Here is a 57,671-nt window from a genome sequence, read left to right as displayed (position 1 = left end):
TGAGTTTACGAACTGACACGCAGACGCGGTTGGGAACTGTCCGGCAGTATCCCAGCGATCTCGCGACGGTTTCGGTACTGGCCGTTGTTGCGTACCTCGTCGTGACGGGAGTTGCCGAGGGGAGCGCACTCCGATTGCTCGCGACGCTTCCACTCGTCCTGTTCCTCCCGGGATACGCACTCGTTGCCACGCTGTTTCCGGCGCGCGAACGCACTGCACAGGAGACGACGGCAACGGCACTCGACGTCGAGACCTACCCCCGCGGAATCGACCTCACAGAACGCCTCGGACTGGCGTTTGCGCTGTCGATCGGTATCGCCCCGGTCGTTGCGCTCGTGTTGGCGGTTACCGACTGGGGGCTGGCGACCGACCCGATCGCAGCCACGCTCGCGGTGCTCACCGTTGGATTCGCACAGTTCGGTGCAGTCCGTCGACTTCGAGTCCCCAAAGCCAAACGGTTCTCCGTCACACCCCTCGCAGCGCTGTCACGCTTTCGCAGGGACAACACCGCCGGAACGGTAACCTCGGCCATCCTGGCCGTGGCTATCGTCGCCGCCGTCGGAGCGTTACTCATCGGACTCATCGCTCCGCTCTCGGCCGGCGGCTTCACGCAGCTCGCTCTTTACTCCGACGACGGCGGTGGCGAGCTCGTCGCCGGCGAACTCGAGGACGAGGTCGATCCTGGCGAACCCGTTCCGGCCACGATCGAGATCGAGAATCAGGAGGGTGAGGACGTGACCTACACCGTCGTCGTTCAGCAGCAGGTACTCGAGAACGGTGTCGTCACGGAGCGGGCAGCACTCGAGACGCGGACGGTGTCGGTGGCGGATGGCGAGCAGGCACTCGAGGAATTCGACGTGGTGCCGGCCGCGGAGCCGGATGAGACGGTCCGAATTGCGGTGTTGTTGTACGACGAGGAGCCGGCGGGCGAACCGACGGCCGAGGATGCGATTGCGGATACGAACTTCTGGGTGACGGTGACTGAGCCGGCTGCGGAAGAAGATGACTGATTTCGGCGGATAGAACGCTATCGCTGCACTCGTTAACTGGTGGGTGGGGAGTCGGTGTCGGTTCGGTGGTAGCGTCAGCGTCGGTATCAGCGTCAGAACCGTATTAATCGTCTGCAGCGCCATCACAGGCAGCATCTCCGTAAGTAGCGCCACCGCAGGTAGCGTCGCAGTAGGGAGTACCACCGCAGAGACACGATTCCCGGTCAAAACCTGCCCGACGTGCAATGAATGTTCTTCTGTAAGCGCCACGAACACGACACCAAATGGACTCGCTCGTCATCGTCCTCCTGATGGCCGCCCTGCTCATCCAGGTCCCAATCGCCTTGCTCGTCCGGTTCGACGCTCGCCGCCAGGGGTTCGACAACCCCGAGATGTACGAACTCGGAATCCTCGTTCCGATGGGTGGGATTCTCGTCGTCCCCGCCTACATCTCGAAGCGGCGATCGCTATCGAGCACCAACGGCGCTTCGGACACCAACGGCACTCTGGGCACCGATGTGGCGACTGACACGACTGTCGGTGAGGACACGTCGAGTGTCGATGGCTCGACTGGCAGTGACGATACTCACGAGACGGAGTCAGCGCCACCGACAGCGACTGATTCTGCGCCGGCCGACTCGAGTCGGGAGCAACTGAGGGAGACTGAACCGGATTCTTGAGATGTCACTCGACTCACGTCCTGTGATTGCGACTCAAAAACCGGTGTTCGACTGTCGAACGCCGGCCGTCGACCGTCGAACGGCGTCGAGGGCGCTTCGGGATCGGCTGTCCTGTCTCGGTCCTCCCGATGGTCGTTTGTGTGACGGTGCTTGCTCCGCGGGGGTCGTCTGGTCGCCAGCCCGCGAACACGCGCGTTCAGACGCGAGCCCTCGTCCTTATCGGCGTCTCCGTGGCCGTGACCGGTGACCGCGGCCGCGACCGCAACCGCAACCGCAGCCGCAACCGCGACCACCGCCATCCCACCCTACACGCTCGCGAGTCCGAACGGGAACTCGAGTTCCGGTCGGCGCGAAACGTGCTGGACGATCGAAATCGCGAGGATGGCGGCACAGACGGCGAGTGCGACGATGGGGGCTGCGGCGGTCGTCACCGGGCCGACGGCGAGTGCCGCGAGTGCAAACGCGACGAGGCCGACGGTGGCGACGGCGGCGTAGAACCGGTGCCACGGCCGCTGTGTGCCGAGTTGGCGGTCGAGGTACGGTTCGAATAGGTCGTCGTTCGGCAGCAGCGTGATGGTGTGGCTGTCCGGATCCCAGTCGACGATGCCGTGGTCTTCGAGCATCGGCAGGTGCGTCTGGTACAGCGAGATGTAGACGCGCCGGCGCTGGGTGCGCGTGACGTCGTCGGGATCGGTGTCGTTCTCCCAGGCGGCGACCTGTTCGACGAGTGGAGCGAGGTCGCAGGAACTCCCCTGTCGTTTGAGAAACTGCACTGTACGTCGTCGTCTGGCGTTGCTGAACACGTCGAACAGCTCGGCCTGGGTGAACTCGTCCTCAGACATGGACATGGGTGCCCTCACGTTCCCGAATCGGCTGGCGATCGGGGGTGTTCGAATACCTCACAGGATGAACTGCCACGGTCTCACCCTTTACTATCGCACGGCTACCCTGTCGAAAGCCGATTGTACCCGTTAGCACTCGTGAAAGACGGCAAATCCAACGATTATGACGTTCTCGAACGGGCGGGCGCGTACCCGCCCTGGGGCGAACTCCCTCCCCCGTACGGGGAGACTGATCGGTTCTCGTTGCTGTAGTTCGTGGCTACGGACCCGTCAAGACGGGGATAACAAAACCTCGTTACCGGCTGTATCTGGACGATTCCCACGCGGGTATCGAGTAACCAATGACACGACAGAACCGACGACGGTCCGGGGTGTGGCCGTGTACGACGGGACTTCTCGGCTGCGAGCGCGCCGATCCCGCCGCGTCACGGCCCCACCAGCCCCGGACCGAACGACAGCAGTACGACGATCGTTCTCGCCAGCGGCTGCAGCCGCCACCGCAATCGCAACCGCAACCACAGCCGCGATCAGCCGAGGGATCCCACCGATGACGGCCTACGAGTGCGGCGAAAATTGTACTATCGACCCCGAGGCGACGGTCGGCTACGGCGACTTCGACGAGCCGACGCTGCTCGGCGACGACGCGACGATCAGGGCCGGTTCGATCGTCTACGGCGACGTGACCGTCGGCGACGGCTTCACGACGGGCCACGATATTCTGATCCGCGAGTCGACCGACATCGGCGACGACGTACTCGTCGGCACGAAGACCGTCATCGACGGCCGGACGACCATCGGCTCCAACGTCAGCCTCCAGACGAACGTCTACGTGCCGACCGACACGCAGATCGGCTCGAACGTGTTCGTCGGCCCGGCCGCGGTGATGACCAACGACGAGTATCCAGTCCGTACCGACGCCGGACTCGAGGGCCCGACGATCGAAGACGGTGCCTCGGTCGGCGCGAACGCGACGCTGTTGCCCGGCGTCACGATCGGTGAGAACGCCTTCGTCGCGGCCGGTGCGGTCGTCACGGACGACGTGCCGGCGAACAGTCTCGCACTCGGCGCACCGGCGACGATCAGACCGCTTCCTGCCCCACTCGAGGGACCGAATCAGCTCGAATGACAGACCGAACACCCCCGAATTCCACGGACTCGACGGATCACACGGATCACACGGATCACGACAGCAACCGCGAGCCGGCTCGCAAATCGAATCGTGCGGTGAACGACGACCGCGGGCGGGATCGCGACCGGACGCCGCCGACGGAACGGGCAACCGACGGCGGAACCGGAGCCGGAACCGGAACCGGCCCCGAGACTGGCACCAGTGTCGACACCGAAGCCAACGCCAGTGCTCCCGCCGGAACCGAAACGAGCGACAGCCAGCAGACCACCGAGCCGGTCGAGCAGGTCTCCATCGCCCACCCGTCCCTGAGCGACACAGTACTCGAGCGCGTGGAGGCTGTCCTCGAGGACGGCATGCTCGCCGACGGGCCGGAAGTCCGCGCCTTCGAAGGCGAGTTCGCCGGCTTCTGCCGCACTCAGCACGCGGTCGCAACCTCCAACGGAACGACTGCGCTCCACGCCGCACTCGAGTCCTTCGGCGTCGAGGAGGGCGATGCCGTCATCACCTCGCCGTTCTCGTTCGTCGCGAGCGCGAACGCGATCCGCCTCGCGGGTGCGACGCCCGTCTTCGCGGATATCGACCCTGAAACGTATACGCTCGACCCAGCCGACGTGGAGCGCGTCCTCGACGAGCGCGACGACATCGTCGGCCTGCTGCCGGTTCACCTCTACGGCCTGCCGGCGCGCATGCCTGAACTCTGTGCCATCGCCGACGAGCACGACCTGTTCGTGCTCGAGGACGCCTGTCAGGCCCACGGTGCGACCGTCGACGGCAAACGCGTCGGCGGTCTCGGGGACGCCGCCTGCTTCTCGTTCTACCCGACGAAGAACATGACGACCGGAGAGGGCGGCATCGTCACGACCGACCGCGACGACATCGCCGACGGCGTCAGGCGCTACGTCAACCACGGACGCGACCCCGGCGAGGGCGGCTACGACCACGTCGACCTCGGGCACAACTACCGGCTGACCAGCCTCGCCGCCGCCATCGGCCGCGTCCAACTCCAGCGCCTTCTCGAGTTCAACGACGCGCGCCAGGCGAACGCGGCCTACTACGACGAGCACCTGGAGGCGGTGCCACTCGAGACGCCGACCGTCCCGGACGGATACGGTCACGTCTACCACCAGTACACGGTTCGGACCGAGGGTCCAGACGAGCGTGACGCGCTTGCGGAGACACTTGCGGCGCGGAACGTGGACTCTGCCGTCTACTACGATCCGCCGATCCATCGCCAGCCGGCCTACGAGTCGGTGAGCACCGCGGCTGCCTCGTTCCCCGACGCCGAGCACGCCGCGGAGACGGTGCTCTCGCTGCCCGTGCATCCCTCCCTCTCAGAACAGGAGCGCCGGACCGTCGTCGAAGCCGTCCACGATCACTACAATCTATGAGTACGGAACGAACGCGACACACGACGACAGCCACAACACCGCCACCCGTCCGGGCCGGCGTCATCGGCGTCGGCTCCATGGGACAGAATCACGCACGCGTCTACAACGAACTCCCCGGCGTCGACCTCGTCGGCGTCACCGACCACGACGCGAGCGTCGCCCAGCAGGTGGCCACCGAGTACGGCACAGCCGCACTCGAGTTCGACGCGCTGCTCAGTGAGTGTGATGTCGTCACGGTCGCCGTGCCGACGCACGCCCATTACGAGACGGTCTCGACCTGTCTCGATGCCGGGGTCCACGTGCTAGTCGAGAAACCGATCGCCCAGACCGTCGAGGAGGGCCGTGCGCTAGCTGAACAGGCTCGAGAGGCCGGCCTCGTTCTGCAGGTTGGCCACATCGAGCGGTTCAATCCGGCGGTACAGACGGTGATGGAGCTGATCGACGACCTGGATGTGATCAGCCTCGAGGCCGAGCGCCTCGGGCCGCCGGTCGACCGGACCGCGCGTGACGACGTCATCTTCGATCTGATGGTCCACGATGTCGACATCGTCGGCTCGATTCTCGACGGGCCGCCGTCGACGATCAACGCGATCGGTACCGACGACGGCCAGTACGCGACCGCGACGATGCAGTACGACGACGTGGTCGCCTCGCTGACGGCGAGTCGCGTCACCCAGAAGAAGGTGCGCAAACTCACCGTCACGGCGCGAGAGTGTCTCGTCGAGGTCGACTACCTCGAACAGTCGGTGCTGATCTACCGCGACTCCTACCCCGAGTATCTCACGGACGACGGCCCGAACCGGTATCGTCACGAGAGCGTCGTCGAGAACGCGCGCGTCGACAACGGCGAACCGCTGCGCCACGAACTCGAGTCGTTCGTCAAGACGGTCCAGACCGGTGTCGAACCGGCTGTCACGGCAGAAGACGGCGTCATGGCGCTCCAGACGGTGCAGGATATCGCTGCGCTCGCGGCCGACGAGACGCCGCACCGGGAGCGCGAACGGGAGGTGGAAGCCTGATGCGTGCGGACGATCCGTCGACGGCGGAGAGCCACACTACCCCACTCTACGGCGCGACTATCGCCGAAACGGACCAACGAGCGGCGCTCACCGGCGGCGATGTCCCAGTCGCCGTCTACGGTCTCGGCAAGATGGGGCTGCCGCTCGCGGCCGTCTACGCCGAGACGACCGGGAACGTGACCGGCGTCGACGTCGACCCGGATGTCGTCGAAACGATCAACGCCGGCGAGAGCCACGTCGTCGGTGAACCGGGGCTCGGAGATGTCGTCGCCGAGCAGGTCGAACAGGGTTGTCTCGAGGCGACCACCGACGGCAGCGCTGCCGCTGCGCAGGCACGGATTCACGTCATCATCGTCCCGACGCTGCTCGATGAGGACAATGAGCCGGACCTGACGACCGTCGAGTCCGTCGCCGCAGATATCGCGGCCGGTCTCTCACCCGGCGATCTGGTGATCGCCGAGTCGACCCTGCCGCCAGGTACCTGTCGTGACGTGCTCCAGCCGTTCCTGGCCGCCGAAAGCGGCCTCGACACCGACCAGTTCGGTCTCGCCTTCTGTCCGGAGCGGACCTCGAGCGGACGCGCGCTGCAGGATATCCGCGGCGCGTATCCCAAGGTCGTCGGCGGCGTCGACGACGAGAGCACCCGCGCCGCGACGGTACTCTACGACGAACTCTCGGACAATGAGGTTCATCCGGTTGCCGACGCGACGACCGCGGAGGCCGTCAAGGTCTTCGAGGGAATCTACCGCGACGTCAACATCGGGCTGGCGAACGAACTCGGCCGCCTGGCGGACGAACTCGACATCTCGGTCCGCGAAGCCATCGAGACCGCGAACGACCTGCCGATGTGCCAGCTCCACGACCCCGGTCCCGGCGTCGGCGGACACTGCATCCCCTACTATCCGCACTTCTTGCTCTCGCGGATGGACGAGCCGATGGATCTCACGCGAACCGCCCGACGGGTCAACCAGGACATGCCCTCTGTCGTCGTCGACCGACTCGAGTCCGAACTGGTTGCGGTCGGGTCCGGGATTGGCACCGAGACAGAGACCGGTACCAACCTGGCAGACGTGTCGGTCGCAGTCCTCGGGATCACCTACCGCCCTGGCGTCGAGGAGACGCGCGCGTCGCCCGCGATCGGCGTTATCGAGCAGCTACGCGACCGCGGTGCAGACGTTTTAGGCGTTGATCCACTCGTCGACCCGGCCGACTACGGCGCACAACCGTGCTCGATCGACGCGTTCGAATCCTCGTCGGTCGACGCCGCGGTCGTCGTCACGCCTCACGAGGAGTTCGACGACATCGACTGGAGCGCGCTAGATCCAACGGTCGTGATCGACGGCCGGGACGCGCTGGATCAGGGTGTACTCGAGTCGGCCGGCCACCGAGTCTACACGCTCGCGGGGTCGACGGCTGGTCAGCCTCCGGCAGCAGGCACCGACGCGTTCACGACGGATGATGCCGGCAGACGCAATGCGAGCAGTGAGGAGGACGACGGCCCTACGGAGGCCGTTATCGAGGCGACCGGGGATGGCGGTCATGGTGGCGGTGACGGTGACGATGATGGCGATGGCGGTGGCGATGCCGATGGTGGCCGTGCTGGAACGAGCGAACGGGCGACCGACGCTGCGGTGAATCGAACCGACGGTGGGACCGATGTATAACGGGAACTCGATCGGCGTCGTCGTCACGTCCTACAACGAGGAGCCGTTCGTCGGCGAGGTCATCGAGACGGTGCCGTCGTACGTGGATCGGATCTACGCGGTCGACGACGCCTCGCCGGACGGCAGCTGGGAAGAAATTCAGCGGGTCGCAGAGCGCCTGAACGCCGACGGCGAGCGTGATGATACTGCCGAGGTGGAGTCAGAATCGGAATCGGAGCCAACCCACGCGGTCGCCGACGGCGGCGACAACCGCCGCGTCGTCCCGATCCGTCACGAGGAGAACCGCGGCTACGGTGGCGCGGTCAAGACCGGCTACGAGCGCGCTGCGGCCGACGGAATCGACGTGGTCGCCGTGATGAACGGCGACGGCCAGATGGACCCCACGATTCTCGACCGGATCATCGACCCCGTCGTCGCGGGTGAGGCGGACTACGCGAAGGGGAATCGACTGCTCTATCGCGACGACCGCGAGGGGATGTCCACGTTCCGCTTCGTCGGCAACGCGATCCTCTCGGGGCTCTCGAAGTTCGCCTCCGGCTACTGGACGATCAGCGACCCGCAGAACGGCTACACCGCGATTTCCAGAGAGACGATCGAAGAACTCGACCTGGACGAGATTACCGACGAGTACGGCTTCCTCAACCACATCCTCACGCACCTCAACGTCAACGACTGCCGGGTTGCAGACGTCTCGATGTCCGCAATATACGGCGACGAGGAGAGCAGCATCCGGTACGTGCCGTTCATCCGGTACGTCTCGTTGCTCCTGCTGGGGAGCTTCTACTGGCGGCTCAAGCGCCAGTACGTGATCGAACGGTTCCACCCGGCGGCGCTGTTCTATAGCACCGGAACCGCCGGGCTCGCCGTCGGAAGCAGCGGTCTCGCGGGCTCGATCGCGCAGGCCGCCCGCGGTCGCGGTGGCTTTACCGGTGCACTCGCGTCGATCTTGACGGTCCTCGTGGGACTCGTCTCGCTCGGCGTCGCGATTGCGATGGACGCCGAGGAGAATGAAGACCTGCAGTGTACCTGGTACGAGGACAGCGCGGGTCGGGAGCAGGCTCGTACGGAGGCGGCCGCACAGTCGGTGCAGGCGGAGACGACTGGGTCCGGGTCCGACTCTGAGTCCGAGTCGGTGGCTGCGGCTGGTGTCGACGGTGTTGCAGCGGGTACAGGCACAGATACAGATACAGATGCAGACGCTGGCACTGCCGATACCACCGAACGCGGCAGCGACAGCAACGCAGACTCCGACACTGAAACCGAACCCGATTCCAACCTCGAACAGCCTGCCGAACCGAGTCCGGCACGTTCGTTCGAGTAACGCGTTTTCTTCCCGGTCGTTGGATTCCTAGATTCGCTCTCCACCAACCGATAGCCACCGTTCAACAACTTCTCTACACCGTGCTACTGCACCGGTGCCCGCGCCTGCAACACTTCGCGCACGTCGGACTCGAGTACCTCAACCTCACCACGAGCTTCTGCGACGGCGACGATGAGATCAGTCAGGTTGACGAGGTCGCCGACGTACTCCGCTCGCCGTTGCTGCCAGCGCTCGCCGGCGGCTGCGTCCGTCGTCACTAGTTCGACAGCCCGGTCGCGGACAGCCGCGTAGTCGTCGAACTGCTCTGCGAGACCCGCACGCTCGAGTTCAGCGAACTCGCCGTACTCGTGGTCGTCGGTGCCCTGGAAGCGCAGTGCGGGCGTTCCGAGTAGCCCAGCTTCGTTGACCATCGTCCCCGTGTCGGCGACGAGCAGGTCCGCACCCGCCATGGCGTCGTGGATCAGCGCCGGATGGAGGTCGTACTTCCGTGCGGGTAAGTCGCTGAAGTCCATCATCCCGCTCTCGTCGGAGACGAAGACGGTCGCGTGCTCGCTCAGGTGCTCGAGCAGGTCCCGCCGCTGAGCCCGCGAGAACCCTTCGAGTCCGGCGTCGTGGAGCGCATCCATCGCGTTGAACCGGACCAGCACGTACGGCTCGTCGGGGTCGATCGCGAGGTACTCGTGAATCGCCCGATCCGCCTCGAAAACGTCGGGGTGGAGATAGGCACACTCCTTGAACCCCTCGAAGGTGTAGTGGTCGTCGCCGAGATCGCGGCGCGTGACATCCGGCGAGATGATGCAGTCGGCGAACGGCTGCGAGACGGTGTGGTTGAAATCGCCCGGTTCGTCGTCTAGTATGAGAACTGTCGGTGAACGGGTGACCGTCCCAGCCAGCGCGGCGTAGGGACCGCGCCCGAAGACCACGTCGGGGTCGAACCGCCGCGACTCCCAGACGATCCGACCGAACTGCTCAGCCAGTTCGCGGGCCAGTTTCGGCTTCGACGGTGCGCGTGTCTCGTGGGTACCGTAGCGACGATAGGGAAGCCCGAAGAACTCGAGTAGGTCGGTCGTACAGGCGTACTCCCGGGTCAACACGAGCACGTCGTGGCCGGCCGCCTCGAGCCGATCGACGGCGTGACGGTACAGGTGCACGTGCGCAGGGGTGTTCGCAAAGACGAGAATTCGCATCGCACAGAGGTAGACGCTTGTGCTGCTTTGTAATCGTACAAGTACAGTAGGACGTCTGTCGTTGCCGATATTTGCACATTCCACTCAGAGCGACCGTTCAGAAAAAGTTGCGGATAACAAAACGCCGACGGCGGCTAGGTGTAGTCCCGAGATGCACGTCCTCACGCTGACGACGAACGCCGACGCGCCGTTCATGACCGAGCAGATGCGCGCGCTTGAACGTCGTGGCGTCACCTTCTCGACGCTCTCGGTCGCCGGCGAGGTCGACGGCGGGACGTCACGGAGCCCACTCGAGTACCTCAAATTCTTCCCCTCGGTACTGAAGGAGTCGGGCAACGGCTACGATCTGATTCACGCCCACTACGGACTGACGGGGCCGATGGCGGTCGCACAGCGGCGCACACCCGTTGTTCTCTCACTCTGGGGGTCTGACGTGTATGGACCAGTTGAACCCGTGAGTCGCGCCTGTGCGCCGCTCTGTGACGAACTGGTCGTCATGTCCGAAGAGATGCGAACGTATCTCGGGCGAGACTGTGCCGTTATTCCGGACGGCATCGACCTCGAGAAGTTCCAGCCCGCACCGCAGGCGGAGGCCCAGGAGGCGGTTGGCTGGGACACCGACGCTCACCACGTGCTCTTTCCTTACACGCCCGAGCGCGAGGTGAAGAACTATCCGCGTGCGCGGCGGGTCGTCAACGCAGTCAACGGCTTGCTCGAGGAGCCGGTACACCTGCACACAGTCTACGACGTGCCCCACGAGACGGTGCCGGATTACATGAACGCCGCCGACGCCCTGCTGTTGACCTCTCACAGCGAGGGCTCGCCGAACTCGGTGAAGGAAGCCCTCGCGTGTAACCTCCCCGTTGTTTCGGTCGACGTAGGCGACGTTCGCGAGCGCCTCGACGGCGTCTCGAACTCGCTCGTCGCGGATAGCGACGAAGCGCTGATCGACGGGCTTCGGGGGGTACTCGAGTCCGGCGAGCGCTCGGATGGCCGAGAGGCGGCGCGAGAGATTAGCGTGGAGCAGACGGCAGACCGACTGCTCGAGGTGTACGAACGGGTTGCGTGAGTTGGGTGAGGAATACTGGGTGAACCGACTGTTCTCGACTACGAATTATCTGGCTCGAGCAACTGGATGCTGATCGAGATGAAGTAGACGAACATGAACATGAAGAAGCCGACGGTGAGCGGCAGCAGTCGCCGGTCGACGATCGCGAGGTCTAACAGCGCCGCGCCGGCGATTGCGAGACAGTAGACGACGATGATGAAGGCCCCCACGGCGTAGTAGAACCGAATGTCGGATTCGAAATACTCGCGCACGACCATCGTATAGTAGACGCTTGTGAGAGGCCAACGAAAAGGGTACTGGTACACCTGTAGAACGCCGCTTTGGCAACTGAGATCGCCACTTTGCTGCAGTGGCTTTCTGAAAGGGAGATATCGTGGTCGTCGTTTCGGGTATCTGTTGCTGTCCAGTTGGTCACTACTCCAGTCCAATCACAACCAGTAGCGTTTTCGCCACCACACCTCATTCAGTCTACATGACCGAACACGACGACACGGTGACGGTGCTAAAGTGGTTCGTCGCACCGGCAGTCCTCGTCTTCGCGCTGGTCAATCTGTTCCAGATCAGCCCGCTGCTTGCGAGTTGGACAACGATCACGTTGCTCGGCGCCGAAGGGAATGCGCTCTACTGGCTCGTTCTGATTCTCGTGGATTCGGTCTTGCTCGCAGTACTCGGCGGCTTCTGTAGCTACTCCCTCGTGACCTGACCGGCGTGTCGTACTGCACGAAACCAGTACTCGAGTTGCGGAGACGAACCGGGGCAGTGTAGTGGGCGGACGAGTGCACTGATCTGGGGTTGGGTCTGCGTTTCGGTGGTTTCGTGGCGGTGGTGGTGGTGGTGACCATAGACCCAACACGTAGCAATTCCACCCGCCCAAGCCCACACGCACTGCCCCAGCGTCCCGCCGCAACTCGAGTCCGGGCGTCTGGCTCGAGGAACTCACGATGCTCGACCGCAACTCGGTGGCGACTCAATCGCAACTCGGTGATACTCGAGTGCCACCGAGTTCCAGTCCGTTGCTGTCGGATGCTGTCGGTTGCGAGCGGTTGCGACCGGTGCAAGCAGCTGCAGCCGGTCGTATTCACTCTGCAGTCGGGGTGGGGAACGCTACTCGTCGCGGGTGTCAGACTGGCCCCGTTTGCTGAACCCGGGTGCGACCCGACAGCCGCAAGGGCCGGCGACCGCATCGGTGGGACCGATCATCGTGGTCCGTGCGACGGGACGGGTACAGCGCGGGCAGTTGGGAAGCGGTGTGTCCTCGGGATCGAGTTCGGATTCTGGATTCAGGTGGTTGCCGTCCGAGTTGGATTCGGCCTCGAATGTGCCTTCACCTTCACCCTCATCCCCACGTTCACCTTCGGCGTCGTCACTCATTCTCACACGCCCGACCAGTCTCGCTGTGCTGGTCCGGTTCGTCAGTCTCGTCTCTTGCATCCGTCCCGAATCGCGGGCCGGCGGCTACTCGAGTACGACACGTCGATTGTCGTGCGGGACGTTTATATCCCGGTAGAATGTATGCAATCATGGCTTCAGCGAAGCGCGTTTGGAAGCCACGTCTCGGATGCGCCAACATCCGGGGCACTTTCGTACCCGGTGCGGCTTCCGTTCTAATTGTTGACTGGTAGTAACTTATATCTATCGCTAAATGGAGGGAAAGAGCTGACGAAAAGCCTGCCAGCACCGCCGTCGCCGTCTCGCTCGTCCAGTCCTCGCACTCACTGTTTTGACCGCCAGACCTCACTGACACTCAGTTCGGTACCACTCGAGTGCAGCGGGCAGATGCGCTTCCAGCGGCTGGTACTCGTAGCCCAGTTCCTCGTGGGCTTTACGGGAACTGTAGAACATGCGGTCGGTCGCGAGTCTCGCCATCTGGCGGTCGAAGGGGAACAGCTGCCGGTCAGTCACAGTGCCGACGACTTCGGCGACCGGACCCGCGGCGTGGATGGCGGTCGCCGGAACGGGCAGGCGGGCGGGTGAGCCGCCGGCGAAGGTGGCGATGCGCTCGACCGCGCGGTCGTAGGTGAGGTTTTCGCCGCCGAGGATGTAGTGCTCGCCGCTCTCGCCGTGTTCGTAGGCGGCGAGGATGCCGTCGATTACGTCCTCGAGGCCGACGATGCTCAGTCCGCCGGGGAGGTACGCTGGCATGGTTCGATCGAGGCCCATCGAGAGCAGTTGGGCCGTGAAATCGGCGTCACCTGGGCCGAAGATCGAAGTTGGGTGGACGGTTACGGCGTCGCCGCCACCGCCACTGTCACTGCCACCGCAACCGGTATCGTCGGCGTACCGGTCGACAAAGCGCTCGGCGGTCGCCTTCGAGCGCTGATAGGCTCCGATCGGTTCGGCGATATCTGTCTCAGTTGCGAACTCGTCGTCCTCGACAGCCCGCCGTGTACCGGCCGTACTGGTGAAGACCAGTCGACCTACGTCACCGGCTCGACAGGCGTCGAGCACGTTTCCGGTGCCCTCGCGGTTGACTCGTTCGACGGTGTCGGCGTCGGCGCTCCAGAGGCCGATCCCCGCGAGATGGAAGACCGCGTCGGCTCCGTCGACCAGCGAGCGAAGCGTTTCCGGCTCGAAGAGATCGCCGACGTACCACTCGACGTTGTCGAGGTCGCCGCGGTCCGATGTCGGGCGGGAGAGACCGCGAACGGTCCAGCCCTCGGCGAGCAGGCGCTCGCAGAGCGCGGAGCCGAGGAAGCCAGTCGCACCGGTGACGGCTGCGACGCGCCCGCTGTCCTCGGCGCTCGCCGCACTCGCCGTGCTCGCCCGCCCCGTTTCGGGACCGCTGTCCGTCTCGGATGGGCGCTCCGTCGCCATTAGCCGCCACCCCGCAACTCGAGTTGGGGCGGGACCGCGTCGCCGCCGACGGCAGCGTACAACCGGTAAGCGATCGAGACGGCGGGATGCGTGTCGTCCGACGGGGGCAGTGCCCCGCCCTCAAGGCGCGCTCGGAGCGTGTCGAGCTGGGCCTCGAAATCGTCCGTGGATTCGGTTGCCGCGCGGCCGACGGGTTCGACGCGAATCTGGGGTGTCGAGCCTGAGCCGGGCTCCACACCGGTTACCGATTCGGTCGCGTCGGGTGCGAGTGCAACCGCCCGGTCGTCGAACCCGGTGCCGAACAGTGATGCACCGAGCGCGTCCACGACGGGTGTTGGGCCCGCGAACAGTGCGTTGGCCGCGTAGGGCTCGTCACCGTAGGCTGTCGTCGCATCCAGTAGACAACTGGCCGGTTCGATTGCACGCGTTGCGGCGACGGCGGTCGGTGCCGGTTCGGCGACCGCGTCTGCGAACCTGCCGAGCGTTCGCATCCCGCCGGCGACGGCCCCCTCGTCGGTCGGCCGCAGCGACGGAAGCACCAGAACGGTATCTTCGCGGAGCCGTTCCGGAACCGAGACTGCGACTGAGCGGTCGTCTACTGGGAAGACCTGTCGTGTGGTGTCCCCGTCGTCGCCGTCCGATGCGAGGTCGACGAGGTCCGCGCCCGTTCGCTCGCAGAGATCCGGATAGCCCAGATACTCTGCCGTTCGCTCGAACGGCATGCACTCTGTGCTCACACCGGCGACGGCGAGGTCGGCATCGGTCCGCCAGGAGAGGTGATCGAGCACCGCGCCGACTACGGCGGGATCCGTCACCATGCCCGTCGAGGGATGGAACGGGTAGTGTGCGTCGGGAACGATGGTGATCCGGTCGGGCTCGTCCGCGACGGACTCGAGTACCGGGCCGAGTGCCTCGCCGACGGGGGACTCGAGTGCGGACAGGCGTGCGTCGAGGGTGGGTGTCCAGCCGCCGCGGTGGTCGTCCGTGTCGACGAGTGCGCCACGAACGATGTTCGGCTGGTCCATTACCGGGTCACCTCCACTGGCTCGAGTTCTGCGGTGTTTGTCTCCGCGGCCAGTTCGGCGGCGGTTTCGGCGAGTTCGAGGCTGCGTCGGCCGTCCTCGCCGTCGATCGGCGGCCGTTCTCCCTCTCGAATTGCCTCACAGAACGCCGAGAGCGCCTCGTAGTGGGCCTGCAGATAGAACGTGGGGCCGAAGACGTCGGGCTCGTCGCCCGTGAACCGACGCAAGACGTTGGTCAACGCTGATTTCGCCGCACCTGCGTAGAAGTTCTGCGGGAGGTGGTCCTGGTTGCTGATCGTGCCCGTGATCCCCTCGAGTCGGAGTCTGGTGTTCACTTCGGGAAGCTGTTCCCACTGGTAGGAGCCACAGTGCAGCGTGATCGACGTCTCCGTCTCGGGGGCTCGCAGGAGTACCGTCGCGGCGTCCTCGACCGGAATGTCGAGCGTCGAATCGGTCGACGCATCCTGTACCTCGAGCTCACCGAAGAGCCACTCGAGTACGTCGAAACAGTGAATGCCGAGTTCGAGCAGCGAGCCGCCGCCGGCGGCGTCGGGGTCGAGCGGCCACGAAGGTGGTGCGTTCTCGACGGGCGGGCGTCCCAGGGGACCGTCGTTGAGCCGGGTAATCGAGGCGTACGGGACGTGACCGACGGTGCCGTCCTCGAACTCGGACTTGACGCCGATCATGTCGGGCTGGTAGCGAAGCGTGTGGTCGACGCCGACGGCGATGCCGGCCTCGCGCGCGGTGTCGAGCATGCGATCTGCCTCCGCGGTCGAGCGCGCGAGGGGCTTTTCGACGAAGACGTCGACACCCGCCGCGGCGGCTCGCTCGACCGCATCGGCGTGGAGAAACGGCGGCAGCGCGATCACGGCGGCGTCCAGGTTCTCGCGCTCGAGGAGGGTCGTATAGTCGTCGTACGTCTGGGGAACGCCGGCGCGCTCCGCTCGGGCGCGGTTCTCGGGGAGGACGTCGGCGACCGCGCGAACCTCGACGCCGGGCATCGAGCGCGCGGACTTCAGATGGACCATGCCGATGTTGCCGACGCCGAGTACCCCGAGCGCGAGGTCGTCGGAGCCGGTTAATCGGCCAATCGTTGACGAGAGCATCGTAGCCAATACCCGGCCGTATGCGGGCTTTGTTATCGCCGTCGTACTCTCTGCACGCACCGGATACTACGGAGCCGAAGGCGCGAAGGCACCGTCGAACTGGCCGCCTCAATCGCCGCCCATCGTCCCGCCGTCTGCCGCGACCGTCCCGCCGTCGACGCCGCGCGGAACACGCACTCGCCGGGCGACGTCTCCCATCGTCTCCACCGTCAGGTCCGTCTCCGCTCGGCGCTGGGATAGGTACTCGAGTATGGCGCGCATTCGCCGGTCGTCGCGGGGGTGGGTGAGGTTATTCGGGTGGAGCCACATGTGGAAGAGACCGTCGTTTCGGACGGCCTCGTCGATGCCGCGCTTGGCCTGGAGGACCATCGGATCCTGCCAGATGGATTCGGCGACGGTTCGTGCGGGGCCTTCGAAGCCGAAGAGGAACATCGAGGCGGGGACGTTCACCAGGCCGTACTCGTCGACGGTTGGCTCGACGAGCATGGGCTGGTCACGGACTGCCGAGTCGAACAGGCCGCGGACGCCGTCGTACGTCGGTGATTTGCCGCGGTAGGCGCTGAGGCCGAACTCGGCGAGCACGTCCCGGTGACCGACGTCGTTTCGCGGGTAGATGAACGAGTCGACGTGTTGGCCCCACTGGTTGGCGAGGTCGAGACTGCGCTCGAGTTCGGCGACGGCGAGCTCGCGGTCGGTCGAGGGGGCACCGAAGAGCACGTGCGAGAAAGAGTGGCTGGCAAACTCGTGGTCGACACTGGACTGAAGGAGGTCGTCGACGAGATCGCGACCGAAGCGGAGGTCGGGGCGGTCCCACCAGTCGGTTCGTTCGCGCTCGAACCAGCCTTCGGGGGCCGGATGATCGTCGTGAACGCCGTCACAGCCCTCGAGCATAAGGTGGCCGACGACGGCCCAGGTCGCCGGGATATCGAACTCCTCGCACAGTTCGAGCATCGTCGACCAGCCGCGTCGTCCGGCCTCGACGCGTTCTGTGGGGAGCGGCTCGAGATCGTGAAACCCCCACCCGAGTTCCGCATCCAGCGAGCAGACGACGCTACCCATCTGTATCACCACGACCACGCAATCGTATCATACGCTGGACGGATTCGACCTGCCGGTTTTGTTATTGATTGCTTTTGCCGTATCGTCGGCGGACTGCGGCCGGTATGGAGACCGAACACGGAATCGCGCTGATTCACACGCCAGTCCTCTCCAGCCTCGCCCTCGGTCTAAATGCGTGGCGCCCGAGGGCGGTAACGTCACCGAACAACGTTATTTTCGTCTGAACGGTCCGTGAACGTTCCCTATAACAAAGCGCTCATCGGGCCACCTGCACGATAGCAGGCTTCTCGACAATCATGAGCGGATCTACTCACCCCTCCGGGCAAGCATTCGTGCTCGGACTCGACGGCGTCCCGTGGCGACTGATCGAACAATGGAGCGACGAGGGCAAACTGCCCAACTTCGCCAAACTGCGCGAGGAAGGCGCGAGCGGTACACTCGAGAGCACTCGTCCACCGACGACGCCACTCGCCTGGCCCTCTATCGCGACCGGCGTCTGGGCGGACAAGCACGGCGTCTACGGCTTCCAGAACCTCTCGAGTGAGTACTCACACGAGATGTACACGAGCCACGACATCACTCAACCCACCCTCTGGGAACTGCTCTCGCCGGCTCACGTCGGCAACGTGCCGATGACCTACCCTGCACGCGACCCCCAGGACGGCAGTAGCATGGTCACCGGCATGATGACGCCCTCGACCGATCAGCAGTTCGCCGCCCCCGCCGACCTCCAGTCCGAGATCGAATCCCAGATTCCCGACTACGAGATCAGTCTCGACTACCCCGAGTACGCCGACCGCCTCGACGACTTCGAGGTCGCCGTCGACGACATGCTCGCGACGCGGCGCGAACTCATGGAACTCCAGATGGATCGCGCTGGCGACGACTGGCGGCTGTTCTTCTTCGTCTACACCGCCCCTGACCGGTTCCAGCACCTCATCTGGGATATGGACCGGATTCTCGCCCACTACCAGAAACTCGACGAGATCCTCGGCGAGGTACTCGAGTACACTGACCGACACGAGGCGGACCTCTACGTCGTCTCGGACCACGGCTTCGGGCCGATTCACGAACTCGTCTACGTCAATCACATTCTGGAGCGAGAGGGCTATCTGGTGCGACGTGAGGACGAGGGAACCAGAGGCGCGCTCGCGAGCCTGGGGATTTCTCGGGATCGAATCACGGATCTGCTCGGAAAGGTCGGTATCTCCGAGGAGTTGCTCGTCTCGACGCTGCCGCGGAAGCTGGTCGACTCGGTGGCTGAGCAGATTCCGGGCGATCACGCGCTCTACGACGTGAACTACGAGGAGACGACGGCGTTCGTCCACGGAGCGGGCAACTGTTACATCAACGATAGCGATCGGTTCGCGGACGGCATCGTCTCGCCGTCGGAGGTGCCGCGGGTCAAGTCGGAGCTGGTGGACCTCTTCGAATCGATCACCGACGAGGACGGCGAACCGGTGCTCAGAGTCGACGACGGCGACGAACTGTTCCCGACCGATCCGGACTCGCCGGATCTCGTCGTCAACGGCGTCGACGGCTACGACTGCCGGAACGCGATTACCGACCAGCCGTTCGGTGACACCGGAACCTACGCGGCGAGCCACCGCAACGAGGGGATCATTCTCTGTCGCGGGCCGTCGATCGAACCCGGGGCCACGCTCCGCGGCGCGCGCGTGGTCGACGTTGCGCCGACGCTCTTGCATGGAATCGGCGAACCGGTTCCCCAGAACGTCGACGGACGGGTGCTGTTCGACGCGTTCGACGCGTCGGCGACGCCGTCGAAGACGAAAGTCGAGCGAACGTCGGTCGACCAGCCCCAGACAGCCGATTCGGTGGACGAGGACTTCACCGACGTCGAGGACCGGCTCAAGGGGCTTGGATACATGGAGTGACAGCACCGTCGGAGCGCGTCGAAATCTGACTGTTTTTGCGTGCTTGTCCACCGTCCGACTCTCGCAAGCACAGCGGCTACCCCACTCGCGTTCGTTCATCCGCTATGGTCGACGAGGACCTCGAACTCGAGCGCGACCTCGGTGAGGCAACGATCGTCTACGACGAACCGGACGAAGACGCGATCCACAAGACGGTCCCGAACGAGCACATCGCGTACTTCCAGGACCACTGGATTATCAAGACGGACGAGGACGACGAAGGGAACGACATCGTTCGCCGGATTCCGTCCCGTCGCGTTCACTACGTCGAGCGCTCCGTCGAGGAGTTCCAGTCGGAGGTCCAGACGGTCGCGGATCAGGTGCAGTCGTTCGCCTCCTCGCTCCGGACGAAGATTCCGGTCGGCGGGGAGAAAGAGGGTGACCGCGGCGATCGCGGGCGAACCGGTGAGGGTGGCGACGTGCATCCGATTGAGATCACGCCCGGAGAAGTCGAGCGCGATGTCGCCGATGACAATGCCAGAGGTACTGGCACAGACGCCGACCGCGACGAGTAATAACTCCGTTTCGAACTGGGTAGAGACCTGTTCCTCTCCGGTTTGTGAGGGAAATCCAGTGTAGTGCTAACGCTCTCAGGCGCGGATCGATCTGCCGGCGAGAACGTACCAGATGAGACCGAGTAGTACCATTCCGACGTATACTTCCGTGAAATAGGCCTCTCCGTCCACGCCGGCTATTGAGAGGACGACGGTGACAACAGTCGCTGTGAGCAGCGCGAAGAATAGCCAGAAGATGGCCACCAACACGAGGTCCACCCTCTCATGCCGAGTTGAGCCTGTCGAGTTCCCGGACGGGGACTCCATAGGCGTGCTACGACCAACCGGGATAAAACGCTGCGTGTCGCCGACACCTCCCTTGCTACCGTCCCATTCGAACCCGATGCAACCCCGTCTTCATCGCCTTCCAGGCCGGATACGCCGCATTGTAGACCGGCGTCGGCGCATTCCTCGCGCCCGCGCGTAGTACCCGATGGGAGAGCGGCGGCCCCGACTCCGAGACGAGCGCGTTCAAATCCGCCGTCTCCAGCCACTCGAAAAACTCGCGCTCGGCGACCGACTCTGGCTCACAGTCGGTTTCACGAACCCGCTCGCGAATGTCCTCCCACATGTACCGCTCGTCCTGGCCCAGTACCCACTGTCCCTGCTCGAGTGCAGTCTGTAGCTCGTGGTAGTCCGACTCATCGAACGGGTAGCCGTGCGCCGTCGGCTCGAGTCCCGACAGCCGCAGGCCGACAGCGGTCCGATAACACTTCTCGCAGCGCCCGCAGTTGCCGTCCATCCGCGTGTTGCACGTCTGCAGTTCCAACGCGGGCGCGTCGCTTGCGACGTACTCCGCAATCGAGTCGAGGCGCTCCTGTCGCGTGAGTTCGTAGGCGTCGTGGTGACACTGGGTCCCCGTCCAGCGCACGTTGTCGTCGATGTCCGGGCGCGAACCCCACTCGAGTTCGATGCCATCCCAGTGGGTGGCGGCGACGTAGAGGTCGTCGATGGCGCGGGCGGACGCCATGGGGGCACAGAGGCCGAGGAGGCCCAGCCCGTGGCCGACGGAGCTGTACCAGGCCCCGTCGACGTGGCGCTTGTAGTGGGCGAGCAGCATGGCGTGGTCGAGCGCGGAGAGGGCGTTGGTTTCGATGAAGGCGGTGTCGAGGTCGCGCTCTGCGGCGAAGTCGGTGACGCGGTCGCGGAGGTGAGTCCAGTCCTGGTCGTCAGCGGGATCCATGGTGATGGTCCAGCCGCGGATGCTGACGAGGGTGGGGGTCTCCTCGCGGTGGCGGACGTACGAACAGGTGGAGTCGACGCCGCCGGTAAAGAGGAGGGCGCTGTCAGCGTCCGCAGCATCGCGTTCGTCTGCCGAAGGCTCCTGCTCCGTTACTCGCTTCGCGTACAGCTCGCCGCCCTCGAGAAAGTCGTGCATCGCACACAGTGATTCCTGTACGTCCACGAGTGCGCGCGCGAACGCCGCGTCCACTTCCTCGACGTAGACGTCCGCGCCGTTGGCCCAGGCGACCGGACAGACCTGTGCGAGGACGGGGATCACGAGAATACCCTCCGGCACGTCCTTGAGCGGCCGGTCGTAGCTCACGCGGAACGGTTCGTCCGTGAAGAAACGGCGCAGATCCGGCGATGGCTGCACGTCGCACTCGAGTGTGGAGCCGGAGACGGTTGGGGGGTCGACGGTGATCGATGACATGGGGTGTGTATCGCCTCGACGAACCACGAGCGGCTACAAAAACCATCAGAACCGTTGATCGGTCGCCAACTGTGAAATCGATGCATAGCCGACCCTCTGGGTTGGGACAACGAGGTCGTACAGTGTCAGTTCGATCAGCAGTCCGGTTCGGTCGGTGGCGCTCTCGCCGTTCGGTTTTGTGTGTCACAGTCGTCCAGTGGACTGTATGAGCGTCGTACCCGGCGTCTGAACTGAGTCCGCTCACGGGTTCTCCCCACGGTCAGCTGCTCGATTTGTGGAGTTGCTCGTCTCTTACCCACTGTCGTTGATAAGTTCCGTATAACAAACCGCCAATTCGGTGTGGGAACGCCAAGAGATGCGTATCGATACGCGGCACCAACCTATTGTGAGTGTGATACGATGAATAGATCGGTCCTCAACACCACGTTCGCAGGCGGGTTCCTCGCTCTCGCCGTCGGACTCGTCATCGCACGCGCGAACCCGGCGACAGGGTACGAGCCGTCGATCTTTGCGGGAACGCCAACTGCAACCTGGATCGGGTTCGCGATTGCGCTCGCGATTGCGGTCGTGTTGGCACTCGGTTGTCGTGGCCGCCAGCAGGGTGTTGCGATCGCGCTCGGTGCGACGACAGTGACGGCCATCGTGAGCCTGCCGTTGATCCGCGACTACCGGTTCTCCGGCATGGGTGACGCGCTCACGCACCTCGGCTGGACGCGGGACATCGTCGACGGCGGCTTGCAGCCCCACGAACTGTTCTATCCGGGGATACACTCGATTGCGGCGGTGATCCACTTCCTCGCAGGCATTCCAATCGAACGAGCACTGTTGCTCAGCGTCGTCATCCTGTTTATCCCGTTCCTGGTGTTCGTCCCGCTCGTCGTTCGGGATATGACCGGCAACGGGCTCGCGGTTGGTGTCGCCGCGGTCGTCTCCTGGATGGTGTTGCCGATCAACAACATCGCGACGCACATGGGCGTCCACACGAACTCGAACGCGCTGTTTCTGGTGCCGGTCGTCATCTTCGCGTTCGTCGCCTACTTACACCGCCGGTCGACGATCGAACAGTTGCCGTTCGGCCTCTCGCCGTTCAGTCTGCTCATCTACTTCTCGGGGATCGCGCTCTTACTCGTCCATCCACAGCAGATGATCAACGTCGTCGTCCTCGTCGGGACGGTCGCGGGTCTGCAGTACCTCGCTCGCTGGCGCTACGAGGACCACCCCGTCGTTGAGCATCCGACGACGTACACGCACGCGGTCGTCCTCGGTGCGATCTTCACGCTCTGGGCAGTAACGAACGAACGGTTCCAGAGCGCCGTCTCCGGGCTGGTCTACGGTATGTTTTCCGCCGATATCGGCGGTGGCGAGACGGTCGACCAGCGCGGCGGCTCGCTCACGGAAATCGGTGGCAGCCTCGGTGAGATGTTCGTCCTGCTCTTTCTCGACGCCGCCGTAATCGGCCTCGCAGCCGGCCTCTTCGTGCTGGTTATGTGGTTCGGCTGGACCGCTACCGATCGCGATACGTCGACGCTCGTCACCTACTTCGCGCTCGCGCTCGTCCCGCTCGGTGGGATCTTCCTCGTCTACTTCGTCGGGACGCCAACGATGGCGTTCCGACAGGTCGGGTTCATCTACGTCCTGTTGACGATCCTCGGTGCGATTGCCATCGCGCACGTGATTGGCGGACTCTCACGATACATCACGACACCGGGTGCGAACGCAATTGCAGCGGTCGCACTCGGTGCGTGTCTCGTTCTCGGGCTGATGACGGTGTACGCGTCGCCGATCATCTACAACCCTGGCCAACACGTTACCGACCAGAAGTTCAGCGGCTACGAAACCGCCTTCGACCACGGTGCAGAGGACCGACCACACGCCGGACTCGGCTACGATCCGTTCCGGTACGACCACGGACTGTACGGACTCGAACGTGACGACCCACTTTCGGGCGCAGGCACGGCAAGCGGTGAGGTCGATCCCGAACTGTGGGAGGCCGGGAACTACACCGGCGCCTACAACGATCTCGACTACTACTTCATCGTCACCGAGTACGACGTCACCAGAGAGGTCGACGTCTATCAGGAACTGCACTACAGCGAGGCCGCACTCGACGACGCCTCACAACAGCCGGGCGTGAACAAAGTCGTCTCGAACAGCGAGTTCGAGATGTACGCCGTAGACGCATCGGGCGGGAGCGGCGCGCCAGCATAGGATCGCGTCGGAACGTCTGACACTCTCGTCTTCGATGTACTGTCGTCTGTGTTCATTACTCACCCACGTCTCGAGCGAGTCTCGAGCGAAAGAAGTCTCGTATTGATCCGAGCCGGTGTGGGTAACCAGGAACTGGACCGACCGTTTCGGCGATAAACGATCGCTCACTCCGGTTCGAACGACAGTCGGCAGCAGTCAGTAAAACGGCCGCCAGCGGCCGTCAATCATCTATTAAACAGCTATTTATTCGGAAACAGGGGATTACGGGAACCGTTTGTACCGTTTTTCGTTCGTATTTTCGTGAGTGAATCGTCTTTCATTGTGACCAATCCAGTACTGTTCACAATACTATCTGTAAATTTAATCTCCAAGTCCAAGGAAAGGTTTATGAGTATAAGGTTCTGTTACGGTAGTGTATGGCGCAGAATTCCCGTCCGTCCGATACGGAGAATACTCCGACTACCGGCCGTAATTCAGGCTTAACCCGCCGCAATTACGTCCAATCCATCGCAGCGGTCGCAACCGCAGCGACGACCCTTGGCGTAGCCGGTACGGCAACGGGCCAGACGGACTACGAACTCATCGAAGCCAACAATCAGACGATTACGATCGGTTCCGGTGAGACCTGGGAGAACAAGCTTATCGACATGACCACCGGTCAGGACATCATCGTCACCGCACACGGTGAGGACTGGACCGTCCGGAACGTCGGCTTCACCGGTGAGAACACCTCCGGCTCCGGCTCCGCGACGTTCGGTATCTCCGACTCCGGTGGCTCGAGTACCATCGAGAACGTCTACCTCGGTGACGGCTCGGACGACCGCAACGGCAGTTCCAGCGGTCACGGTCAGACCGCCTTCTGGGTCGATCCCGACCACGCGGGTCATATCGACTTCCAGAACGTCAACATTCAGGGCTTCGCGGACAACGCAATCTACGCGTCCGCACCCGGAAACGCCGGCGGCGGCACGGTCCACATCGACCGCTGTTTCGCTGCGAACTGTTATGTCTCCCACTTCCGTCTCGCGACGGCGGGAAGCAAAGTTACGAACTCGAGTGTCTACATCAACGAGGAGGGCTACCAGGGCCGCGGGATCTGGGCCTGGGCACCCGGTACGATCGAGGTCGACAACTGCCAGCTCGAGATGAACGGGCAGAACGTCGCGATCGACGCCGGTGCGAACGGCAACCCAACTGATGTCGTCGTCACCGACACCGACTACGACGAGCAGGCCGGCGTCGGCGAAAACGCTGGATCGACGGTGCAGCTCGGTGACGAGGTTGGCACCGATCCGTCCGCGTTCATTCCGGATGGAACGCCAACGAGCGCCGAGGAAGCGGCTGCCGGCGACGCGAACTGAGCGAACGACGGAGAGACGTGAGACGAGCACCGTGACGAGAAGGAGTCGGTCACCGCTGCCAAGGGGATGTGGCGGCGATGGCCGACCTCGATGTTCCGACGATACCGAACCGCACGCCTGCTGTGGGATGGGGTGAGCGGTTCGCCGCGGTTCACCGTTTGGAACCCGCTGACGACGACCCTCCACGGGGGTCGCTCCGGGCTGGCGTCCGTCGATAGCTGCCCGGTGTCGACCGCCGATCGCTACGCACCGCTGACCAACGGCCCTCCCGCCGCTGCGGTCCACTTTTGCGTTCCATTTTCACACGACTGGACGAGCGACTGGTTCGTTTCCCCGTGGCTCTGGACTTGAGACTGCTCTAGACACTGACCCGGTCCTGACCCCGACTGGTACTGGGAACTGGCCACCGTCCCCCGCACGCGCGAGGCCTATCGCTGCGGTATCGAACGCCAAGCGATTACACACTCTCATACGATGGCTGCTTCCTCGATCTCGTCTACTGTATGAGGTGTGTTGGTACCACGACTGAGGCGCATAGGTGACTGTGCAGAACGTGGTAGAATTTGACGGTAAGTCCGTTTCACCCGTCAAATATTGCTGCTATATTCGCGGCGATTCTGGGTAATAGACTATTACTTGCCGGAGACGGCCGTATACGGCCTCGTTGCGGCTAAAAACATAGATAGTTTTGTGAACGAATAATCAGATCATAGCTACTGTCTGTAAATTTTAGATCCTGAGAAAGGGAAAGTTTATTGCGGTAGTTCTGTATTACCCGTAGTACATGGCACGTGAACGTTCGGTACCGGGTGACGGTTCATCCGGGAACGACGCGACGACCGAGAGTAATCGTGGATTACTCGACCGTCGTTCGTATATGAAACTGGCCGGGGCAACGACTGCAGCGACCGCGTTCGGCGCAACCGCCGGCGCGGCAAACAGTGACGACTACGAGACAATCACCGCCAACGGACAGGTCATCCGTATTGGACAGGGTGAAACCTTCGAGAACAAACTGATCGACCTGACCAACGGCAACAGCGTCGTTCTCCTCGTCGAGGGTGGCAACTCCGTGATCCGCAATATCGGATTCGAGGGACTCCACCGTGGGGACGGGTTCATGATCTCGATCACGGCACCGAGTGGGGATGTCCTGATCGAGAACGTCTACCTCGGCGACGGGTCGACCAAGGAAGGCGAGAGTTTCGTCCACGGACCCGGCGCGGTGTTCTACCACCGTGACGCCTCCTGTGACGTTACCTTCCGCCACTGTAACGTTCAGGGGTGGCCGAACAACGGCTTCTACTGTTCGAACACCGCTTCGGGTGGCTCCGCGCGATTCGAGCACTGTTACGGAAAGAACAACGGCGTCAGCACCTACCGCGTCGCCGGCGGCAACGACGCCATCGTCGACTCGGTCGCGTACAACGACAACACCGACTACGGACCCGGCTGGGGCGGCTACACCGAAGATAGCGGCCGGCCAGTCTGGGTCTGGCCCGGTAGCACCGTCTCGATCGAGGACTCACACTTCGCAAGCGGCGGCTACCCGCACGCGGTGGTCATGCGAGGCAACGCAACCGCCCAGATGTCCGGCGGCGCAATCGACGGCAACGTTCAGGGCGGCGGACTCAATCGATCGAACGTCTCGAGTTCCCCCGAGCTCTCGGTCCCCGAGGGAACCCCGACGTCGGCCGTCGAGGCCGCGTCGGGCGAGACGAGCGAGACGGGAGATGGTGTGAACGGCGACGCGGACGAGGACGACGATGAACCCGCACTCGAGAACCTCCTGCTCGTCGAGGGTGACGAGTCGGATGTCACGCGCTACGAGTTCGAAGCCGAGGGCGACGTCGAGCCGTCGACGGCAGAAGGAGCGACGATCGACGCGGCTGCGGGTATGGAGGACGGCGTGGCATACGGCGTCGTCGCCGACTGGAAGGACGCCTTCCGGTTCGACGGCGACCTGCTCACGCTGACCGTCGACGGGCCAGGAACGGTCTTCGTCAACGGTGAGGAAGTCGATCCGTCCGAGTACGGTGAGGACCTCCCGCACGTACTCGAGATCGAGGGCCGTGGCGCACCGACGAGTTACGAGATCACGGTCGACGGCACGATCGAGTTCGACGGAGACGAGGAGCCGGACGACGAGGCGACCACGGTCTCCGGCTCGACGGCCCAGAGTTCGGTGACGGACGCCACGCAGACGTTCCGGTTCTCGGGTGCGCTGACGGACGTGACGTTTACCGACGGCGAGGCGGCGGTTTTCCTCGACGGTGAGGAGATCGACCCGTCGGAGTACGGCGAGACCGAACTCCTGCCACACGCACTCGTCATCGACGGCGGTGACAGCGACGAACCGAGCACGTACTCGTTCCGCATCGATGGAACGGTCGTCAAGTCGGACTACCGATCGGCGACGATCGACGACGAGGATATCATCGACGACCGGTTCGTCCGTGGCGTCGTCGACGACGAACTCGACGCCTACTGGTTTGAGGGGCCGATCGATGACTTCACGCTGTGTGGGACTGCAACCGTCGACGTACAGTACAACGCGCGTAACCAGTAGACCGCTGACAACAGTTCGAGCGGCGCCGAACTGCGGTTTGCGTATTTTTTGACCGGCAACGGATGAGCGAGGCGTCTCTGAGCCGTCGCTCTCGAGTTCGACTCAGTGACTGTCGTTCGATGAGTTGATGGCGCTCGTTGCGTCGGTGACGTTCGGTGAATCGAGACCGCTCTCGCTGTAACTCTCCATCACAGAGAGACAGCGCCGACGTATTCACCTCGTGAGAAGGTGGCTCCCGCGCGTGGAACAGCAAGCTGGCACGCGAACTGTCCCGGTACTGGATGACGGTCGCCGGGAGCCACCTCATGCTATGAGCGGGGTGAATAAAAGTCCTTCTTGATCCTGTTCGAATGTGAGAACACCCGTCGGTGGGACAGATCAACCGGTGTGACAGTCAGCAAGCCAGTGTCGAACTGAACGCTGTCGTCTCACAGAACCAGCAGGTGAAAGTCCACGGCTTTGGCCGTGTGGATGAAGCCGTCAATCGATGCGCGAGAGTTTCCCGTCGACAGTCCGCTCGTGCTCGCGGTTCGTCACGGCGTGAGCCAGCGAGAGCGCGAAGAAGGCGAGTACGACACCGCCTGCAAGCGCGAGTGTCGGGAGGGCGGTGAGTCCGGGAACACCGAGTAGTGCCGCAGCAATGAGGACGCCGCCGGCGATGCTCAGGCCGGCATACCACCGGTCCCAGCGGTCCTGTCGATGTGCATCCGTATCGAGATACATCATCAACAGGTCGGCATTATCCGACAGCGAGATCAGCCCACGGTCCTGATCGTACTCGACGATTCCGGCATCGTCCATCTTCGGGAGATGGGTCTGGTAGAGGGCAACGTAGACGCGCTTTCGCTGATCAGAGCTCAACGCGTTGACACTGGTATCGTTCTCCCAGGCAGCGATTTGCTCGGCGAGTTCGCCGAGGGTGACAGTCTCGTCGGCCTCGAGTAAGTACGTCAGTACCTCGCGGCGACGGCGGTTCTTCAGGAGTTCGAAAATGACGTCTTTCGACAGCTGATCATCGGTCTCGGCATCGCTTACGGAAGAAGAGAGTTCGTCCGGAAGCGAGGTATCGACGGAGGACATTATCGTGTCCCTCCGGCTGTCCGACCCGGCGGAACAGCCCTGGTTTCGGGGAGCCAGCTTTGGGTGGTGAAACCACCACCAGGCTGTCGAACCGACAGCGACCCCTGTACGCTCAGACGGCGATTCGCAGTCACGATTGACACACCAAGTTGTACACCAACAGAGACACTCTTAAGCACGGCCACGTTTCGCACCGGCTGCAAAGTGGGTACGGACAGACTTCCCGCACGGCAGCCGTCGCGTCGCTGTTGCTGCGTGTTTCGGTGTGCAACGGCACGCGGCGACCCCGGTAGTATCGAGAGATTGGGCGCGTGTACCGATAGCGTACGGCCGTTGCTACGACGCCGCTGGCGATTCACGGGACGATGTCGGTATGCGGATCGTCGACACAGCACTGCTACGAAACGTTTGGCTCGAGCGACATAAATTCTCCTGACGGTTTGGTCCCGAAAGCGATCTTTACACGGAGAACAGTCGTCTTACTCGCAAACCTGATCGCATGCGAGCACACGTCTCGGCCCCGTTTCTCACCTCTGTACCGTTCCAGTGGGTTGTCCGTACACTCGAGTGCTCGCCGGATCGGCAATGAGTGACCCGATCCGAGCAGGGTCCCTCGCTGCTCAGGCAGCGATCCCTTTTCGTTGCTGTCGCCGGTCGCTGCGACCGCGTGCGTGGAGTGGCTTTATCCTCGTCCCTGCCGTCGCCGGGACACGATGTGAGACGCAGTAAGTCGGGGTTTCTCCCGAAACCATGTGAACCCCTTACAGTGGCTGCACGGCTTCCGTCCACTACTGATGACGCAGTCCATCATCGACCACACCAGAAGCGAGGTCCAGGAATCGGAGCCTGGATTATGTCCAGACTGCGAAACGGATACCGTCGTTCACGATCCGGATCGTGGCGAGCGCGTCTGTGGTGAGTGCGGGCTCGTCCTGACCGAGGACCCCATCGACTACGGCCCGGAGTGGCGCGCGTTCAACGCCCAGGAACACGACGAACTCTCCCGCGTCGGCGCACCCCTTACGCAGTCCATGCACGACCGGGGGCTGACGACGACGATCGACTGGCGCAACAAGGACGCAAACGGCCATTCGATGTCGGCCGATAAGCACGGCCAACTCCACCGATTGCGCGTCTGGCAGGAACGCATTCGCACGAAGAACGCGGGCGAACGCAACCTCAAGTACGCACTCTCCGAGATCGACCGTATGGTCAGCGCCCTCGGCGTTCCGAAGCCGGTCAAGGAGACCGCGAGCGTGATCTACCGACGGGCACTCGAGCAGGATCTCATTCGCGGGCGCTCTATCGAGGGCGTCGCGACCAGTGCACTCTACACCGCCTGCCGGAAGGAAGGCATTCCGCGCAGTCTCGAAGAGGTCACCTCCGTTTCGCGGGTCGATCAGCGCGAGATCGGCCGCACCTACCGCTATATCGCGGACGAACTCGACATCAATCTCGAACCGACGAACCCCCGCCAGTTCGTGCCGCGGTTCTGTTCGGAACTCGACGTGAGCAAGGAAGTCGAAACCAGAGCGGTCGAGATCATCGACCAGACGACCGATCTGGGACTCCACTCCGGAAAATCGCCGACCGGCTTCGCCGCGGCAGCGATCTATGCCGCCGGCTTGCTCTGTGACGAAACCATCCCGCAGCGCGCGGTCGCCGACACAGCCCAGACAACCGTGGTGACGGTCAGAAATCGCTACCGGGAACAGCTCGATGCGATCGATCAGTCGCCGGTTACATGATCGACCGCTCGCTTTCGTTGTAGACGTCCTCGTTGAGCAACGCGTGTAGGTTCGCGTACGGGACGAACGCGATGAACTCGCCCTCTCCGTCGTACAGCCTGAGCCCGTCGTCCGTTCGGTCGTAGTCCTCGCACATGATCTGTCCTTCGGGGAGGATCGCACGGAACATACGAGAAAATACGACACCACGGGGCATATAGTGTTGCACTGTCACGGATCGCTACCAGCAGGCGCTCCCAGACCTGACCGGACCGGACCCGACTCGACCCGACCCGAGACGAGGCGAGGCGAAATCGGTTTACTCCCACCACCGTTACGGCCCTGCAGTGACCGACGAACGTTCGTCAGCGACACGAAACGACGAGCATCCCCGCGATGACTCCGACGACACCCCGTCTAACACCCCCTCCGACGACAGGGACACCAACGAGTCGAACCCAACCAGTGGGACGACCAGCCAGTCGCTCTCGCCCTCGCTCTCACTCGAGTCCTTCCACGACGCCTGCCAGCAGGCCGGCCGTCCCGTCCTCACCGCCGGCGCCGTCGCCCGTGCCCTGGACCGGCCCCACGAGGAAATCAGCGAGGACCTCGACACCCTCACGGAACAGGGGGCACTCGAGCGCCTCTCCGTCTCGACCGACCCCGTCGTCTGGTATCCGAGCGAACTCGAGGACCTGACCGATCGCGAGCGCGTGGTCGTCTTCCCGAAGCGCCGGGAGATCATCGTCGACCGCCCCGACCAGTTCACCCGCGCCCAGCTCGCGCAGTTCGCCCACCTCGCGGACGGCAACGGCGAGGAGGGCTATCGGTACGTCGTCAGACCCGAGGACGTCTGGCAGGCACCGCACGATTCCTTCGACGAACTCAAAAGAACCATGCGCCAGGCGCTCGGCCAGCGCTCGGACCAACTCGAGGACTGGGTCGAGAGCCAGTGGGATCGGGCCCACCAGTTCCGGCTCGCGACGCACGAGGAGGGGTACACCGTGCTGGAGGCCAAGAGTCCCGAAGTGATGGGTAACGTCGCCCGCCAGAAACTCGACGAGGAGCACGTCCACGCGCCCATCTCCGAAACCGAGGACTGGGTTCGCGAGGGGGCGGAGGCTGCGATCAAGCGGATCCTCTACGAGGCGGGCTATCCGGTACAGGACCACCGCGAACTGGAGGCCGGCGAGCAACTGGACATCGAACTCGGTGTCTCGCTGCGCGACTATCAGCAGACGTGGGTCGACCGCTTCGCAGAGGGCGGCGAGGGTGTCTTCGTCGGCCCGCCGGGAAGCGGAAAGACCGTCGCCGCGATGGGCGCGATGGCCCACGTCGGCGGCGAGACGCTGGTGCTTGTTCCAAGCCGCGACCTCGCGCGCCAGTGGGCCGAAGCCATCGAGGAGTACACCTCGCTCGAACCTCACCAGATCGGCCAGTACCACGGCGGCCAGAAGAACGTCCGGCCCGTTACAATTGCGACCTACCAGATCGCAGGGATGGACCGCCACCGCTCGCTGTTCGATGACCGCGAGTGGGGCCTCGTCGTGTTCGACGAGTGCCAGCACGTGCCCTCGGACGTCTACCGACGGAGTACGCACCTGCAGTCCCGGCACCGGCTCGGCCTCTCAGCCAGTCCGATTCGGGAGGACGACCGCCAGACCGAGATTTTTACACTCGTCGGGCCGCCGATCGGCACCGACTGGCAGGCGCTGTTCGAGGCCGGTTTCGTCGCCGAACCGGAACTCGAGATCCGCTACGTGCCGTGGGGCGACGACGAGCAGTCGAACGCCTACGCCTCCGCCGACGGCCGCGAGAAGTACCGGATCGCCGCCCGAAATCGTGGGAAGGTCGACGACGTGCGGTATCTCCTGTCTGCACACGCCGATTCGAAGGCGCTCGTTTTCGTCGACTACCTCGACCAGGGGCGCGACCTCGCCGACGCGCTCGACGTGCCCTTCCTTAGCGGGGAGACCCCCCACCACGAGCGCCGGCGGCTACTCGAGGAGTTCCGTCGGGACGAGCGCGACCTGTTGATCGTTTCGCGCGTGGGTGACGAGGGGATCGACCTTCCGACGGCGGATCTGGCGATCGTCGCCTCCGGACTGGGTGGTTCGCGCCGGCAGGGGACCCAGCGCGCGGGGCGGACGATGCGGCCGGCTGGTGGCGCGCTCGTCTACGTGCTCGCGACGCGTGGGACGCGCGAGGAGGACTTCGCTCGACGGCAGTTGCAGCACCTCGGCCGAAAGGGGATGACGGTGCGTGAGGAGACTATCGAGCGGGATGTCGACACTGGCGATGGGGATCGTCCTGCGGACGATGACAGTGGTGAGCCAGATGCTACTGTCGATGGCGATACCGCTGGTGACTCGGACACCGCCACTGACGGCTAATCAACCACCGAAGCCGTCTGTGTCGGCGGTCTATCCGCGTCTGCCGTCTCGATGGTGTCCGTCCGCACGTCTTCGACTGCTTTGATACCAACGCCATCTTCGAGTTCGTTTCGCACGGTTGTGGCGTCGGGACGCTCGTCAACAGGAGTTGCTGTGAGCACGAGCCGAACGCGGAGGTCGACCGTCGTCTCGTTCAGCGCCGGATTGAGTCCCCGAACGGTCGCCTCCTCAAGCCGATCGACGGCGTCGATTCGCTCGACGACGGTGGTCGCACCATCGGCGAGGCTACCGGCCGCGTTGATCGGCACGCGAACGGTGAGCGTTGCAACGACTGCGGTCTGGGTACTGTTCATGAGGCTCCCGTCGAGAGTCGAACTCGAGTTGGATCGTCGGTGACGAGTCCCTGCGACGATCGGTGCCAGCCCAGTATGCTGCGGGAGCGGTGTGCCCCGCGCAGGTGTCGCTGGCCGGCATCGCAGAGACAGACAGCCTCCGAGGGGAGACGGAGAGGCTGAGAAACGTCGCGGCGACCCCGACCGGCGAACACGTGCGCGGTGCGGACGGGGTCGAATCGACGGCGCGGTGCCGTCAGCGGTCCCGTCCACGACCACCAAGAAGCCCATTTCCAGTGGGATAGACACTGGAGATGGACGCAAGCACTGCCTTGCCGACAGCGATAGCTGCCGGATGGCGAGTGCACGGTGGCGTGGTCGGGAGCATCGGAACGATCGATACGTTGAGCGGCAGTGACATAATTGTTTCTCAAGTATGGTTTGTTCAAACATACCGTGGATTGGGAAATCGGCGGGCCTTGGGTCGAAGAGAAGAAGAGACGCGTTAGCGGGTCAACCGGGCCAGATACCACTGAACCTTCCGTTGCCAGTCCACCTGCAGTAGGCCTGACTTCCGGTTATGGTATCGAACGAGAGCCTGGTGGGGTAAATATTCAGTATCTTGCTTCCCTGGCCCACGTCCGCATCCCACGTCTCTTCTCTATACTCCTGATTCAGGTTTATCCGCGATGCCTCTTCACCCGATACGTCGACCTCTTTGATCTCAAATTCCACCTGCATACGGCCGTAGTAGTCCGTATTATCGAGTGTCACGCGGCGACCACCGTCGACTTTGACCTCGCCGTCAAAGAGCACAGGTTCGTCTAATACGTCGTCGTACTCGTGTTCGACACGTGCCTTGACGGTGACTGAATAGTCTAGTTCGTTATTTACCCGTACTCCCTTGTTCCCTGTTGGAACAATTTCGGTTACCTGGAGGCGCGTCATCCCGTTTTCTCGGTTGATAATTGGTTTGTAGTGCCGGTCCTCGTAGGTTAGTAACAGGGACTCAACGTCTCGATTGAGCCAGTCTGAGAGCTGTAGATCACCGCTAGTCGTGTATTCGCCGTCCATTATCGCGGTTGTAAGTTCCTCCTTCGGCTGATCGGGTAGTCCGTTAACAACGATCCAGGATGTGTGGTCACATGGATAGTGGCTTTCATTGTCTGATCGCATCACGCTGCTCATGCACCCGGCAATCCCTGCGGTTGACAGACTGAGAGCCGCAAGAATTGATCGACGTTTCATACTTCTTCACCTTCACATCAGAGTGAATATTTTCGGGGTGCTTGATCTCTAAGCAACATTCCGGACAGCCCGGATTCCGACACGAAAACAGACTCTCGATTTGTCGTGAGACGCTACCGTTGCAATCGTCGGGAGTACGGATCCGAAGTATCCGTACAGTGGACTAGATTCCCGGAACAGGGATCACTTCTCGAGGGCGTCGCCGAGGCCAATATTCAAGGTCGCGTGTTCGGACTGTACTGATAATGATCAAGTCGCGCGCAGTCGGGGTGGGATGGCGGTGAGCGAGCAACGCGAGGTGCTCGTGGGCGAAACGGCCGACGGCACGGACCTACACCTGCCGGTCGTCGAACTGCTGACCGGCCGCGGGTTCGTCACCGGTAAGTCCGGGTCCGGAAAATCGAACACCGCCTCCGTCATCGCGGAGGAGTTGCTCGAGGCCGGCTTCCCCCTCCTCATTGTCGACACTGACGGGGAGTACTACGGCCTCAAGGAGGAGTACGAGATGCTCCACGCCGGGGCCGACGAGGAGTGTGACATCCAGATCGGGCCCGAGCACGCCGAACAGATGGCGACCCTCGCTCTGGAGGAGAACGTCCCCGTCATCCTCGACGTTTCGGGCTATCTGGACGAGGACGTTGCAAACGAGCTGTTGCGCAAGATCGCGCGCCAGCTGTTCGTCAAGGAGAAGAAACTCAAGAAGCCGTTCCTCCTCGTCGTCGAGGAAGTTCACGAGTACATCCCCGAAGGCGGCGGCGTCGGCGAGACCGGCAACCTCCTGATCAAGATCAGCAAGCGCGGACGCAAGCACGGCCTCGGCATCCTCGGCATCAGCCAGCGCCCCGCCGACGTCAAGAAAGACTTCATCACGCAGGCGAACTGGCTCGTTTGGCACCGCCTGACCTGGGACAACGACACCAAGGTCGTCGGCCGGATCATCGACACGGAATACTCGGAGATGGTCTCCGATCTCGACGACGGCCAGGCGTTCGTCCAGACCGACTGGACCGATATCGACGTCCGCAAGATCCAGTTCCGCCGCAAGCGCACTTTCGACGCCGGCGCGACGCCCGGTCTCGACGACTTCGAACGCCCCGAACTCAAGTCCGTCTCCGACGCCCTCGTCGGCGACTTACAGGACATCTCAGAGCGCAAGGACCGCGAACAGGACCGCATCCACGAACTCGAGAACGAACTCGAGAAGAAAGAAAAACGAATCGAGACCCTAGAGGACGAACTCGAGTCGGCCCGCGACGTTTCGAGTGCAGCGAAGCAGATGGCCGACGCGCTGAGCGGTCGGAGTACGGTGCAGACGCAGCTCGGCGGCGGAAGCGATGAGGAGTTGCGGCGGCTGCACGAGGAGGTGGTCGAACTGGAGGATGAACGGGACGAACTGGCGGACGAGCGAGATGCGCTGGAGGCCGAGCGCGACGAGCTACGCGAGCAACTCGAGTCCCGCGAGGAACGCATCGAGTCGATTGAAGGGACACTCGAGTCGCGCGCGAAGACGATAGAGCAGTTGCGCTCCCAGCGGGATCGGTTGCGGTCGCGGGTGCGAGAGCTAGAGCATGAGGCGGTCCGTGATGCGGACGACACCGCGGCAGATGATCCCGAATCGGACGAAGAGGCGATCGTGCAGGCGGGCGGCACGCCGGTCGAACTCGGCTACGTGAGTGTCGACGGTGATTCGGACGACGGTGCTGACGATGTCGAGACCGACACCCACCCCCGATTCATCGTCGCCAACGACCAAGACGAGTACGACCTGGGAGACGTCGTCACGCTCTTCGAGACCACCTGGATCGGCGACCGGCTCCACCGTGCCAGCGAGGGCTCTCGCTGTACCGTCGAAACCGCCGCCCACGTGCTGGAGGTGCTGGCGCGCGAAGGGGCACTCGAGACGGAACGGATTGCGACCGAGGTCGATCGGTCGACGGTGGCGGTCCAGAGCCTGCTTTCGGAGCTCCGAACGGAGTCGATTCTCGATCGGACGGAGGTACGGTCGTACGAACTCGCGGGTCCAGTGCGGGCGAAGTTACACGCATTGGCGACCGACGAGTACGACGCGGAGGATCCTGACGAACAGACAGGGAACGAGGACGCCGACAGAGACGAGGGCAAGGGCGAAGACGAGCAGTCACAGGAGGACCACGCACGAAACCGGCGAGAAACTTACTCCCACTGAAGCGCGTCACCGACCGATTCGAGTTCCGCCGGATCGACGTGCTGGTGGACCGGCAGTGTCACGGTTTCGCGTGAGAGTCGGGCCGCCGTTTCGTACGCGGGATTCTCGAGGACGGTGCCGGCGAGTCGCGGCCAGGTATGGACGCCGTCGACGCCGACGCGCTCGAGTTCAGCGATGAACGCGCGGGCGTCGTCAGTTTGGACCGGAAACGCCTGCGGACAGATCCCGTCAGGGAGCGAGTCGAAGACCGGCTCGAGGGAGTCGTACTCGTCGAGAACGCGCCGCCAGGTCCGGAAGTTTGCCCGCCTCGCCTGCCGAATCTCGCTCGGGTCGATATCGCTTGCAAGGTAGGCTGCGAGCTTTGACATCGGTGTTTTCCACGCTTCGTACCGGTCGGCGGGGGTGCCGACGGCTGGCTCGTCGGAGCCGTCTCGTCGCCTGGCGAGCAGCGCGTCGACCGAGTGCCGGACGGGCGGTGCGGTGTCGAGGAACTCCTGGGCGACCGATTTGAGGATGTACCGACAGTCCGCGGTATCGACGCTCCCGCGGATACCCGCGAGTGACGATGGCTCGTAGTGGTCGCTGACCGCGTCGTCGTTGCAGTACAGAACCGCACCGTTCGGAATCGGCAGGAGTTTCCAGAGACTCGTGATGCCGATGTCGCCACGGGTGCCAAGCAGCGTTCCGTGGTTGACGCTCAACGGCGCGTGAGCGTTGTCGTCGATGTGGTAACAACCGGCGTCGTCGGCGATCGACTCGAGTTCCGCGAGTCCGGGCTGGGGAAACCCGAAGTAGTTCACCGACATGACGGCGAGGGTATCGTCGTCGAGTCGCCGTTCCAGATCGACGAAATCTGGCGCGAGGGTCGGTTCGACGGCGTAGTATCGCGGCTCGAGCCCGAGTTCCCGAAGGGGTTCGACGACGCCGTCCGGCAGGTACGCCGGGACGAGAACGTTCTGCTGTCGGGTGGCGTCGACGAGTCCGGCGAGGCCGTCGCGCAGCGCGACCTTTCCGGAGCCGTAGAAGTGAAAGTCGTCGGCGTAGCGACCGACGAACGGTTCGATGCCGGTTGGCTGCTGGGTCGGGAGCGACGCCACGAGCAGCGATGGCGTGCCGCTAATCATCGGTTCGGAAGCCAGCCCGCAATCCTTGTCACCGATACACACATCACGCATACGTGATTGCCGATGCGGGCCTTAGTGATGCGGCCGATACAGCCGGTCGCGACTCCGAAAGCGGAACTTACGGAGCGAAACTGGATACCCGATCGTCAATCGCTCTCCGCTGCAGACCCGGCTTACAGCCGGACAAGCGCTCGCATAACAAAGCCCGGCTGCCGAAACATGTCACCCATGGACGATTCGACAGACGAACCTGGGCTTCGATTGCTGGTCGTCGGTCTCGACGCCGGCTGCCGACCGATTCTTCACCGACTGTTCGAGGAGGGTGAGGTCCCGACGCTCCAGCAACTGTTCGACGACAGCGCTAGCGGGCCACTCGAGTCCCAGATTCCGCCGTGGACGGCCAGCGCCTGGCCGTCGATGTACACCGGGAAGAATCCCGGCAAACACGGCGTCTTCGACTTCCTCTCCTTCGATGGCTACGACTGGGACGTGGTAAACTCGACGCACGTCCGGGAACGGCCCGTCTGGGAACTGCTCTCCGACCACGGCATCGCGAGTGTCGTCGTCAACGTGCCGGTCACCCACCCCGCGCGAGAGTTCGACGGCGCGCTGATTCCGGGGATGACCGCGCCCGAGGACCCCGATTGCCATCCAGAGGGGATACTCGAGGACGTGAAACTGGCCTGCGGCGACTACCGGATCTACCCGCAGAGCGGTCCCGAACCGGACCGATCGATCGAAGGCTACGAACGCACCCTCGAACTCCGTGGGAAGGCATTTCGCTATCTCTGTCGGCGCATCGAGCCCGGATTCGGTTTTCTCCAGTTCCAGCTCACTGACTCCGTCTTCCACGAGCGTCCGGGCGACAAGCAGGCCATCGAGGCGGTCTACCGCGAGGTCGACCGCCAGCTCGAAGCGACACTCGAGGAGACCGATCCCGACAACGTTCTGGTCGTCAGCGACCACGGGATGGGGCCCGTCTCCGGCCCCGAGTTCCGTGTCAACGAGTTCCTGCGCGATCAGGGCTACCTGGACGGCCAGAAGGGCGGCGAGGGAATGCCGAACTGGTCGACGGCCTGGGAGAACGACCTCCTCGAGGGCGAGGACGCGAGCGAGCACGAGGCGGGCGCGGTAGAACGGGCGATGAACGCTGCCGCCAGGATCGGGATTACAACGCAGCGAGTTGCGAGTGCACTCGAGTACGTCGGCCTCAAGGAGCCGATCGGCCGGCGGGTGCCAAACGACATGATTCGCGCGGCGAGCGAGCAGGTTGATTTCCCGAGTTCGATGGTCTACATGCGCTCGAAGAGCGAGCTCGGGTTACGGATCAATCTCGAGGGGCGCGAGCCGAACGGACAGGTGCCGGCTGCCGACTACGAGCGGGTGCGAGACGAGGTGATCGACGCGCTGGCGGACGTGCGAACGCCGGACGGTGAGCCGGTGTTCGACGCCGTCGCGCCGCGGGAGGCCTACTTCGACGGTCCATACGTCGAGCACGCGCCGGACATCGTCACCGTCCCGTCCGACTTCGATACGGCCGTCGTCGCCGACCTCGGTCAGGCGCAGTTCGGCGAGCCGATGGAGCCCTGGAACCACAAGCAGACCGGCGTGGTCGCGGCAACGGGCGAGGCGTTCGACGAACGCGCCGGCGTTGCAGGGGCGACGATCTTCGATATCGCGCCGACGATCTGCGCGCTGTTCGACGTGCCCATCGATGCCGGGATGGACGGGACCACGCTCCCGGTGATCGAGGAGAGTTCGCGCACGGAGTATCCGGCATACGAGCCCGACCCGATCACCGTAACTGACGACCGGGCGGTCGAGGACCGCCTCTCTGATCTGGGGTACCTATGAGTATCGAGGTCACCGAACTCGATCCGTGGCAGGACGCCGACGAGTGGGACCGGTACGTCGAGCGCTCGGACGGGACGAACCCGTTCTTTCGCGCGGACGCGATCCGGCTGCAGGCACAGGATACAGGGACGACGCCGCACCTCCTCGTCGGCTTCAAGGGCCAGGAGGCGGTCGGCATCTTTCCGATCTTCGAGTTCACCAGAGGACCGGTTACGGGCGCGTTCTCGCCCGCCCCGCAGTCGTGGTCGTGTTACCTCGGTCCCGCGCTATTGAACGTCGACAAACTCAAACAGCGCAAGGCCGACCGCCGGATCGAGCGCTTTCTCGAGGGCTGTTTCGAGTGGCTCGAGACCGAACTCTCGCCGCTGTACACGCGGTTCGTCGCGGCCGAGTTCGCCGACGTTCGCCCGTTCGTCTGGAACGAGTTCGACGTGGAGCCGGAGTACACCTACGTCGTCGACCTCGAAGGCTCGGAAGACGACCTCCTCGACCGCTTCAGCAGCGACGCACGGAGCAACATCCGAAACGCTGACGATGACGCTTACACCATCGAAGAGGGCGACACCGATGACGTCGAACGGATCGTCGACCAGGTCGCCGCCCGCTACGAGAACCAGGGTCGCGCCTTCCACCTCAGCCCTGACTTCGCCCGGTCACTGCACCGCACGCTTCCCGACGGCTCGCTCCGTCCCTACGTCTGTCGCGTCGACGGCGAGTTCCTCGGCGGCATCCTCGTCGTCGAGTCCGAGACGACCCGTTACCGCTGGCAGGGCGGCGTCAGACCCGATGCGGACACCACCGTCAGCACCGACCTGGCCATCAACGACCTCCTCGACTGGCACGTCATGCGCGACGGTCTACGCGACGGACTCGAGTATTACGACCTCGTCGGGGCGGGTGTGCCGAGCATCAATCGGTACAAGGCGAAGTTCAACCCCCGACTGGTGACGAACTACGTGATTACGTCGGGGGCGTTCGGATTCGATCTGGCGGTGGATCGGTATCGGAAGTATCGGTGACCGGTTCGACGTCCCACACACCTACTGCTCGACGATCCGATACTTCGACTGGCGCGCATCCTGCAAACAGACCCGGCTGTCGACCTGTTCCGCGTTCTCCAGTTTCCCGAGCGCATACCGAACCGTCCGTGAGCACAACCGCGACTCCGCGGCGAGTTCCTCCTGCGTGAGCGAGCCCTCGTACTCGAGTACCTTGTAGACGAGTTTGGCGCTTGGCGGGAGGTCGGTGAGTGTGGTGTTCGGTTCAGGGTCAGATTCAGATTCAGATTTGGATTTGGATCCGGATCCGGATCCGGATTCGAGGTCCGGCTCTGGGTCTCGGTCTGGGTCTGGGTCGCTTTCGGGCTCGGAGTCAGTGGCACTCATAGTCAACTGTCTCGGCGTACCTCGTGGCGCTTCTATACCGTTTCGACGGTTCAGAATCATAGGGTTGTGCTAACCGAACGTTGGCCGTCCGTTCTTCGCAGTCAAACGATCGACGGCGGGAATTTGCGCGAGCGAACGCTGTTAACCACAACATAGTAAGGCGCTGGATCGCGTCACGACCGGTATGTTCGGAACGAGTGGCATCCGCGGCCCGATCGGCGACGAGGTAACGGCAGCCCTCGCACTCGCCGTCGGTCGAGCGGTTGCCTCGGATGGGTACGAGACGGTCGTCCTCGGACGAGACGCGCGCGAGAGTGGCTTGATGCTAGTCGACGCGGTCTCGGCCGGCCTGCGCGAGTGCGGCGCGGACGTGATCGAAGTCGGCATCGCGGCGACGCCGACCGTCGCCCGCGCGATCGACCACCTCGACGCGGACGCCGGTATCGTCGTCACGGCCTCGCACAACCCGAAGACGGACAACGGGATCAAGCTCTGGACACCCTCCGGAAAGGCGTTCGGCCCCGGCCAGCGTGACGAAATCGAACGACGAATCGAGGAGTCGGACTACGACCTCGCCGCCTGGGACGAACTCGGCACCCACCGCCAGTACGACGGCGCGACCGCGTTCCACGCCGCAGCGCTCGCGGACGCGGTCGACATCGACGGGAACCCGCACGTGATCGTCGACGTCGGCAACGGCACCGGCGGCATCACCGCCTCAGTCCTCGACGACCTCGGCTGTACTGTCGAAACGCTCAACGGCCAGCCCGACGGCTCGTTCCCCGGTCGGCCGAGCGAGCCAAACGCGGAGACACTCGAGTCCCTTGCCGCGATGGTCGAACACACCGACGCGGATCTCGGGATCGGACACGACGGCGACGCGGATCGGATGATGGCGGTCGACGAGACGGGGACGTTCGTCCCGAAGGACGCGTTGCTCGCGCTGTTCGCCCGCAAGGCAGCGGGCGACGGCGACCGGGTCGCTGCACCGGTTGACACCAGTCTCGCTGTTGACGACGCGCTCGCAGCCGTTGGTGCGTCGCTGACGCGGACACAGGTCGGTGACGTCTACGTCGCGGAGCGGGCGACCGAGGACGACGTGACCTTTGGCGGCGAGCCGAGCGGGGCCTGGATCTGGCCGGAGGAGACGCTCTGCCCCGACGGTCCGCTCGCGGCCTGTAAGCTGGTGGAGTTCGTCGACACAGCGGGGCCGCTCTCCGAGCTTGCGGACGAAATCGAACAGTATCCGATCCGCCGCACGTCGGTCGAAGTGACCGAGAAGAAAGCAGTGATGACGGCCGTGCAAGAGCGCGTGACCGAGGTCTACGACGACGTGGACACACTGGATGGAGTCCGCGTCGAGACGGACAAGGGCTGGTTCTTGCTCCGTGCCAGCGGAACGGAGCCGCTCGTCCGGGTGACGGCCGAAGCCCGCTCTGCAGCGGCCGCAGAGCGCGTTTTCGACGAGGCACGGGCACTGGTCGAGGAGGCGATCGACGCGGTCGGAGTAGCCGAGCAGTAGCGGGACAGCGGTGTGTTCGGGCGGTTTCTCGGCTGGTGGCTCTTCTGATCCTCCTGGTCTCTGCCTCGCTCGGCCTGTCGACTCGTTTTAGGATGTGAGTGGGAGAGTGGGTGAGTGAAGAGTGGGTGAGTGGAATGGCGTTGAGCGTCGAGAGTGTAAACTGAGACGAGGAGAAATGAAAGACGGGAGGGGAGAAGTCGAGAACGATGAAGGGCCGGTGACCGTCTAGGAGACGGAATGGGAAGTCGATGAGCACGAGCCTCCCAGCCGGGTGGTAGGACGGGAACGCAGACGGGCGATCCTGCCACGGAGCCGCATCTTCTGGTGGCTGTTCGTTTTTCGACGTCGTTGCGTCTAGCGCTTCTCTTTGGGGATGAAATCGGAGGTCTTCATCTCGCGATACGTCGCACAGTCGGGGCAGGCGTGGACGACGTCGCGATTGTCTCCGAAGACACGAGCGAACTGACGGGTGACCTGGTTGCCGCAGTTGACACAGCGGGGGGCGCTCGTTTGCTGGCGAGACGTCATCGGCGTCCACTTCGCATCAGTTGGTTCCGTCGACATCATCAGGCCGTAGCCACAGAACGGTATTTAATATAGACTGCATAACTCGATTTCTGGACGCTAGCACCGCCGTTTATGCCGAATTTACCCGATTCCATTCGATTGCGGAAATCGACACTGTAACCGGTTCTACGTCGCGAAATTCAATATTTCCTGAACGTAATGGCTCGTTTTACCGGCTGATTTCGACGGAATTTCTCGACCGGGAAGTGTTCGTCGAATCCACCCGCTGACCGAATCACCACCAGGGTCACAATGGTTGCACGCGACACTCGTCCAAAACGACTCCACCACCCAATCGAAACGACTTGCCGCCAGTACAACGACGACAACGAGAGGCATATCGCCCGTCTCCGCCTCCCGTGAACGGTTTTTCTCGCGCTCAGGTCGGGCGATTAGATGCTGTATATTTATCCCCCACATGGCCGTAGGTCAGGGTCATGAAAGCAGTCGTTCTCGCAGCGGGAGAGGGAACCAGGATTCGGCCGCTCTCCGGATCCGTCCCGAAACCGATGTTGCCAGTCGCCGACCGACCGCTCGTCGCCCACACCGTCGACGCCGCAATCGACGCCGGGGCCGAGGAAATCGTTCTTGTCGTGGGTTACGAGGCCGACACCGTCAGAGAACACTTCGAGGACAGCTATCGCGGCGTCCCGATCACCTACGCCGTCCAGGAAGGTCAGGACGGCACCGCGGACGCCGTCAACGCCGCCAGCGAACACCTCGACGGCCCCTTTGCGGTCCTCAACGGGGACAATCTCTACGACCCCGCCGCGATCGACGCGCTCTTCGACGCCTGCCCGGCCGTCTGCGCCGTCGAGGTCGAGAACCCGAGCAACTACGGCGTACTGAGCACCGAGGACGATACCATCGTCGACATCGTCGAGAAACCCGCCGATCCCCCGACGAACCTCGCCAACGCCGGCGCGTACGCCTTCCCCGAGCGCGCCCGCGAGTGGCTCGAAGTCCCCGCCAGCGAACGCGGCGAACACGAGATCACGGACGTACTCGCCCGCGTCATCGACGAGTTCGCGGTCACCCCGGTCACGACCGACCGCTGGATGGACGTCGGCCGCCCGTGGGAACTCCTCGAGGCCAACGAATGGAAGCTCGGCGAGCTCGACCGGCGCATCGAGGGCGAGGTCAGTGATGCAGCCCAACTCGAGGGCGACGTCGTCGTCGAGGAAGGTGCAACGGTGAAACCCGGAGTCGTGATCGAGGGACCGGCGCTGATTCGCTCGGGTGCGACGGTGGGCCCGAACGCGTACGTTCGCGGGGCGACGCTCGTCGACGAGGGCGCGTCGGTCGGCAACGCGGTCGAGATCAAAAACAGCGTCCTCTCTCGTGGGACATCCGTCAGCCACCTCTCCTACGTTGGGGACAGCGTGCTCGGCCGTAACGTCAACTTCGGTGCGGGGACGACGGTCGCCAACCTTCGCCACGACGACGAGGCGATCAAGTTCACTGTCAAGGGCGAGCGGCTCTCGACGGGACGACGGAAGTTCGGCGTCGTCGCCGGCGACGAGGTCAAGACGGGGATCAACACGAGTCTGACGCCCGGGCTGAAACTCGACGCCGGCGCGACATCGAAACCCGGTGAAGTAGTCGAGCGGGATCGGTAAGGCGAACCTGGTCCTGAAACTGTTTCTCCACCAACATCACCGAAACCACTGAAACCGCTGGGACCACGGGGCCGACGTTCCCAGGGACCGATTTTATGTAACCCGCTCCGGCTAGTCACAGTGGAGGAGTGTCGGTCAGTACCACACCGTTGCTCGATCGTCGCTCTTCCAGCCGACTCGAGTTCGACATCGTTCGAGTGCGGGTTACGATCACCCGGCGCTGCACGGAGCGGGGGCTACGGGGGTGGCCTCGGCTCCGGTGGCGATCGGTTTCTGCGGGACCGTCCCACTGCACGACAGCTAGAGAACCAGTGAACCAGCGCCCCGCCTACTCGACGGTGACGCTCTTGGCGAGGTTCCGCGGCTTGTCGATCGGCCGATCGAGCAACGCCGCCGCGTGGTAGGAGACGAGCTGTAACTGCACGTTCGCGAGCAGCCCCGCTAGCTCGGCGTCGCTGTCGGGGATCTCGAGATGCTCGTCTGCGACCTCGACCGCACGATGGCCCTCCGGACAGACCGCGATGACCGGCGCACCGCGGGTCTGGGCCTCTTCGGCGTTTTTCAGCGTCTTCTCGTCTTCTTCGCCGGTGAACACCGCAAACACCGGCGTATCGGGAGTCACTAACGCGAGCGGGCCGTGCTTGAGTTCGCCCGAGGCGAAGCCTTCCGCATGCTCGTAGGTAATCTCCTTGAATTTGAGCGCGCCCTCGAGTGCAACCGGATAGCCGAGGCCGCGGCCGATGAAGAAGTACGACTGGCTGCCCTGGTACTGGCGTGCGATGCGAGCCGCGTCGTCGGTGGCGAGCAGGTCCTCGAGTTGGCCCGGCATCTGCGCCAGATCGGGGAGCAGCGACTGCAGGTCCGCCGGGGGATCGCCGCGCGAATCGGCGGCGATCCGCTGGGCGAGCAGCGTGAGCATGACGGCCTGCGAGGAGAACGTCTTGGTCGCGGCGACGCCGATTTCGGGGCCGGCGCGGATGAACAGCGTCTCGTCGGCTTCGCGGGCGGCGGTCGAGCCGACGACGTTCGTGACGGTGAGCGTATCGGCACCCGCTGCGGTCGCCTGCCGGAGCGCGCTCAGCGTGTCTGCCGTCTCGCCGCTCTGGGTGACTGCGATTACGAGCGTCTCGTCGTCAACTGGTGGTGCCGTCACGCTGTACTCGTTCGCGAGCAGCGCCGTCGCGCGGATGCCGGCCTGGTTCAGCGCGAGCGAACCGTACAGAGCCGCGTGGTAGGAGGTACCGCAGGCGATGAGCTGCACGTTCTCGATGCCGTCGAACGTTCCCGGTGGGAAGTCCTCGAGCGCGATTCGCCCGTTGGTGGGATCGATTCGCCCCTCGATGGCCTGGGCGAGCGCGGTCGGTTGCTCGTGGATTTCTTTGAGCATGAAGTGGTCGTACTCGCCCTTGCCGGCCTGTTCGGGGTCCCACTCGACTGTTTCGAGGTCGCGCGAGATGGGCTCGCCCGCGAGGTCGGTGAACTCGACGCCCGCTTCGTCGATGATCGCCACGTCGCCGTCTTCCAGGTAGACGACGGTGTCGGTGTACTCGAGAAAGGCCGGCACGTCGCTGGCGAGGAAGAACTCGTCGTCCTCGACGCCGACGACGAGCGGGGAGCCCTTGCGGGCCGCGTAGAGGACGTGTTCGCCGTCGAGCATCGCGGTCACGGCGTAGCTGCCCTCGAGTTCGTCGATGGCACGTCTGAAGGCGGCCTCGCTTTCCATGCCCTCGTCGAGGTGGTGCTGGATGAGGTGGGGGATGACCTCGGTATCGGTATCGCTCGTGAACTCGTGACCGCGTGCGCGAAGCCAGTCTTTGAGGTCGGCGTAGTTCTCGATGATACCGTTGTGGACGACGGCGACGTCCTCGGTGCCGTCTGTGTGTGGATGGGCGTTTTCGTCGGTCGGCGGCCCGTGGGTGGACCAGCGGGTGTGTCCGATGCCGACGTTGCCCTCGATGTGTCTGTCTCCGATCGAACTTTTTAGCTCCTCGACCTTTCCGGAGCGCTTCTGGACGGCGATACCGGAGCCGTTCTGGACGGCGATCCCGGCGGAGTCGTAGCCACGGTACTCGAGGTTCTCGAGGCCGGTCAGGAGGGTATCCAGTGCGTCGTCAGTGCCGACGTGGCCGATAATCCCACACATCAGTCGATCACCACTCCCGGTGCGTTCGTGGCCGGATCGACCGGCCCCTGGCTGTCGTCTCGCTTGCGAGCATCGCAGATATCGGGGAACTGAGATCGGACGTCGGACCGAGGCTGGACGGACGACCCACGGCGGATCGGTCGACCACCCGTCCCGGCCTGGCGGGCGTTGAAACGGTGCGCGGACATGGTTGCTTCTCAAGCAAGCCGAACCCATTACTATAGATTGACTACTGAACGAGCCTCCCGCGTCGGTTGCTGTCACTTCCCCACTACGCCGTTCACAGCGGTTCACCACCGATCGTTCTACGTTCGTGAACGACTTCCTGAGAATCGTTCGCTTCGCTGTTGCTCACTGCGACAATCCACACCAAATCCAACCACTCTCGGGAGTATGTCAACCAAACGTCGTCGGGGGACTCGAGTATGGCGCGCCGAACGACGCTGTATTCGCCGCCCAACCGACGGTATGGAGTGCCCACAGCCCGTGTCGCGATAGTGGTCAGTTGGTGACCCGCTCCCGACCACACACCGCTACGTACCAGCCGTAACTGCCTGAAAAAAGAGACGATTAGGGCAGTCTCGTCGTCGAAACCGGTCGACTATCCAGTTTCGAATCCATCTGTAGCCCGAAAATTGGGCACGTATCGATATTCTCCGAACGAAATCCTGCGTTTTATTAGCTTCCTCACCAGTTTGTCGTGATGAGTACGCCGTTTCCCGCCGAACGCCGACAAAAGTTGCATAACTTGCCGGAACTACTGAGCAGTCGCTGTCGCCCAACGCTACCCAGTCGATCTATCGATGCTCTCACCACTCGTCGTCGAACCGGTGTCGATTCCCTTCGAGGAGCCGATCTTCGTCTTCACGGCCGCGATGATCGTGTTCCTCGTCGGTCCACTACTGATCAAACGGCTTGGTCAACCCGGTATCGTCGGCATCGTTCTCTTCGGTGCCCTCATCGGGCCGGACGCACTCGAGATCGTCGAGCACTCGGACGCGATCGAACTGCTCGGTGAAGTCGGTCTCGTCTATCTGCTGTTCACTGTCGGATTAGAACTCGACATTCGGACGTTCAAGGAGGCGCCGGAGAACGCGACGCTGTTCGGTCTGGCGAGTTTCTTCATCCCGTTTACCGTCGGTACGTTCGCGACGCATACAGTTCTCGGACTCAGTCTCGAAGGTGCCCTCTTGCTATCGGCGGTGTTCGCCTCGCACACGCTGCTCGCGTACCCGATCGTCAACCGGCTCGGTGTGACGAAAAATCGGGCCGTTGCGGCCGTCTTCGGCGGGATTCTCTTCACGGACACGCTCGCGCTCGTGGTCCTCGCGGTCGTGACTGGCGCTGTCGAGGACGGGTTTTCGTTCCTGCTGTTCGGTGAGGTCGCGCTGTCGATCGCCCTCCTGTTCGGAAGCGCCTGGCTCGTCGTTCCGCCGGTCTCGCGGTGGTTCTTCCAGAACTTCAGTCAAGAGAGTTACTTCGAGTTCCTCTTCGTCATGGTCGCCATTTTCGCTGCAGCGACGCTCGCTGAGGTTCTCGGACTGGACGCCATTCTCGGTGCGTTCGTCGCCGGTATTGCGATCAACCAGCTTATCCCGCAGGGTGGGACGCTAATGAACCGGATCGAGTTCGTCGGGAACGCCTTCTTTATTCCCTTCTTCCTGTTGCACGTCGGGATGCTCGTCGACCCGACTGTGATCCTGGCCGGTCCCGAAACGCTACAGATTACGGCTCTGGTCGTCGGGATCATGGTCGTAGGGAAGGGGGCCGCCGCGCTGTTGGTCTCGAAAATCCAGGGCTACACGCCCAACGAGCGAAACGTCATCTTCGGACTGTCGACCGGCCAGGCTGCGGCCGCGCTCGCAATTACCCTCATCGGTTTCGATATCGGACTGTTCACGGCCGAGATTCTCAACGCCGTCGTATTGTTGTTACTCGTAACGGCGATTCTGAGCCCGTGGATTACCGAGCGCGCCGCGACGAACCTCGCCTACGAGAGCGAGGTCGGCGAGGACGAGGACGACGGGCGCGATCCCTCGATCCTGCTGCCGCTCTCACACCACGCCGACCTCCAGCAGCGACTCCTCGAACTCGCGTTCGTCCTCAAGGGTGACCGCGGGACCGAGCCGATCAACGTGATGACCGTCGTCCAGCCGGACGGCTCGTCGCCGACGGAACAACAGGTTGCCGGCGTCCAGGCCGAACTCGACGAGCTCGCGGCCGCCGGCAGCGCCGCGGAGGTCCCCGTCGAAACCGAGACCCGCGTCAACCACAACGTCGCCTCCGGAGTCGTCCAGGGGGCCGTCGAGGTGCAGGCGAACCAGATCCTCATGGGCTGGGACGCTGGCGAGAGCTTCCGTCACCGTATCTTCGGGAGCATCATCGACCAGGTCCTAGAGCAGACGACGCTTCCCGTCCTGATCTCGCGACTCGGGCATCCGATCAACACGACCCGCCGGCTCTTCGTCGTCGTCCCGATCGGTGCGGACCACCACGAAGGGTTCTACGAGGCCGTCCACATCGTCAAACGCCTCGCCTCCAATCTCGGTGCCGAACTGAACGTGATCGTCGTCGAGGGCTCCGCCCACCAGTACGAACAGTTGTTTACCCTCGTCGAGGAGGACACCCCCGCCGAGTTCGACGAAATCGACAACTGGGGGCGGCTCCTGCCACGACTCGAGAGCCAGACCGAAGACGACGACCTGATCATTTCCATCGCCCCGCGCCGCGGCGACGTCGGCTGGCACTCTGAACTCGAGGACCTGCCGGCGCACCTCGCCGAGTTGCCGCCGGAGTCGTTCATCACCATCCACCCACGACAGGGCGAACCGGAGTACGACCGCCAGTACCTCCGGCTGAAGTGAGGAGACAATTCAGCCGAAAAACACGTGCGAACCCCTTGCAGAGCGGGTTCGAACCGCCACACCTATGCGTGGTCCCGACCCAGGTATCCTATGGGTTTTGGTAGCTACGACGAATCCGAGCAGCAGCAACAGACGGCGAACGACGATGACGATGTCGAAGCGGTCAACGTCCACCAGAACGACCACGACGGCCAGATGTCCTTCGAATCCGACGTTTCGACCGACGAACTCGTCTCCCAGCTCGGCGAGATGCGAGACGACGACGGCGACGACGAGTAACGGCCTTCTTTCCACTTCGCTCCATTTCAACTCTGCCGTCGCAGCATCGCATCGGCAGAGCATCCTCACACGATCCCATTGATCGCTGATGGCCGGTCGATAATCCGTGATCGATGATCGATGAGTGACGAACGATGATCGGTGACAAGAAGCTCCGCCGTCCGAACACCGACAGACACCCACCGATACGCAGCGTCGCTACGCGATCGTCGCGCCACAGAGTTCGCCGATCGCACGTCGAAGGCGCTGTGACACCGCCGATTTCGAGACGTCCAGCCGGTCTGCGAGTTCGTCCTGTGAGATCCCGCGCGGCACGTCGAAGTAGCCCTCCTGATAGGCGACGAGCAGGAGTTCCTGCTGTTTCTCCGTGAGCGCGACGACGCCGTCGTCCTCGTCGTCCGAGACGCGGAGGTGCTCGACGGAAACTGACATCCCACGCGTGCGACACTCGTCGTTGAACGCGACGAGCGAGTCTCGGTCGGGGAATCGCAACTGGACGAGCCAGCCGTCGCGCGTGCTGGTGATCTCGAGTACCCGGCCGTTCGTCTCGGTCGCGATCGGCATGAACGTCAGCGCGCGCTCGGTCAGCGTGACCCGGTAGACTCGCCTGTCGGGGTAGCGATCGACCAGTACGGGGTCCGTGATCGTCGGATCCTCCGCGAGCGCGCCCTCGAAGCCGTCGAACTCCGACCCGTAGACGGTGACGAAGAGAATCGTGCGGTCCGTCGTAGTCCAGTACTCCGGTTCGACGGTGTTCTCGAGTGCCCGTCGAAGCGTCGGCCGGAGGACGAGGTCGGCGTGCTCGAGGCGAAGCTGTGCCACGACGCCGCCGTCCGCCTGCGATCGGAGGACGCTGTGTCTCTCGTCCGGCGGCGACGCGGGGCTGTCGGTCGTCGTCTTCGGTTCCGACTCGGTCTCAGCCGACGGCTCGGTGTCGGTGAGATCGAGGCTCACGCACCACTCCCCCATCCGTGTGGATGATTGCCGTAAGTTGTCGTTACCGGACGCTCACTCATTGGCTACGAAATTCGACGCGACCGATATGGACGTGGGAGCTAGATACCCACACCGATCGGAATCCCGATGCTATACCTATTCAGCCGTCGATTGCCGTGACTGTTCGCCGGTGAAAGAAACAGGAAATTATTCGCGACACGATCCTGTCTGAAACGGTCGATACCAGGGATTACACCCGGTAATATGGGATTACACCCCGCAAACGGAGGCTCTCGCTCGGTTTCTCCCAGCCTGTGTGGACGCCCGCGTGACCGTCACGCCGACTGATCGAACAACAGCTCGAACAGCTTTCGCTGTGCTACCCGGAGGTGTCGACTAAACGTCGGCTGGGAGACGGCGAGCGAGTCTGCGATCTCCTCGCCGGTGCTCTCTCGCGGCCACGCGAAGAAGCCGCCGTAGTACGCCGCCTCGAGTGTCCGCCACTGCCGATCCGACAGTCGCTCTCGCAGTTCGGCATCGAACGCTCGCACCGACCGCGGCCGTGCATCCCGCTCGCGCCGGGCGAGTAATCGCGCACTCGCGGCCTCCTGCTCGAGTCGTTCGACGATCGATCTAACCGGCGTCGTCGCCGAATCGGATCCCGGAACCGTAAGCACTAGCCGCGTCCGGTCGTCGAGCGGCGTCACCGAGTGGAGGACGCCGCCGTGTGCCGCGAGCACGTCCGCGAGCGACTCCGACTCGAGTACGACTTCGAGCGGCGAGCCGGGTTGGGCACCGTCGTCACTACGGTCGGTCTGGTCCGGTTCGTCGCCAACGAGTCGCACACTCGTCACGCCGTCGAGGGTGATGGCCGACTCGAGACGCGAAGAGAGCGGATCGTCCGCGCTCTCACTTCCGTTTGCGTCCTCGTCTTCGGCCAAGGCCTCACTGTCACTATCCCTGGTCTGCCCTGCAGCTGTATCGCCGTCGACGTCCGCGCTGCGGGCTGTGCAGTAGACGGTCGAACCACCGCCGGACCGTGGCACGACCGCTCGGACGTCGAGTCCACGCCCCAGCCGCGAGGCAACCCGTGCCAGCGGATCGTTCGACTCGCGAAGGACGACCTCGAGTTCGGTGACGCGATCCGTCAGTAGCGCCTGCGTTCGCGCGAGTGCGCCGATGGCGTAGCCCGCACCGTCGCCCAGGTGGCTGTAGGCGCGGCGTGTGCGGTCGTCGAACGCGTCCGGCCGGTCGGCGTAGACCGTGAGCGTACCGTAGCTGATCCCACCGTACTCCACCGGCACACTCACCGCCGAGCGCACGCCAGCGTCGCGAAGTGTCCGGTACCACGCCCGCCCCGTCGAGTCGAGTTCGGACTCGGCGAGCGCCGTGAAATCGTCGACGACGGTTGGCGTTTGGGTCGCAGCCGTCCGCGCGGCTGGCAGCACGGTACTCGAGTCGACGGTGAGCGACGGCCGGTCTGCGTCGCCGCCGGCGTCGAGGAGGGCGGCGTGGTTGCCGGCCCAGGCCTGCGGGGTGACGGTTTCGGAGCCGGCGTCGATGCGGCCGAACCAGACGAGAGACGGGGTCGCGGTTGTGGCTGTGGATTCGGGCGTAGCGGCCGGTGCGGACGCAGCTGTGATCTCGGTCGGTTCGTCTCTGTCGTTCTCGTCATCCACCTCGCCTTCCTCATCTCGGTCGCTCCCTTCGCCCCTCTCGTCCACATCCCCTTCCTCGCCTTCCTCGCTCATCCACCCCACCTCGCCTTCCTCGCCCATCCACCCCATCTTGTCTCCCTCATCCGTCCTCCCCACCTCGCCTTTCTCTCTCATCTCGACTCCCTCACTTCCCCCAACCGCCGTTGGCAGCCCGCCGACCACCTCACAAAGCCGCTGCTCCACAGCATCTCGACTCTCAGCCGCGAGCAGTTCCCGCTCTGCCGCCGTGACCGCGTCGGCGACCGACAGCGCGCCCGCGAGTCGCTCGCGCTCGCGGTGAGACTCCCGACTGCGTTCGCGCGCGAGGGTGGACTCGAGTGCGACGCTCCCGGCGGCGGCCAGGGCGGCGACGGGCTCGGTGTCGAGCGCGTCGAAGGCGAGCGGGTCGCTGCCGGTCACGACCACGATATCCTCGTCGGTGATCGGGACGGCGAGGACGCGCGCCGCGCGGAGTCCGGATCGAGAGAGGAAGGCCGAAGCGGTGGTGTCGTCGACGAGTCGAACGGCGGGTGGGTCGGTGGGTTCGCTGCTCTCAGTGTGCTGGCCGCTCCTCTCGCTCTCGTCGTCCACGAACGCCAGCGCATCTCGCTCGACTGGCGGTGGATCGATTCGGGGCACGTCGGGGCCGGTCGCGATTGCGACGGGCCGAAACCGTGGCTCGTCTGCGGTGTCAGCACCCGCCGATTCCGCGGCCTCCGCGGCTTTCTCGGCCTCCTCGAGTCGGTACCAGCCGGCGAACTCGCCGCCTGTTTCTACCCGGACTCCATCGACGACCGTCCGTTGAACTGTCGTTCGTGAATCGGCCGCGTCGAGCGAGTCGAGCGTTGCCGCGAGCCGCGAGAGGGAGCCAGCGGCCGACTGCCGACGGTCACGAACGACACAGAGCGTCCGGTCCGCGTCCGAAAGCGGCGTCACGAGCACGTCGACCGGTCGGCGGTCGTCACGAGATTCGAGCAGTTCGCCTCCGATGGAGTCCATCCACCGGACAACCGGCGCGTTCGCCCGCTCGCGAATCGCCGCGGCGAGATCATCATCGAACAGCGAGGCAATTGCGGTGCCCGCCAGCGAGTCCGTTTGTGCGAGTTCGCACAGCGCCGTGTTCGCGAATTCCACCGTGCCGTCGTCGAGAACGGCGACCCCGTCTTCGAGTGCGTCGACGAGTTCCGACAGGAGTGCGAGTCGTTCGCGGTCTGCGGGGAGCGGTGGCGAGGTCGTCTCACCAGCGGTATCGCCACGCAACTCGTGTATACCGAGTGTGACTCCGTCCCCGTCTGGAGCGGCAGTCACGAGGAGCCGACCGGTGTCGTCGGACTGGTCATCTGCCTCGGTCGGCGCTGGCGCGGGGTCCAACACCGACGACTCGCCCAGAATTGGCGTCTCGAACTGCACCAGTGTCTCGTTCGCGCGAGCCTCGTGCAACCGCTCGTAGAACGTCTCCCGAAGCGCCGCGGGCAGCAGGTCCCAGATGACGGTGTTCTCGAGTACCCCCCGCGCTCGCACCCCGTCTGATTGCTCCTCCCCAGTGCCACGGAGAAATCGCCGGGCGGACTCGTTCGCCCACTGGAGCTCCCAGTCGGGACCGAGCGAGAAGTAGGCAACCGGGAGCCGGTCGAGTGCTGTGCGCTCGTCTGTGTCAGCGGGCTCGTCACCGTCGCGTGCCGGCCGCACCGGCTCGACCGTGGCAACGATGCCCTCGAGTGCGGGATCCGACAGCCGGGAGACACAGACCAGTTCCACGACGCGCCAGGTGCCGCCAGCAGTTCTGAGTCGGAGCCGGACCTGTTCAGTTTCCCCCACCAAGCCGTCGGCGACAGCCGCGACGGTCCGGCGAAGTTGCTCGCGATCATCGGGGTGGACGAACGCGCTGAGTCGTTCGCCCTCGAGTACCGGCGGCGCGTGGCCGGTCTGTGATTCGATAGCTGGCGTCGCCGTTCGAATCTCGCCGGCCGCCGTGAGGACCAGAATCGGTGCGGTCGTGTTTTGGAGAATCGTCTGTGCCCGCTCGTCTTTTCGCCGCGTCCGTTCCGCCTCCCAATCGTTGTACTGCCGGCCCGCCACGGACTCCACGCGAGCTGCGACCACTGCCGCCGGATCGGTCGGCGTGAACACGTCGGTCGCGCCGGCGTCGAGCGCCGCCGCCGCCTCGTCGGGAGCCGCGAGCGCAATGATCGGCGGCAGGTCGGTCACGCGCCCGTCCGTCGCGTCGTCGCTCTCGAGTGCGGTGAGTGCAGTGAGTTCGGCGAGTGTCGACTCCTCGGCCGGGTCGGTGCTGAACTCGCAGACGAGACAGTGGACCGGGCTGGGCGGGTCGGCCGTCGCCTGCGCGTCGGTCGGGGTCGCGAGGTACTCACGTGCCACGTCGGTACTCGGGGCCTGTCTCAGTGCGGTGGACTCGAGTACCGACGCGAGCGTGTCCGCCGTACGGTCGAGTCGACGTGAGTTGCCGACGACGAGAATCGTGGGGCCGTCGGTGGTGGCTGTGGCTGGTCGGTCGCGGTCGCGGTTGCGGTCGCTCATCGCCGACTCACCACCGGGTGTGGCGTTGCGGTGGGAGGACGAACTGGTCGCGCGTGCCGTGTTCGACGGCGGCGACCGTCGTGTGGGCACGAGCGACCCGCGCGCACGGTCACACCGGAGCGTTCGCCTCGGGCACGTTAATTATCACTTCCGTATGCTCGAGTAAGAGCGGCTTACTCCGCGTCCGTCTCTCTGACGGTGATGACCGGAACCGTCGCGTTCTGGACGACCTCCTCGGCGACGCTGCCGACGACCAGTTTGTCGAGTCCCGAGCGGCCGACGGTGCCGACGATGATCATGTCCATCCCCTGCTGGTCGGCGAAGTCGACGATTTCCTCCTGCGGGACGCCCTGTCGGACGGTCGTCGTCGTCTCGATGCCCGCGTCGGTGGCTGCGTGTTCTGCGTCGGCGACTGCCGATTCGGCTTCCGACTCCGGATCGGACCGCATTTTGTCGCGCTTTTCGCTGCTGTGGGGGCCTTCTTCGGAGACCGAGAGAATATGCAGCGTGCTCTCGAGTCGGTAGGCGAGTTCGATCGCGTGTTCGGTCGCCCGTGTCGCGCCCTCGCTGCCGTCGGTTGCGAGTAGCAAGTCCTGATACATCGTCCGTTCGTTTCGAGAGAGATCACCATACGTGTCTGACTTGCCGTTGCCGGCCGCTGGCGTTTCGCTCAGCAGACGGCGAGACGGCGAGCGCACTCAAAAGACGACGATCCAGTCGTTTCCGCAGTGTTGACACTCGAATATCCGTTTGAGCCCGGATTCCGTTACTTCGCGACTGTGCTCGACAGCGGCACCTTCGAGGCAGTTTGGACACTGTTCTCGTTGCACGACCCGGTATACTGAACGACATTACAAATAAGCAGACGGCGAACTATGTTGGGACGCCGAGTCATCCCTTCGATATCGAAGACCTGAGCCGACAACGCCGGACGAACGCACCGTGGTGAGCCGCTCAGAGTACGTCCAGAACGAAGATGGCGAGATACAACTGTCCCAGTCCGGCCAGGATCATGACTCCGCCGGCCACACGCTTGAGCAGCCCGCTGTAGGCCGCCAGCGACCCGGCACCTGCGACGAGGCCCATCCCCGTTGCGACCGTCAGGGCGATCATCAGGACGACGACGCTGCCGACGTAGGTGCCAAGCACCACCGCCGCGGACATCGGTTCGAACGTGAGTGCGTTCGCGATCACCGCGCCGAAAAGCGGCGCGACACAGCCTGCTGCTGCCAGCGCGTAGCCGATGCCAAAGATCAGAAAGCCACCGACGCCGGAGCGGCGCTTCGGCAGTGCGATCGACAGCGACGGGGCACGATCGAGCAGGACGAGCACGCCGAAGACGACGAGCACGGCACCGACGATCGGTTCGAAAAGCACCACGTTCGACAGCATCGAGTGACCGATCCAGAACGCCGCGCCGAGCAGGACGACGAACGTGGCGAGGACGCCGAAACCGGCGATCAGCCCCCGACTCAGCGCCCCGCCGAGAGAGGCTTCCTGTTGTTCAGTCTGACTCACGTAGAAGCCGACGTAGCCGGGCAACAGCGGGTACGCACACGGGGAGAAGAACGTCGCGACGCCTGCGGTCAGGGCGAACGTAGCCGCAGAGAGGAGTTCGATGGGAGCCATTGTTAGCTGGTCTCTTCCGCATCAGTTTCCGCTTCGATCGTCGCGACGATTTCGTCGGCCGAGTGGACGCCATTGTCGGACCACTGGAGGCGTCCCGAGGCATCGATAACGGCTGCGGTCGGAAAGCCGCCGTCGAGATAGCGCTCGGTCACTTCTGCGTTGTGATCGACGCCCAGCAGCCAGTTGCCGTCGTGTTCGGCCCACCAGTCGACGAGTTCGTCCTCGGTGATCGACCGGTTCTCACCGACGCCTTCGCTCGTGACTGAGATGAACAGCACCTGCTCGCCGATCCGCTCGTTGGCTATCGCGAGTTCGGGCATCTGTTCGACACAGGGCGGACACCAGGTACCGAAGAGATCGATGAACGTCGGCTGGTCCTGTGCGGGTATCAGCACCTCACCAGCCTCGCTTCCCCGCGCCTCGACGGTTTCGACCGCGAGCGGATCGTGGCGCTCACCGTCTTCCTCAAGAAGCGTCTCTGGCGAGGGAACGCCGTAGACAGCGACTGCACCGGCTCCCGCGAGGACGCCTGCACTGCCAATTCCGGCGAGGACGTCTCGGCGCTGCATGATCAGTGTTGTGCGACGGTCCGGGCGTCGTCGACGATCTGCTCGATACTCGTTCCGCGCTCCTCGCTGAGTGCCTGCGGATAGGCACGTTCGACGATGCCGTCCTTGTTGACCAGCACGATCAGGTTGATGTGGTTGAAGGTGTACTCGCCGTGCTCGTGGTCGTCGTCAGCATCACCATCGTGGTCGTCAGCATCACCGTCGTGACCCTCGTGCTCTGACTCTCCATCCTCCGTCTCGTCTGCTTCGTGTCCCTCTTCCTCACTCTCTGTCTCGCCCTCACCCTCACTCTCGCCCTCGTCATCTTCGCCATGGCCATCGTGTACTTCCGCGATTTCGTCTTCGTCTTCGACTCGCTGAATTCGCATCCCGATCTCCTCGTTCACTAACTCTTCTGCCTCCTCGTACGTC

At 63.8% G+C, this 57,671-nt stretch carries 48 protein-coding genes (2 of these 48 running past the window's edge); 23 read left to right on the top strand and 25 right to left on the bottom strand.

Annotated features, from left to right (window positions below):
• Positions 1-1,010, top strand: partial view of a DUF1616 domain-containing protein gene (locus tag BBD46_RS13090; RefSeq protein WP_071402125.1) — the 3' portion only. Its footprint begins 1 nt before the window's first position; 1,010 of the gene's 1,011 nt are visible here — the last part of the coding sequence; the start codon is cut by the window's left edge — 2 of its three bases fall inside, at positions 1-2; the stop codon is at positions 1,008-1,010.
• 263 nt (positions 1,011-1,273) lie between these two features.
• Positions 1,274-1,669 (top strand): hypothetical protein, encoded by a 396-nt coding sequence (locus BBD46_RS13085; protein WP_071402124.1) that lies wholly within the window; start codon positions 1,274-1,276, stop codon positions 1,667-1,669.
• Between the two features lie 305 nt (positions 1,670-1,974).
• On the opposite strand, the gene BBD46_RS13080 is transcribed toward BBD46_RS13085, so the two are convergent.
• Entirely contained in the window at positions 1,975-2,511 is a 537-nt protein-coding gene (locus BBD46_RS13080) for a DUF7344 domain-containing protein (RefSeq protein ID WP_071402123.1), read from the bottom strand.
• Positions 2,512-3,058: 547 nt separating this feature from the next.
• On the opposite strand from BBD46_RS13080, the gene BBD46_RS13075 reads away from it, so the two are divergent.
• The 5 genes from BBD46_RS13075 to BBD46_RS13055 are packed head-to-tail and all read left to right on the top strand — an operon-like array spanning position 3,059 to position 9,032.
• On the top strand, positions 3,059-3,637 hold the full coding sequence (locus tag BBD46_RS13075; protein WP_071402122.1) for an acyltransferase: 579 nt from the start codon (positions 3,059-3,061) through the stop codon (positions 3,635-3,637).
• On the top strand, positions 3,634-5,028 hold the full coding sequence (locus tag BBD46_RS13070) for a DegT/DnrJ/EryC1/StrS family aminotransferase (RefSeq protein WP_071402121.1): 1,395 nt from the start codon (positions 3,634-3,636) through the stop codon (positions 5,026-5,028). Before BBD46_RS13075 ends, BBD46_RS13070 begins: the two co-directional genes overlap by 4 nt.
• Positions 5,025-6,047 (top strand): Gfo/Idh/MocA family protein, encoded by a 1,023-nt coding sequence (locus BBD46_RS13065; RefSeq protein WP_071402120.1) that lies wholly within the window; start codon positions 5,025-5,027, stop codon positions 6,045-6,047. Before BBD46_RS13070 ends, BBD46_RS13065 begins: the two co-directional genes overlap by 4 nt.
• The gene (locus tag BBD46_RS13060; RefSeq protein ID WP_071402119.1) at positions 6,047-7,711 is read left to right on the top strand and encodes a nucleotide sugar dehydrogenase; all 1,665 of its coding nucleotides are present in this window, start codon (positions 6,047-6,049) and stop codon (positions 7,709-7,711) included. The genes BBD46_RS13065 and BBD46_RS13060 overlap by 1 nt, the downstream gene beginning before the upstream one ends.
• The gene (locus BBD46_RS13055) at positions 7,704-9,032 is read left to right on the top strand and encodes a glycosyltransferase family 2 protein (protein ID WP_071402118.1); all 1,329 of its coding nucleotides are present in this window, start codon (positions 7,704-7,706) and stop codon (positions 9,030-9,032) included. Before BBD46_RS13060 ends, BBD46_RS13055 begins: the two co-directional genes overlap by 8 nt.
• An 83-nt stretch (positions 9,033-9,115) precedes the next feature.
• On the opposite strand, the gene BBD46_RS13050 is transcribed toward BBD46_RS13055, so the two are convergent.
• Entirely contained in the window at positions 9,116-10,219 is a 1,104-nt protein-coding gene (locus BBD46_RS13050) for a DUF354 domain-containing protein (RefSeq protein ID WP_071402117.1), read from the bottom strand.
• Between the two features lie 151 nt (positions 10,220-10,370).
• On the opposite strand from BBD46_RS13050, the gene BBD46_RS13045 reads away from it, so the two are divergent.
• Positions 10,371-11,288, top strand: a complete 918-nt coding sequence (locus tag BBD46_RS13045) for a glycosyltransferase (protein WP_071402116.1) — start codon at positions 10,371-10,373, stop codon at positions 11,286-11,288.
• A gap of 38 nt (positions 11,289-11,326) precedes the next feature.
• Here the strand turns inward: BBD46_RS13045 and BBD46_RS13040 are convergent, their stop codons facing one another.
• A complete protein-coding gene (locus BBD46_RS13040; protein ID WP_071402115.1) occupies positions 11,327-11,545 on the bottom strand; it encodes a hypothetical protein in 219 nt (72 codons plus the stop codon).
• Positions 11,546-11,760: 215 nt separating this feature from the next.
• On the opposite strand from BBD46_RS13040, the gene BBD46_RS22675 reads away from it, so the two are divergent.
• Positions 11,761-11,991, top strand: a complete 231-nt coding sequence (locus BBD46_RS22675) for a hypothetical protein (protein ID WP_171908197.1) — start codon at positions 11,761-11,763, stop codon at positions 11,989-11,991.
• Between the two features lie 401 nt (positions 11,992-12,392).
• Here the strand turns inward: BBD46_RS22675 and BBD46_RS13035 are convergent, their stop codons facing one another.
• From BBD46_RS13035 to BBD46_RS13015, 5 genes are all read right to left on the bottom strand, one after another.
• Entirely contained in the window at positions 12,393-12,659 is a 267-nt protein-coding gene (locus BBD46_RS13035) for a hypothetical protein (protein ID WP_071402208.1), read from the bottom strand.
• 363 nt (positions 12,660-13,022) lie between these two features.
• Positions 13,023-14,102 carry an NAD-dependent epimerase/dehydratase family protein gene (locus BBD46_RS13030; protein ID WP_071402114.1) on the bottom strand — a complete coding sequence of 360 codons (1,080 nt, stop codon included), beginning with the start codon at positions 14,100-14,102 and terminating at the stop codon, positions 13,023-13,025.
• Positions 14,102-15,127, bottom strand: coding sequence for a DUF362 domain-containing protein (locus BBD46_RS13025; RefSeq protein ID WP_071402113.1), 1,026 nt, complete (start codon positions 15,125-15,127; stop codon positions 14,102-14,104). Before BBD46_RS13025 ends, BBD46_RS13030 begins: the two co-directional genes overlap by 1 nt.
• A complete protein-coding gene (locus tag BBD46_RS13020; RefSeq protein WP_071402112.1) occupies positions 15,127-16,230 on the bottom strand; it encodes a Gfo/Idh/MocA family protein in 1,104 nt (367 codons plus the stop codon). Before BBD46_RS13020 ends, BBD46_RS13025 begins: the two co-directional genes overlap by 1 nt.
• A gap of 108 nt (positions 16,231-16,338) precedes the next feature.
• Positions 16,339-17,289, bottom strand: a complete 951-nt coding sequence (locus BBD46_RS13015; protein ID WP_071402111.1) for a polysaccharide deacetylase family protein — start codon at positions 17,287-17,289, stop codon at positions 16,339-16,341.
• Between the two features lie 296 nt (positions 17,290-17,585).
• Here BBD46_RS13015 and BBD46_RS13010 point away from each other — a divergent pair, with 296 nt between their 5' ends.
• Together BBD46_RS13010 and BBD46_RS13005 are read left to right on the top strand one after the other, a co-directional pair.
• Positions 17,586-19,184 (top strand): alkaline phosphatase family protein, encoded by a 1,599-nt coding sequence (locus tag BBD46_RS13010; RefSeq protein ID WP_071402110.1) that lies wholly within the window; start codon positions 17,586-17,588, stop codon positions 19,182-19,184.
• A gap of 104 nt (positions 19,185-19,288) precedes the next feature.
• Complete coding sequence (locus BBD46_RS13005) at positions 19,289-19,738, top strand: hypothetical protein (RefSeq protein ID WP_071402109.1); 450 nt, start codon at positions 19,289-19,291, stop codon at positions 19,736-19,738.
• Between the two features lie 75 nt (positions 19,739-19,813).
• Here the strand turns inward: BBD46_RS13005 and BBD46_RS13000 are convergent, their stop codons facing one another.
• Positions 19,814-20,044 (bottom strand): NADH-ubiquinone/plastoquinone oxidoreductase chain 3, encoded by a 231-nt coding sequence (locus tag BBD46_RS13000; RefSeq protein ID WP_071402108.1) that lies wholly within the window; start codon positions 20,042-20,044, stop codon positions 19,814-19,816.
• A 55-nt stretch (positions 20,045-20,099) separates the two neighbouring features.
• Positions 20,100-21,431: a hypothetical protein gene (locus BBD46_RS12995; protein ID WP_071402107.1), complete on the bottom strand. Its 1,332-nt coding sequence runs from the start codon at positions 21,429-21,431 to the stop codon at positions 20,100-20,102.
• A gap of 399 nt (positions 21,432-21,830) precedes the next feature.
• Between BBD46_RS12995 and BBD46_RS12990 the strand changes: the two genes are divergently transcribed.
• From BBD46_RS12990 to BBD46_RS12980, 3 genes are all read left to right on the top strand, one after another.
• On the top strand, positions 21,831-23,639 hold the full coding sequence (locus BBD46_RS12990) for a hypothetical protein (RefSeq protein WP_071402106.1): 1,809 nt from the start codon (positions 21,831-21,833) through the stop codon (positions 23,637-23,639).
• Positions 23,640-24,055: 416 nt separating this feature from the next.
• On the top strand, positions 24,056-25,000 hold the full coding sequence (locus BBD46_RS12985) for a hypothetical protein (protein ID WP_071402105.1): 945 nt from the start codon (positions 24,056-24,058) through the stop codon (positions 24,998-25,000).
• An 877-nt stretch (positions 25,001-25,877) separates the two neighbouring features.
• On the top strand, positions 25,878-27,569 hold the full coding sequence (locus BBD46_RS12980) for a right-handed parallel beta-helix repeat-containing protein (protein WP_071402207.1): 1,692 nt from the start codon (positions 25,878-25,880) through the stop codon (positions 27,567-27,569).
• A gap of 480 nt (positions 27,570-28,049) precedes the next feature.
• Here BBD46_RS12980 and BBD46_RS12975 read toward each other — a convergent pair whose 3' ends face one another.
• Positions 28,050-28,649, bottom strand: a complete 600-nt coding sequence (locus BBD46_RS12975; protein ID WP_071402104.1) for a DUF7344 domain-containing protein — start codon at positions 28,647-28,649, stop codon at positions 28,050-28,052.
• Positions 28,650-29,443: 794 nt separating this feature from the next.
• Between BBD46_RS12975 and BBD46_RS12970 the strand changes: the two genes are divergently transcribed.
• Positions 29,444-30,397, top strand: coding sequence for a transcription initiation factor IIB (locus BBD46_RS12970; protein WP_071402103.1), 954 nt, complete (start codon positions 29,444-29,446; stop codon positions 30,395-30,397).
• Here BBD46_RS12970 and BBD46_RS22670 read toward each other — a convergent pair.
• Complete coding sequence (locus BBD46_RS22670) at positions 30,390-30,566, bottom strand: hypothetical protein (RefSeq protein WP_169331434.1); 177 nt, start codon at positions 30,564-30,566, stop codon at positions 30,390-30,392. The genes BBD46_RS12970 and BBD46_RS22670 overlap by 8 nt on opposite strands.
• A 157-nt stretch (positions 30,567-30,723) precedes the next feature.
• On the opposite strand from BBD46_RS22670, the gene BBD46_RS12965 reads away from it, so the two are divergent.
• Positions 30,724-32,769: a DEAD/DEAH box helicase gene (locus BBD46_RS12965; RefSeq protein ID WP_071402102.1), complete on the top strand. Its 2,046-nt coding sequence runs from the start codon at positions 30,724-30,726 to the stop codon at positions 32,767-32,769.
• Here the strand turns inward: BBD46_RS12965 and BBD46_RS12960 are convergent.
• Positions 32,766-33,122: a hypothetical protein gene (locus BBD46_RS12960; RefSeq protein WP_071402101.1), complete on the bottom strand. Its 357-nt coding sequence runs from the start codon at positions 33,120-33,122 to the stop codon at positions 32,766-32,768. The two genes, BBD46_RS12965 and BBD46_RS12960, sit on opposite strands and share 4 nt — an antisense overlap.
• 492 nt (positions 33,123-33,614) lie before the next feature.
• A complete protein-coding gene (locus BBD46_RS12955; RefSeq protein ID WP_139173590.1) occupies positions 33,615-34,349 on the bottom strand; it encodes a hypothetical protein in 735 nt (244 codons plus the stop codon).
• Between the two features lie 274 nt (positions 34,350-34,623).
• Between BBD46_RS12955 and BBD46_RS12950 the strand changes: the two genes are divergently transcribed.
• On the top strand, positions 34,624-36,534 hold the full coding sequence (locus BBD46_RS12950; protein WP_071402099.1) for a helicase HerA domain-containing protein: 1,911 nt from the start codon (positions 34,624-34,626) through the stop codon (positions 36,532-36,534).
• Here the strand turns inward: BBD46_RS12950 and BBD46_RS12945 are convergent.
• On the bottom strand, positions 36,522-37,658 hold the full coding sequence (locus BBD46_RS12945) for a DegT/DnrJ/EryC1/StrS family aminotransferase (RefSeq protein WP_071402098.1): 1,137 nt from the start codon (positions 37,656-37,658) through the stop codon (positions 36,522-36,524). The two genes, BBD46_RS12950 and BBD46_RS12945, sit on opposite strands and share 13 nt — an antisense overlap.
• 228 nt (positions 37,659-37,886) lie before the next feature.
• Here BBD46_RS12945 and BBD46_RS12940 point away from each other — a divergent pair, with 228 nt between their 5' ends.
• Positions 37,887-39,512 (top strand): alkaline phosphatase family protein, encoded by a 1,626-nt coding sequence (locus BBD46_RS12940; RefSeq protein ID WP_071402097.1) that lies wholly within the window; start codon positions 37,887-37,889, stop codon positions 39,510-39,512.
• Positions 39,509-40,531 carry a lipid II:glycine glycyltransferase FemX gene (locus tag BBD46_RS12935; RefSeq protein ID WP_071402096.1) on the top strand — a complete coding sequence of 341 codons (1,023 nt, stop codon included), beginning with the start codon at positions 39,509-39,511 and terminating at the stop codon, positions 40,529-40,531. The genes BBD46_RS12940 and BBD46_RS12935 overlap by 4 nt, the downstream gene beginning before the upstream one ends.
• A 21-nt stretch (positions 40,532-40,552) precedes the next feature.
• On the opposite strand, the gene BBD46_RS12930 is transcribed toward BBD46_RS12935, so the two are convergent.
• On the bottom strand, positions 40,553-40,897 hold the full coding sequence (locus BBD46_RS12930) for a MarR family transcriptional regulator (protein ID WP_071402095.1): 345 nt from the start codon (positions 40,895-40,897) through the stop codon (positions 40,553-40,555).
• Between the two features lie 184 nt (positions 40,898-41,081).
• Between BBD46_RS12930 and glmM the strand changes: the two genes are divergently transcribed.
• Positions 41,082-42,419, top strand: coding sequence for a phosphoglucosamine mutase (glmM, locus tag BBD46_RS12925; RefSeq protein WP_071402094.1), 1,338 nt, complete (start codon positions 41,082-41,084; stop codon positions 42,417-42,419).
• A 354-nt stretch (positions 42,420-42,773) separates the two neighbouring features.
• Here glmM and BBD46_RS12920 read toward each other — a convergent pair whose 3' ends face one another.
• The gene (locus BBD46_RS12920; RefSeq protein WP_071402206.1) at positions 42,774-42,983 is read right to left on the bottom strand and encodes a DUF7563 family protein; all 210 of its coding nucleotides are present in this window, start codon (positions 42,981-42,983) and stop codon (positions 42,774-42,776) included.
• A gap of 440 nt (positions 42,984-43,423) precedes the next feature.
• On the opposite strand from BBD46_RS12920, the gene glmU reads away from it, so the two are divergent.
• Positions 43,424-44,605 (top strand): bifunctional sugar-1-phosphate nucleotidylyltransferase/acetyltransferase, encoded by a 1,182-nt coding sequence (glmU, locus tag BBD46_RS12915; protein ID WP_071402093.1) that lies wholly within the window; start codon positions 43,424-43,426, stop codon positions 44,603-44,605.
• A gap of 328 nt (positions 44,606-44,933) precedes the next feature.
• Here glmU and glmS read toward each other — a convergent pair whose 3' ends face one another.
• Together glmS and BBD46_RS12905 are read right to left on the bottom strand one after the other, a co-directional pair.
• The gene (glmS, locus tag BBD46_RS12910; RefSeq protein ID WP_071402092.1) at positions 44,934-46,748 is read right to left on the bottom strand and encodes a glutamine--fructose-6-phosphate transaminase (isomerizing); all 1,815 of its coding nucleotides are present in this window, start codon (positions 46,746-46,748) and stop codon (positions 44,934-44,936) included.
• The gene (locus BBD46_RS12905) at positions 46,748-46,936 is read right to left on the bottom strand and encodes a hypothetical protein (RefSeq protein WP_071402091.1); all 189 of its coding nucleotides are present in this window, start codon (positions 46,934-46,936) and stop codon (positions 46,748-46,750) included. The genes glmS and BBD46_RS12905 overlap by 1 nt, the downstream gene beginning before the upstream one ends.
• A 615-nt stretch (positions 46,937-47,551) precedes the next feature.
• Here BBD46_RS12905 and BBD46_RS12900 point away from each other — a divergent pair.
• Complete coding sequence (locus tag BBD46_RS12900; RefSeq protein ID WP_071402090.1) at positions 47,552-49,612, top strand: cation:proton antiporter; 2,061 nt, start codon at positions 47,552-47,554, stop codon at positions 49,610-49,612.
• Positions 49,613-49,702: 90 nt separating this feature from the next.
• Positions 49,703-49,891, top strand: coding sequence for a DUF5786 family protein (locus BBD46_RS12895; protein ID WP_071402089.1), 189 nt, complete (start codon positions 49,703-49,705; stop codon positions 49,889-49,891).
• A 198-nt stretch (positions 49,892-50,089) separates the two neighbouring features.
• On the opposite strand, the gene BBD46_RS12890 is transcribed toward BBD46_RS12895, so the two are convergent.
• The 6 genes from BBD46_RS12890 to BBD46_RS12865 all read right to left on the bottom strand — a co-directional run.
• Positions 50,090-50,845: a helix-turn-helix domain-containing protein gene (locus tag BBD46_RS12890; protein ID WP_071402205.1), complete on the bottom strand. Its 756-nt coding sequence runs from the start codon at positions 50,843-50,845 to the stop codon at positions 50,090-50,092.
• Positions 50,846-51,162: 317 nt separating this feature from the next.
• Positions 51,163-55,062: a bacterio-opsin activator domain-containing protein gene (locus BBD46_RS12885; RefSeq protein ID WP_071402088.1), complete on the bottom strand. Its 3,900-nt coding sequence runs from the start codon at positions 55,060-55,062 to the stop codon at positions 51,163-51,165.
• Positions 55,063-55,235: 173 nt separating this feature from the next.
• Positions 55,236-55,664 (bottom strand): universal stress protein, encoded by a 429-nt coding sequence (locus BBD46_RS12880; protein WP_071402204.1) that lies wholly within the window; start codon positions 55,662-55,664, stop codon positions 55,236-55,238.
• A 352-nt stretch (positions 55,665-56,016) separates the two neighbouring features.
• Positions 56,017-56,691, bottom strand: coding sequence for a cytochrome c biogenesis CcdA family protein (locus BBD46_RS12875; protein ID WP_071402087.1), 675 nt, complete (start codon positions 56,689-56,691; stop codon positions 56,017-56,019).
• Between the two features lie 2 nt (positions 56,692-56,693).
• On the bottom strand, positions 56,694-57,260 hold the full coding sequence (locus BBD46_RS12870) for a TlpA family protein disulfide reductase (RefSeq protein ID WP_071402086.1): 567 nt from the start codon (positions 57,258-57,260) through the stop codon (positions 56,694-56,696).
• Positions 57,261-57,262: 2 nt separating this feature from the next.
• A protein-coding gene (locus BBD46_RS12865; RefSeq protein ID WP_071402085.1) for an SCO family protein crosses the window boundary here: on the bottom strand, positions 57,263-57,671 show its final stretch. It continues 512 nt past the right edge of the window; the window shows 409 of its 921 coding nt (coding positions 513-921); its start codon lies beyond the right edge, outside the window — the gene reads right to left on this strand; its stop codon occupies positions 57,263-57,265.

Source organism: Natrialba sp. SSL1 (assembly GCF_001861355.1).
Lineage (GTDB): Archaea > Halobacteriota > Halobacteria > Halobacteriales > Natrialbaceae > Natrialba.
This window is presented reverse-complemented; position numbering and strand designations above follow the sequence as displayed.

What these genes read in the sequence shown, in the direction of transcription:
- BBD46_RS13085 (WP_071402124.1), top strand. Translation starts at nt 1,274, where the DNA reads ATGGACTCGCTCGTCATCGTCCTCCTGATGGCCGCCCTGCTCATCCAG.
- BBD46_RS13080 (WP_071402123.1), bottom strand. Translation starts at nt 2,511, where the DNA reads ATGTCTGAGGACGAGTTCACCCAGGCCGAGCTGTTCGACGTGTTCAGC.
- BBD46_RS13075 (WP_071402122.1), top strand. Translation starts at nt 3,059, where the DNA reads ATGACGGCCTACGAGTGCGGCGAAAATTGTACTATCGACCCCGAGGCG.
- BBD46_RS13070 (WP_071402121.1), top strand. Translation starts at nt 3,634, where the DNA reads ATGACAGACCGAACACCCCCGAATTCCACGGACTCGACGGATCACACG.
- BBD46_RS13065 (WP_071402120.1), top strand. Translation starts at nt 5,025, where the DNA reads ATGAGTACGGAACGAACGCGACACACGACGACAGCCACAACACCGCCA.
- BBD46_RS13060 (WP_071402119.1), top strand. Translation starts at nt 6,047, where the DNA reads ATGCGTGCGGACGATCCGTCGACGGCGGAGAGCCACACTACCCCACTC.
- BBD46_RS13055 (WP_071402118.1), top strand. Translation starts at nt 7,704, where the DNA reads ATGTATAACGGGAACTCGATCGGCGTCGTCGTCACGTCCTACAACGAG.
- BBD46_RS13050 (WP_071402117.1), bottom strand. Translation starts at nt 10,219, where the DNA reads ATGCGAATTCTCGTCTTTGCGAACACCCCTGCGCACGTGCACCTGTAC.
- BBD46_RS13045 (WP_071402116.1), top strand. Translation starts at nt 10,371, where the DNA reads ATGCACGTCCTCACGCTGACGACGAACGCCGACGCGCCGTTCATGACC.
- BBD46_RS13040 (WP_071402115.1), bottom strand. Translation starts at nt 11,545, where the DNA reads ATGGTCGTGCGCGAGTATTTCGAATCCGACATTCGGTTCTACTACGCC.
- BBD46_RS22675 (WP_171908197.1), top strand. Translation starts at nt 11,761, where the DNA reads ATGACCGAACACGACGACACGGTGACGGTGCTAAAGTGGTTCGTCGCA.
- BBD46_RS13035 (WP_071402208.1), bottom strand. Translation starts at nt 12,659, where the DNA reads ATGAGTGACGACGCCGAAGGTGAACGTGGGGATGAGGGTGAAGGTGAA.
- BBD46_RS13030 (WP_071402114.1), bottom strand. Translation starts at nt 14,102, where the DNA reads ATGGCGACGGAGCGCCCATCCGAGACGGACAGCGGTCCCGAAACGGGG.
- BBD46_RS13025 (WP_071402113.1), bottom strand. Translation starts at nt 15,127, where the DNA reads ATGGACCAGCCGAACATCGTTCGTGGCGCACTCGTCGACACGGACGAC.
- BBD46_RS13020 (WP_071402112.1), bottom strand. Translation starts at nt 16,230, where the DNA reads ATGCTCTCGTCAACGATTGGCCGATTAACCGGCTCCGACGACCTCGCG.
- BBD46_RS13015 (WP_071402111.1), bottom strand. Translation starts at nt 17,289, where the DNA reads ATGGGTAGCGTCGTCTGCTCGCTGGATGCGGAACTCGGGTGGGGGTTT.
- BBD46_RS13010 (WP_071402110.1), top strand. Translation starts at nt 17,586, where the DNA reads ATGAGCGGATCTACTCACCCCTCCGGGCAAGCATTCGTGCTCGGACTC.
- BBD46_RS13005 (WP_071402109.1), top strand. Translation starts at nt 19,289, where the DNA reads ATGGTCGACGAGGACCTCGAACTCGAGCGCGACCTCGGTGAGGCAACG.
- BBD46_RS13000 (WP_071402108.1), bottom strand. Translation starts at nt 20,044, where the DNA reads ATGGAGTCCCCGTCCGGGAACTCGACAGGCTCAACTCGGCATGAGAGG.
- BBD46_RS12995 (WP_071402107.1), bottom strand. Translation starts at nt 21,431, where the DNA reads ATGTCATCGATCACCGTCGACCCCCCAACCGTCTCCGGCTCCACACTC.
- BBD46_RS12990 (WP_071402106.1), top strand. Translation starts at nt 21,831, where the DNA reads ATGAATAGATCGGTCCTCAACACCACGTTCGCAGGCGGGTTCCTCGCT.
- BBD46_RS12985 (WP_071402105.1), top strand. Translation starts at nt 24,056, where the DNA reads ATGGCGCAGAATTCCCGTCCGTCCGATACGGAGAATACTCCGACTACC.
- BBD46_RS12980 (WP_071402207.1), top strand. Translation starts at nt 25,878, where the DNA reads ATGAAACTGGCCGGGGCAACGACTGCAGCGACCGCGTTCGGCGCAACC.
- BBD46_RS12975 (WP_071402104.1), bottom strand. Translation starts at nt 28,649, where the DNA reads ATGTCCTCCGTCGATACCTCGCTTCCGGACGAACTCTCTTCTTCCGTA.
- BBD46_RS12970 (WP_071402103.1), top strand. Translation starts at nt 29,444, where the DNA reads ATGACGCAGTCCATCATCGACCACACCAGAAGCGAGGTCCAGGAATCG.
- BBD46_RS22670 (WP_169331434.1), bottom strand. Translation starts at nt 30,566, where the DNA reads ATGTTCCGTGCGATCCTCCCCGAAGGACAGATCATGTGCGAGGACTAC.
- BBD46_RS12960 (WP_071402101.1), bottom strand. Translation starts at nt 33,122, where the DNA reads ATGAACAGTACCCAGACCGCAGTCGTTGCAACGCTCACCGTTCGCGTG.
- BBD46_RS12955 (WP_139173590.1), bottom strand. Translation starts at nt 34,349, where the DNA reads ATGAAACGTCGATCAATTCTTGCGGCTCTCAGTCTGTCAACCGCAGGG.
- BBD46_RS12950 (WP_071402099.1), top strand. Translation starts at nt 34,624, where the DNA reads ATGGCGGTGAGCGAGCAACGCGAGGTGCTCGTGGGCGAAACGGCCGAC.
- BBD46_RS12945 (WP_071402098.1), bottom strand. Translation starts at nt 37,658, where the DNA reads ATGATTAGCGGCACGCCATCGCTGCTCGTGGCGTCGCTCCCGACCCAG.
- BBD46_RS12940 (WP_071402097.1), top strand. Translation starts at nt 37,887, where the DNA reads ATGGACGATTCGACAGACGAACCTGGGCTTCGATTGCTGGTCGTCGGT.
- BBD46_RS12935 (WP_071402096.1), top strand. Translation starts at nt 39,509, where the DNA reads ATGAGTATCGAGGTCACCGAACTCGATCCGTGGCAGGACGCCGACGAG.
- BBD46_RS12930 (WP_071402095.1), bottom strand. Translation starts at nt 40,897, where the DNA reads ATGAGTGCCACTGACTCCGAGCCCGAAAGCGACCCAGACCCAGACCGA.
- glmM (WP_071402094.1), top strand. Translation starts at nt 41,082, where the DNA reads ATGTTCGGAACGAGTGGCATCCGCGGCCCGATCGGCGACGAGGTAACG.
- BBD46_RS12920 (WP_071402206.1), bottom strand. Translation starts at nt 42,983, where the DNA reads ATGTCGACGGAACCAACTGATGCGAAGTGGACGCCGATGACGTCTCGC.
- glmU (WP_071402093.1), top strand. Translation starts at nt 43,424, where the DNA reads ATGAAAGCAGTCGTTCTCGCAGCGGGAGAGGGAACCAGGATTCGGCCG.
- glmS (WP_071402092.1), bottom strand. Translation starts at nt 46,748, where the DNA reads ATGTGTGGGATTATCGGCCACGTCGGCACTGACGACGCACTGGATACC.
- BBD46_RS12905 (WP_071402091.1), bottom strand. Translation starts at nt 46,936, where the DNA reads ATGTCCGCGCACCGTTTCAACGCCCGCCAGGCCGGGACGGGTGGTCGA.
- BBD46_RS12900 (WP_071402090.1), top strand. Translation starts at nt 47,552, where the DNA reads ATGCTCTCACCACTCGTCGTCGAACCGGTGTCGATTCCCTTCGAGGAG.
- BBD46_RS12895 (WP_071402089.1), top strand. Translation starts at nt 49,703, where the DNA reads ATGGGTTTTGGTAGCTACGACGAATCCGAGCAGCAGCAACAGACGGCG.
- BBD46_RS12885 (WP_071402088.1), bottom strand. Translation starts at nt 55,062, where the DNA reads ATGAGCGACCGCAACCGCGACCGCGACCGACCAGCCACAGCCACCACC.
- BBD46_RS12880 (WP_071402204.1), bottom strand. Translation starts at nt 55,664, where the DNA reads ATGTATCAGGACTTGCTACTCGCAACCGACGGCAGCGAGGGCGCGACA.
- BBD46_RS12875 (WP_071402087.1), bottom strand. Translation starts at nt 56,691, where the DNA reads ATGGCTCCCATCGAACTCCTCTCTGCGGCTACGTTCGCCCTGACCGCA.
- BBD46_RS12870 (WP_071402086.1), bottom strand. Translation starts at nt 57,260, where the DNA reads ATGCAGCGCCGAGACGTCCTCGCCGGAATTGGCAGTGCAGGCGTCCTC.